Origin of the sequence: Mycobacterium decipiens, assembly GCF_963853665.1 — a bacterium.
Lineage (GTDB): Bacteria > Actinomycetota > Actinomycetes > Mycobacteriales > Mycobacteriaceae > Mycobacterium > Mycobacterium decipiens.
Map to the genome: position 1 here is coordinate 2416831 of NZ_OY970459.1, position 57671 is coordinate 2474501.

Here is a 57671-nt window from a genome sequence, read left to right on the forward strand (position 1 = left end):
GGTGTCGTTGTTGGCCCAACCGCGGGCCTGGCCGGTTCAGGGACGGCCGCGGCGGGCCGGGGTGTCGTCGTTTGGGATAAGCGGCACCAACGCGCATGTGATTGTCGAGCAGGCTCCCGCATTGGAAGATGTTGCCGCACCCGGTGATAACCAGCCGGGCACCGGGCCGTGGGTGTTATCTGCCCGGTCGGCGTCGGCGTTGGCGAACCAGGCGCAGCGCTTGCTGGCCTGGGTGCGTGCTGACGAACGCTTGCGCGCGCTCGATGTGGGGTGGTCGTTGGTCAATACCCGGTCGGTGTTTGAGCATCGGGTCGTGATTGTGGGCGCCGACCGCGCGCAGTTGATGGACAGGCTGGCGGGCCTGGTGGCCGGCGAGCCGGGTGCGGGAGTGGTGATGGGTCGCGCCCGGTCGGTAGGCAAGACGATATTCGTGTTTCCTGGCCAAGGGTCGCAGTGGCTGGGCATGGGTGCCCAATTGCTTGACACGTCACCGGTATTCACCGATCAGATGCACCGATGCGACAAGGCGCTCGGTGAGCATGTCCAGTGGTCGTTGATCGACGTCGTCCGGGGGTCCGCGGGTGCGCCTGGCCTCGATCGGGTGGACGTAGTGCAGCCGGTGCTGTGGGCGGTCATGGTGTCACTGGCCCAGTTGTGGCGGTCAGTGGGTGTGGTGCCCGACGCGGTCATTGGGCATTCTCAGGGGGAGATCGCGGCGGCGTACGTGGCGGGTGCGCTGTCGTTGGAAGACGCGGCTCGGGTGGTGGCGCTGCGGAGCCGGTTGTTGGTGCGGTTGGCCGGTGCCGGTGGCATGGTTTCGCTGGCCTGCCGGCGGTCGCGGGCCGAGAAGTTGATGTCGCAATGCGGAGATCGACTCAATGTCGCTGCGGTCAACGGTGTTTCGTCAGTCGTGCTAGCAGGCGAGGCTGATGCTTTGGAGGAGCTGATCGGCCGCTGCGAGGCCGAGGACATTCGTGCCCGCAGGATCGACGTTGACTATGCGTCGCATTCCGCCCAGGTCGACGCCATCCGGGAGGACCTCGCCGGGGCACTGGAAGGTATCGAGCCGCATGCTTCGTCGGTGGCGTTCTTCTCGACGGTTACCGGCGAACTCACCGACACCGCCGGTCTGGACGCCGAGTACTGGTTCCGAAGTATCCGCCAGACGGTGCAGTTCGAACGGGCCGTCCGCAACGCTTTTCACGATGGGTACCACGTGTTCGTCGAATCCAGCCCGCATCCGGTATTGCTCACCAGCATAGAGGAAACGCTGGCTGACTGTGGTCGCGGCGCTGCGGGTGAACCGATCATCATTCCGACGCTGGGCCGCGACGATGGCGGGGTTGAGCGGTTTTGGCTGTCGATGGGGCAGGCGCACGTTGCGGGTGTGGGCGTCGACTGGGCCGGTGCGTTCCAGGGCCTGGGTGGACAACGGGTGGAGTTGCCAACGTACGGGTTTGTGCGCCAGCGGTTCTGGCTGGACGGCCGGAGAGCTGCTGGCGGAGACCTGAGTGGCGTGGGCTTGCTGGGCACCGAGCATGGGTTGTTGGGTGCGGTGGTGGAGCGGCCCGATTCGGGTGGGGTGGTGTTGACGGGCCGGGTATCGATGGTGGCTCAACCGTGGTTGGCCGATCATGCGGTGGGTTCGGCGGTGCTGTTCCCGGGTGCGGGGTTCGTGGAGTTGGTATTGCGGGCCGGTGACGAGGTGGGGTGTGCTGCGCTCGAGGAGTTGACGCTGCTGGCTCCGTTGGTGCTGCCGGCGGGTTGGATTCGGCTGCAGGTGGTGGTGGGCGGCGTAGGGGCGTCGGGTTCTCGAAAGGTATCCGTGTATTCGGCAGCTGGCCATCCCGATTCGACTTCGGAATGGACGCTGCACGCGCAGGGCCTGTTGGGGGTCGAGTCGGTGCGGCCGAGCACGGATCTGTCGGTGTGGCCGCCGGTGGGGGCGCAGGCGATGGACGTCGCTGATGGGTACGAGGTGTTGGCGGCGCGGGGGTATGAGTATGGTCCTGCGTTTCGGGGTTTGCGGGCGTTGTGGCGGCGCGGTGCCGAGGTCTTCGCCGACGCCGTTGTTCCGGAGGGCCTGGCGGTTCGGGGGTTTGGGATTCATCCGGTGCTGTTGGATGCGGCGTTGCACGCCTGGGGAATCGTTGAGGATGGGGAGCAGACGATGCTGCCATTCTCGTGGCAGGGGGTCTGCTTGCACGCGGCAGGGGCTTCGCGGGTCCGGGTGAGACTGGCGCGGGTGGGCGAGGGCGTCGTGTCGGTGGAGTTGGCCGATTCGCAAGGGTTGCCGGTGTTGTCGGTGCGGCAGCTGAGGGTGCGTCGGGTGTCGGCGGCCGCGCTCTCGGCGGCGGCCGCCGGTGGCAGCGGGCTGCTGGAGGTGGCATGGACGCCGATGCCGCTGGGGAGCTACTGCATTGGTGAGGGCATGGTGGTGTGGGAGCTGGCGCCGCACGCCGACGCGGAGGCCACCGGAGGTCTAATCGCGGCGGTGTATCGGGGTGTGCACGAGGCGTTGGGGGTGTTGCAGTCGTGGCTGGCCAGTGACGCGGCTGGGCTGCGCGTGGTGGTGACGCGCGGGGCGGTGGGGCTGGCCGATGACGAAGTCACCGATTTGGTGGGTGCCGCGGTGTGGGGGTTGGTGCGTTCCGCTCAGGCTGAGCACCCGGGTCGGTTGGTGTTGGTCGACACCGACGGGTCGGTAGATGTTGGGGACGTGGTGGGTTCCGCCGTCCGGTCCGGTGAACCGCAGTTGCTGATTCGGCGGGGTGCGGTGTACGCGGCGCGGCTTGCCTCGGTAGCGGCGGGGTTGGCTTTGCCTTCGGGATCCGCTGGGGGGTGGCGGTTGGTCGCCGGTGGTGGCGGGACCTTGGCGGATGTGGTGGTGGCACCCATTGCCCGGGTGGAGCTGGCGGCGGGACAGGTCCGGGTGGCCGTGGGTGCGGTTGGGGTGAACTTCCGGGATGTCTTGGTGGCGTTGGGGATGTACCCCGGCGCGGCGGAGTTGGGGGTCGAAGGCGCCGGGTTGGTCGTTGAGGTCGGTCCTCAGGTGACCGGTTTGGCCGTTGGCGACCGGGTGCTGGGGTTGTTGGGGCTGGTGGGTTCGGAGGCGGTCGTGGATGCGCGGTTGGTGACCGTGGTGCCGGCGGGCTGGTCGTTGGTGGAGGCAGCGTCCGTACCGGTGGTGTATCTGACGGCGTTCTACGGGTTGTCGGTCCTGGCGGGGGTTGCCCCGGGGCAGAAGGTATTGGTGCACGCCGGCACGGGCGGGGTCGGTATGGCAGCGGTGGCGTTGGCGCGGCTATGGGGTGCGGAGGTTTTTGCCACTGCGAGCCGTACCAAGTGGGATACGCTGCGGGCAATGGGCTTTGACGATACCCACATCGCCGACTCGCGATCGTTGGAGTTCGAGGAGAAGTTCTTGCGGGCCACCGATGGTCGCGGCGTGGATGTGGTGCTGAACTCGCTCGCCGGTGAGTTCACCGATGCGTCGCTGCGGTTGCTGCCGCGGGGTGGTCGCTTTATCGAGATGGGCAAGACCGATCTTCGCGACGCGCAGACGGTGGCCGCGCGGCATCGGGGAGTCCGGTATCGGGCATTCGATCTGCTCGAAGCTGGCCCAGACCGGATCGCAGCGATGCTGTCTGAGGTAGTGGGGTTGTTGACGGCCGGGGCCTTGGCCCGGTTGCCGGTCAGGACTTTTGATGCGCGATGTGCCTCGGCGGCCTATCGGTTTGTCAGTCAGGCCCGCCATGTCGGCAAGGTCGTGTTGACCATCCCCGACGGTCCGGATGGGCAGTCCGGTTTGGCGGGCGGCACGGTGCTCGTCACCGGCGGGACCGGGATGGCCGGTTCGGCGGTGGCTGAGCATCTGGTCCAGCGATATGGGGTGGCCAATGTGGTGTTGGTCAGCCGCAGCGGTGGGCAGGCCGAGCGGACCGCGGAATTGGTCACCCGGTTGCGCGCGGGCGGGGCGCAGGTGGCGGTGGTGTCCTGCGACGTGGCTGATCGTGAGGCGCTGGCAGCGTTGTTGGCGGGTCTGGATCCGCGGTATCGGCTCAAGGGTGTGTTTCATGCCGCGGGGGTGTTGGGTGATGCGGTGATCACCGGCTTGACGCAGGATCGGGTGGATACGGTGTTGCGGGCCAAGGTCGATGGGGCCTGGAATTTGCACGAGCTCACCCAGGACATGGATTTGTCGGCGTTCGTGGTGTTTTCGTCGATGGCCGGGATCGTGGGCACGCCGGGACAGGGCAATTATGCTGCGGCGAACGCGTTTTTGGACGGGTTGGTGGGGTATCGGCGTTCGCGGGGGCTGGCGGGATTGTCGGTGGCGTGGGGACTGTGGGAGCAAGCATCAGCGATGACCCGACACCTCGGCGAGCGGGATCGGACCAGGATGACGCAGGTGGGGCTCGCCCCGCTAACCACCGAGCAGGCGCTAGGATTCCTGGACACCGCGTTGCTGACCGATCGCGCCGTGGTGGTGGCGGCCCGGCTGGATCGTGGCGCACTGGCCGGTGCTGGTGCCGCGCTGCCGGCATTGTTGGGCCAGTTGGTCGGTGGTCCGGCCCGGCGGAGGATCGACGCAACCGACACCGCGGCGTCGATGTCGGGCCTGCTGTCCCGCTTGCACGCGCTAGCCCCCGAGCAGCGGCACCGCGAACTCACCGAGTTGGTCATCGGCAACGCCGCGACCGTGCTGGGCCGTTCCAGCAGTGGCGACATCAACGCCCACAAAACATTCCAAGATGTCGGGTTCGATTCCTTGACCGCGGTGGAGTTGCGCAACCGGCTCAAAACGGCGACCGGGCTCGCCTTGTCGCCCACTCTGATCTTCGACTACCCCACACCGGCCGCCCTGGCCGAGCACCTCGACAGCCGGCTGGTGACCGACCGCGGCAGCGACGAAGAAGACCTGTTGGTCCGCGCCAACGACATCACCCGCGAGCTAGCGGCGTTGCTCAGCCAACCCAACTTGAGCCCCGACGACAGGGCACACCTGAGCACCCGCCTGCAAACCATTCTGACCAACCTGACCACCGAAGACGACGACATCACCGCCGCCACCGAAAGCCAACTGTTCGCCATCCTCGACGAAGAACTCGACGAAGAACTCGGCTCCTAACCCCTCGCAAGGAGTAGCAATGCCGGGCACCACCAAGCATGTTGACTACCTGAAGCGCCTTACGGCGGACCTACGGCGCACCCGCAGACGCCTGTCCGACTTGGAAGCCAAGTTATCGGATCCGGTGGCGGTGGTGGGGATGGGATGCCGGTATCCGGGTGGGGTGGATTCGCCGGATGCGTTGTGGGAGATGGTGGCGCAGGGCCGTGATGCGGTGTCGGATTTTCCGGCGGATCGCGGCTGGGATGTCGATGGGTTGTTTGATCGCGACCCCGACGCGGCCGGAAAGATGTATACCCGGCGCGGGGCCTTTCTGCAGAAAGCGGGTGATTTCGACGCCGGATTCTTCGGAATCGGGCCCAGCGAGGCGCTTGCGATGGATCCCCAGCAGCGGTTGATGTTGGAAGTGTCGTGGGAAGCGTTGGAGCGCGTGGGAATTGACCCGATCGTCTTGCAGGGATCGGCCACGGGCGTGTTCACCGGGGTCATCCACGCTGGCTATGGAGGACAGGTATCCGGTGAGCTGGAGGGCTACGGGTTGACGGGATCGACGTTGAGCGTGGCCTCCGGGCGGGTGGCGTATGTGTTGGGGTTAGAGGGCCCGGCGGTGTCGGTGGACACCGCATGCTCGTCGTCGTTGGTGGCGCTACATCTTGCGGTGCAGTCGTTGCGGTCGGGGGAATGCGATCTGGCGCTGGTCGGTGGGGTGACCGTGATGGCCACCCCTGCGGCATTTGTCGAGTTCAGTCGGCAGCGGGCACTGGCTCCCGATGGTCGGTGCAAGGTATACGCCGGCGCCGCTGACGGGACCGCATGGTCAGAAGGTGCCGGGGTGCTGGTGGTGGAGCGGTTGGTCGATGCGCAGCGGTTGGGGCATCCGGTGTTGGCGGTGGTGTGCGGGTCAGCGGTGAATCAGGACGGCGCCTCCAACGGGCTGACGGCACCGAATGGGCCATCTCAGCAGCGAGTTATCCGGGCGGCGTTGGCCAATGCGCGGCTGGCTGCGGGCGACGTGGATGTGGTGGAGGGGCATGGGACAGGGACGGTGCTCGGGGACCCCATCGAGGCGCAAGCGCTGTTAGCGACGTATGGGCAGGACCGGCCCGCGGATCGACCGTTGTGGTTGGGGTCGATCAAATCCAATATCGGCCATGCGTCGGCGGCCGCGGGGATGGCCGGGGTGATCAAGATGGTGCAGGCGATGCGGCATGGGGTGATGCCGAAGACGCTGCATGTGGATGTGCCTACGCCGCACGTGGATTGGTCGACGGGCGCGGTGTCGTTGTTGACCGAATCGCGGCCATGGCCGGTAGCAGATCGGCCACGGCGGGCCGGTGTGTCGTCCTTCGGGATCAGCGGCACCAACGCGCACGTGATTCTATCGGAAGCGCCCATCGTGGAAAGTGTTCTGCCAGAAGATGATTACCAGATGAGGTTGACCGCAGTTCCCTGGGTTTTGTCGGCCCGGTCGGCGCAGGCGTTGGCCGGACAGGCACAGCGGTTGTTGTCGTTCGTAGCAGCCAACGCGGATGTGGATCCGGTCGCTGTGGGGTGGTCGCTGGTAGCGACGCGGTCGATGTTTGAGCATCGGGCGGTGGTCACCGGTGCTGATCGTGGGGACCTGTTGGCGGGGTTGGCGGGGTTGGCCGCCGGTGAGCCGGGTAATGGTGTGGCGGTGGGTCGCGCGCGGTCGGTGGGAAAAACTGTGTTCGTGTTTCCCGGACAAGGGGCGCAATGGGTCGGTATGGGAGCGCAGTTGTACGCCGAACTGCCCCTGTTTACGCAGGCGTTTGACACGGTGGCCGAAGAGTTGGATCGGCACCTGCGGCTGCCGCTGGGTAAAGTGCTCTGGGCAGGCGACGAGGCGTTGCTGACTAGCACCGAGTTCGCCCAGCCGGCGTTGTTCGCCGTCGAGGTGGCACTGGCAACGTTGTTGCAGCGCTGGGGCATCAACCCGGATTCTGTGATTGGCCATTCGGTGGGTGAGATCGCGGCGGCACATGTCGCCGGCGTGTTGTCGCTGACAGATGCGGCCAATTTGGTGGCTGCCCGGGGCAGATTGATGGCGGCCTTGCCGCCCGGTGGAGCGATGGTGGCCATCGGGGCTAGCGATGAAGAAGTGCTGCCGTTGCTGGTCGATGGGGTGAATCTCGCGGCGATCAACGCACCGGGTTCGGTGGTGATTTCCGGCCCCGAGCCGGCGGTCAACGATGTGGCGGATCGATGCGTGCGGCAGGGTCACCGGGTGCATCGGCTGGCCGTGTCGCATGCGTTTCATTCGTCGCTGATGGAACCGATGCTTGCGGAGTTCGCCCGAATCTCCGCCGGTATAGTCGTGTCAGAAGCCCGGATTCCGTTGGTGTCAAATGTGACTGGGCAACTGGCCGGAACGGGCTATGGATCGGGACAGTACTGGGTGGAGCACGTTCGGCGCCCCGTGCGGTTCGCCGATGGCGTGCGGTCGCTGGACGCCCTCGGGGCCACCGGGTTTGTTGAGGTTGGTCCAGGCGGTGGCCTGACGGCTTTGGTTGAACAGTCGCTGTCTTCGGGCGAGGCGCTGTCGGTGATGGCGTTGCGCAGAGACCACCCCGAAGTGGCGTCGGTGCTTAGCGCCGTTGCGCAATTGTTTACCGCGGGCGCCCAACCGGATTGGCCGGCGGTGTTTGGGGATTGTGGTCGACGTGTCGAGTTGCCGACTTATGCGTTCCAGCGGCGGCGGTATTGGTTGCCGCCTGCGGCGGTGGGTCCGGGGGATATCAGCGGTGTTGGTCTGGTCGGGGCCCAGCACGGCTTGTTGGGTGCGGTCGTGGAGCAACCGGATTCGGGCGGGGTGGTGCTGACCGGTCGGCTATCGGTGGGAGAGCAGCGGTGGCTGGCCGATCATGTGATTGGTGGGGTGGTGTTGCTTGCCGGGGCGGCCTTCGTGGAGTTGGCGCTGCGGGCCGCTGACCAGGTGGGGTGTCGGGTGGTCGAGGAGCTGACGGTTGTGGCGCCGTTGGTTCTGCCGACGATGGGCGGGGCGCAGTTGCGGGTGGTGGTGGGTGCCGTTGTGGGGGTAACGCCCGCTTGCGGGGTTGAATCGGGGCAGCGGCCGGTATCGATATATTCGCGTGGCACACAGGTGGATTCAGGGTGGGTGTTGCATGCGCAGGGGGTGCTGGGGACGAAGGCGGTTGTTCCGGGCGCGGATCTTTCGATATGGCCGCCGGTAGGTGCTACGGCGCTGGATGTTGCTGGTGCCTATGAGCGTTTCGCCGGGCGAGGCTATGAGTATGGCCCGGCGTTTCGGGGCTTGACGGCGATGTGGCTACGGGAGTCGGAGATCTTCGCCGAGGTTGTGGTTCCCGACGATGCCGATGTGACGTTGAGTGGGTTTGGAATTCATCCGCTGGTGCTGGATGCGGCGTTGCATGCAATGGGATTGGCGGACGAGCAGGCGAGGGGGCTGGGTGCGACGGTACTGCCCTTTTCGTGGCAGGGGGTTTCGCTGCATGCCGCGGGTGCGTCGCGGGTTCGGGTTCTGATCGCCCCGGCCGGTGACGGTGCGGTGTCGGTGGAGCTGGCTGATCAGGCGGGATTGCCGGTGTTGTCGGTGCGGGCACTGGTCATGCGTGCGGTGTCAGCTCAGCAGTTGTCGGCGGCCGTGGCCGGTGCGGATGCCGCGGGTCGCGGGTTGTTGGAAGTGGTGTGGTCGCCGGTGGAATTGGTGCACCGCGATATTGGCGATGACTTGGTGGTCTGGAAGTTGGAGGCCGATGAGGACGGTGTGGGATCGGTGTATTCGGCCACGCATCGGGTGTTGGAGGCGTTGCAGTCCTGGTTGGCTCAGCAGCGGCCAGGGCAATTGGTCGTGCTGACCCGCGAGTCAGTTGGGATAGCCGGCGAGGATGTGAAGAATTTGGCTGGGGCTGCGGTATGGGGGTTGGTGCGATCGGCGCAAGCGGAGCATCCGGATCGGGTGGTACTGGTCGATTCGGATGGTTCGATGGATGTCGGGGATGTCCTTGGCTGTGGTGAAGCGCAAGTAGTGATTCGGGCCGGCACCGCATATGTCGCCCGCTTGGCCCGGCTGCGCCCGCAACCCATGTTGGCTTTGCCCGATGCCGACGCGGGATGGCGGTTGGTTGCCGGTAGTGGGGGAACGCTTGAGGAATTGGCGTTGGCGCCGTGCCCTGGTACCGAGTTGGCGCCTGGACAGGTTCGGGTGGCGGTGCGGGCATTGGGCGTCAATTTCAGGGATGTGTTGGTGGCCTTGGGAATGTATCCCGGTGCTGCGGAGCTGGGGGCCGAAGGGGCTGGGGTGGTCGCCGAACTCGGTCCGGGAGTGACCGGCTTGGCCATTGGCGATCCGGTGATGGGCCTGTTGGGGGTGGCCGGGTCCGAGGCGGTGGTCGATGCGCGTCTGGTGGTCAGGGTTCCTGACGGGTGGCCGCTTACCGATGCCGCGGGTGTTCCGGTGGTGTTTCTGACGGCCTACTATGCGCTGCGCGTGCTGGCGGGGGTGCGGCCAGGCGAGTCGGTGCTGATACACGCCGCCGCGGGAGGGGTGGGCATGGCGGCAGTGCAGCTGGCTCAGCTATGGGGATTGGAGGTTTTCGCCACCGCCAGTCGCGGCAAGTGGGACACGCTGCGCGCAATGGGATTTGACAATCTGCACATTGCCGATTCACGAACACTGGCGTTCGAGGAGAAGTTTTGGTTGGCCACCGAGGGCCGCGGCGTGGATGTGGTGCTCAACTCGCTAGCCGGTGAGTTCACCGATGCATCGTTGCGGTTGCTGCCGCGGGGTGGGCGCTTCATTGAGATGGGCAAGACCGATGTCCGGGACGCCCAGGCCGTCGCCCAAGATCAACCCGGAGTTGCCTATCGGGCTTTCGATCTGATGGAGGCCGGCTCGGAACGGATTGCGCAGATGTTCGCCGAGTTGGTCGACTTGTTCAAAGCTGATGCCCTGCAGCGGCTTCCGGTCAAATCATGGGATGTGCGGCACGCTCGGGAGGCGTACCGGTTCTTGAGCCAGGCACGCCACGTCGGCAAAGTCGTGCTGACCACGCCGGACGCCTGGGCGGCGGGCACGGTGTTGATCACCGGCGGCACCGGGATGGCCGGTTCCGCGGTGGCGCGTCACCTGGTGGGTCGATATGGGGTGCGGCAGGTGGTGTTGGCCAGTCGTGCTGGTGAGCACGCCGAGGGCGTAGCCGCATTGGTGGACGAGCTCGGTGCGGCCGCTGCCCGGGTTCGGGTGGTGGCTTGCGATGTGGCCGATCGTGATTCGGTGGCGGGTTTGGTGGCGGCGCTACCGGATCTGACCGCAGTGTTTCATGCGGCTGGGGTTCTTGACGATGCGGTGATTACCGGTTTGACGCCGGATCGGGTGGATACGGTGTTGCGGGCCAAAGTCGATGGAGCCTGGAATCTGCATGAGCTTACCCAGGACATGGATTTGTCGGCGTTTGTCGTGTTCTCGTCGCTGGCCGGGATCGTCGGTGCGCCGGGCCAGGGCAATTATGCTGCGGCGAACGCGTTTTTGGATGGGTTGGCGGCCCATCGACGGTCGCGCGGACAGGCCGGGTTGTCGGTGGCGTGGGGATTGTGGGCGCAAACTTCGGCGATGACCAAGCATCTGGGGGAGCGGGAGCGGGCCCGGATGAGTCGCGTCGGGCTGGCGCCGCTGTCTAGCGAACAGGCGATGGGATTCCTGGACACCGCGTTGCTGGCGGATCGGCCCGTGGTGGTGGCTACCCGGCTGGATCGTGCCGCGCTGTCCAGTGCCGGTGCGGCATTGCCGGCGCTCTTCAGCCAGTTGATGACCGCTCCGGCTCGGCGGATCATCGACGATGCCGATGCCGCGGTACTGAGGTCGGGATTGGTGTCGCGGCTGCATGGGCTGGCTCCCGAGCAGCGTCACCGTGAGCTCACCGAATTGGTATGTAGCAACGCCGCAACCGTGTTGGGGAATTCCGGCACCGAGATCGACGCGCACAAGGCATTCCAGGATCTCGGCTTTGATTCGTTGACCGCGGTGGAGCTGCGCAACCGGCTCAAGACTGCGACCGGGCTGACCCTGCCACCGACCGTGATCTTCGACTATCCCACGCCCGCGGGGCTGGCCGAACACCTCAACATCCAGCTGGAGAACGCACCTGCAACCGCCGCCGACCAACCGAACCTGGCGACTCGCTTCAACGAGATCACCAGGGAACTACAAGCATTGCTCAACCAACCCGCCTGGAACCTCGACGACAAAACGCGATTGGCCAAGCGCCTGCAAGCCATCTTGACCGATTGCACCACCCCACAAGCCAGTGCCGACTCATCCACTACCCACGACGACGAGGACATCACCACCGCTACCGAAAGCCAACTCTTTGCCATCCTCGACGAAGAACTCGGACCCTAGTGCCGTGCCACCGACAGACATCGCAATCATCGGGCTGGCATGCAGATTCCCCGCCGCCGCCAGCCCAGACGACTTCTGGGGCCTATTGCGCGACGGGCGGGAGGCCACTGGATCCATCGACAACGTCGCCGATTTCGACGCCGACTTTTTCAACCTGTCGCCCCGTGAGGCCAGCGCGATGGACCCCCGGCAACGACTGGCGCTCGAACTCACCTGGGAACTACTCGAAGACGCTTTCGTGGTGCCGGAAAAGCTACGCGGAGAACGGGTCGCGGTCTATCTCGGGGCGATGAACGATGACTACGCACTACTGACACTCGCGGCGGACCACCTTGACCATCACTCATTCTCCGGCACCAATAGGGCGATGATCGCCAACCGAGTCTCGTATGCCTTTGGGATGCACGGCCCTAGCATGACGATCGATTCCGGTCAGTCGTCTGCCTTGGTGGCGGTGCACCTCGCGTGCGAAAGCGTGCGAACAGCTGAGTCGCCGCTGGCGATCGCTGGTGGCATTCACCTGAACTTGGCACGCGAAACAGCCATGCTGGAGCAAGAGTTCGGGGCGGTTTCCAGGTCCGGCCACACCTACGCGTTCGACCGGCGTGCCGACGGCTACGTACCCGGCGACGGCGGTGGCCTCGTGCTGCTGAAACCGGTACGCGCGGCCCGAGAAGACGGAGATCGAATCCGCGCGATAATCCGCGGTAGCGCGGTGGGCAACGCCGGGCACAGCGCTCCCGGCCTGACCGTACCGTCGGTTGCCGGTGAGGTCGACGTGATTAGGCGTGCGATGTCGGGTGCGGGGCTGGATTGCCATCAGGTCGACTACGTCGAGGCGCACGGGACTGGCACCGAGATCGGTGATCCGATCGAGGCGCGGGCATTGGGTGAGATCTTCGCCGCGCGGCAAAATCGTCCGGTGCCGGTGGGGTCAGTCAAGACCAATGTTGGTCACGTCGGGGGAGCCGCTGGAATCGCCGGATTGCTTAAAGCGGTGCTGGCGATTGAAAATGCGGTGATTCCACCGAGTCTCCACCATGTCCGTGCCCCGATCGACCTGGAGAGCCTTGGGCTCCGGGTCAACACCACGCTGACGCCGTGGCCGGTGGCGGATAAGCCGCGACGGGCCGGGGTGTCGTCGTTCGGTATGGGCGGGACGAATGCGCATGTGATCCTGGAACAGGGCCCGGTGCCGACCCCAGCTGTGGTGGAATATCCTGCCGCTGAGGGCAATAGCGCACCGGGTGCGGTGCCGTGGGTGTTGTCTGCGCGGTCGGCGCAGGCGCTGACCAACCAGGCGGATCGGTTGCTGGCGCACGTGGGTGCGGATGACAGCTTGACCGCACTCGATGTGGGGTGGTCGTTGGTGAATACCCGGTCGGTGTTCGAGCATCGTGCCGTGGTGGTGGGGGCCGACCGTGCGCAGCTGGTGGCGGGGTTGGCGGATCTGGCTGAGGGCCGGCTGGGTGCGGGTGTGGTGGCGGGCCGGGCACGGTCGGCGGGCAAGACGGTGTTCGTGTTTCCCGGGCAGGGCTCGCAGTGGCTGGGAATGGGTCAGGAGTTGTACCGGCGGTTTTCGGAGTTTGCGCGGGCTCTCGACGCGGTCGTTGCTGCGTTGGACGGACAGTTGCGGTTGCCGGTGCGGCAGGTGATGTGGGGCACCGATACCGGATTGTTGGAAAGCACCGAGTTTGCTCAGCCGGCGCTGTTTGCCGTGCAGGTGGCATTGGCTGCGTTGGTGCAGCACTGGGGTGTGACACCCGACTTTGTGATGGGTCATTCGGTGGGTGAGATCGCTGCGGCACATGTGGCCGGGGTGTTGTCGCTGGCGGATGCGGCACGGGTGGTGGCGGCGCGGGGCCGGTTGATGCAGGCGTTGCCGGCCGGTGGGGTCATGGTTGCCGTAGCGGCTAGCGAAGACGAAGTCGCACCGTTGCTCGGCGAGGGTGTGTGCATTGCTGCGGTGAACGCGCCGGAATCGGTGGTGATTTCGGGCGAGCAGGACGCGGTGGGGGTGGTGATCGATCGATTGGCCGGGTCGGGTCGGCGGGTGCAGCGGTTGGCGGTGTCGCATGCGTTTCATTCGGTGCTGATGGAGCCCATGATCGATGAGTTCGCGAAGGTGGTGGCCGATGTGTCGGCGTCGGCGCCGCGGCGTGGTTTGGTGTCGAACGTCACCGGGCAGTTGGCGGGACCCGGGTATGGGTCCGGGGCCTACTGGGTTGAGCATGTGCGCAAGCCGGTGCGGTTTTCTGACGGTGTGAGGTTGGCTAAGTCCCTGGGGGCCAGGGTGTTTGCGGAAGTGGGTCCCGCTGCCGGATTGGCAGGATCGGTGGCGCTGCTGGCCAAAGATCGGCCGGAGGTGGAGTCGGCGCTGGCCGGCGTGGGCCAGCTGTTCACCGAGGGGGTAGGCCTAGATTGGTCTTCGGTGTGTGGGCTTTCGGGTGGCAGGCGGGTGAAGCTGCCAACGTATGGATTTGCGCGGCAGAGATTTTGGTTGAGTGACAATCATGAATTGTTGGCCGATCGGGCACGCAAAGACGCCGGCGCAGTCGCGCGGTTGGATGACCTGGCTCCCCGGGAACGGCATCGCCAGTTGGTGGAGTTGGTGTGCTTTCATGCGGCAATGGTCTTGGGTCACAAGAGCAGTCACGACATCGACCCCGAGCGTGCGTTCCAAGACGCAGGGTTCGAGTCAATGACTGGAGTTGAACTACGCAATCGCCTCAAGGCGTCCACCGGATTGGCTGGATCGTCTTTGCCGCGTACCTTGATCTTCGACTATCCCACCCCAATAGGACTGGCCGAATACCTCGGTCAGCAACTGTCACGCGGTCAAAGCGCAGCATCCGACGACGAGAGTATTTGGCATGTGCTGAAAAGCATTCCGATCCACGAACTTCGGCGGAGCGGATTGCTGGACAAGTTGCTGCTGCTGGCCGGCCAGCCCGTGGAGATGTTGGCTGGCCCAACCGTCAGCGACGATGTGATCGACTCGTTAAGCCCCGAAGCTCTCATTGCGCTGGCGCTCACTGAGGACGAGAACGACAACCGGTGACGAAATCCGACCTGGCAGGCCCTATTACGGCATCAGCACCGGGGGAAGTGCGACAGATGTTGAATAGCGCCACTTTTGCGGCAGCGCGCGATGGGGCTTAAACTTTGAACGTCGGGGGGTGGTGCTTTTTTATGGGGGTTGGCCGGCAAGTACTAAGAGGGCAGAGACATGAGCGTCATCGCAGGTGTGTTCGGTGCGTTGCCACCGCACCGCTATAGCCAAAGTGAGATCACCGATTCGTTTGTTAAGTTTCCCGGCCTCAAGGAACACGAGGAGATCGTTCGGCGCCTGCATGCCGCAGCCAAGGTCAACAATCGTCACCTGGTGCTGCCGCTGGAAAGGTACCCATCGCTGACCGACTTCGGCGACGCCAACGAAATCTTTGTCGAGAAGGCCGTTGATCTTGGCGTCGAGGCATTGCTGGGCGCGCTCGAAGAGGCAGGCCTGCAACCCCGAGACATTGACATGATTGCCACCACGACCGTCACCGGCGTCGCGGTGCCGTCGTTGGATGCCCGGATTGCCGGGCGGCTGGGTCTGCGCGCCGACGTGCGCCGGATGCCTCTGTTTGGCCTGGGCTGTGTGGCCGGGGCGGCAGGAGTGGCCCGGCTGCACGACTACCTGCGTGGCGCGCCCGACGACGTCGCGGTACTGGTGTCGGTCGAGCTTTGCTCGCTGACCTATCCCGCGGTCAAACCGACGGTGTCGGGCCTGGTCGGGACCGCGTTGTTTGGCGACGGCGCGGCCGCAGTGGTTGCTGTCGGCGACCGGCGTGCCGACCGGGTTCGCGCTGGCGGGCCCGACATCCTGGACTCGCGCAGCAGCCTATACCCCGAATCGCTGCACATCATGGGCTGGGATGTCGGCTCCCACGGCCTGCAGCTGCGGTTATCTCCGGAACTGACGGACCTGATCGAGCGGTACCTGCCGGCTGACGTCGACAGCTTCCTCGCCGCTTACCAACTGACCAAAGACGACGTCGGAGCCTGGGTGAGCCACCCCGGTGGACCCAAGGTCATCGACGCGATCACCAGAAGCCTCGAGTTGGCCCCGGAGGCGCTGGAGCTGACCTGGCGCTCGCTTGGCGAGATCGCCAACCTGTCGTCGGCGTCGGTGCTGCACATCTTGCGCGACACCATCGAAAAGCGGCCGCCGAGCGGCAGCCCCGGGCTGATGTTGGCGATGGGTCCTGGGTTCTGTGCCGAACTTGTACTACTGCGCTGGCACTAATTCGCTGATTTCGACGGTCAGTCCCGGCCGCGGGGATAACGCGGCAAAGTTGGCCGCCCGGATGCGTTGAACGGGCAATTGCAGCGTGGTCCTGGCGACCAGCCGGGCCAGCATCACGGTCATCTCGGTGGTGGCCAGGGCCGCTCCGACGCATCGATGCAGCCCGCCACTAAACGGGATGAATTCATGCGGTCGGGGTTTGCGGTAGTCGGGTGCGTCGGGGTCCCAGCGCTGCGGACGGAATTCGGTTGGCGCGGGCCAACTTTCGGGAAGTCGGTGGGTGACGTAGGCGCTGAAGACCAACAAGCGTCCGGCCCGGATACGGCGTCCGTCGAACCAGAGGTCACGCTTCACCCGGCGGGCCGAGATCACGCCGGGGGAGTAAAGACGCAGCGTCTCGTGGATAACGCCGTTGAGGTAGGTGAACGCTTCGAGATCAGCCGCGACGGGCGCGCTGCCGCCCAGTACCCGATCTACCTCACTGGCCGCGGTCTCCCAGGCACCCGGCAGGGTCAGTAACGTGTAGATCGCCCAGGCCAGCGCGCCGCTGGTGGTCTCGTAGCCGGCGGTGATGAGCGAGACGATCGAATCGCGGATCTCGTTGTCGCTCAACATGTCGCCTTCTTCGGAGCGACCAGTGATTAACGCGGCCAGCAGGCGGTCGCCGGGTTTGGGATGGGCGCGTGCATCGGCGATCTGGGTGTCGATGAGGTCGTCGATGCGTTGGCGAGCCGCCATCGCCCGTCGCCAGCCGGGCGAGTTGACCCGCTGCTGCAACCGCATCACCTGGGGCGGGCGGTGGGTCAGGTCGAGCAGGGGTTGGAGTTGTTCACCGAGGAAATCAGAGTGGACGGCGAGGCGATCGCCGAACAGACTCTCGGCGGTGCTGCGCCGGACCGCGGCGCGCAGCTCTTGGTAGATGTCCAGCTGCTGCCCGGGACGCCAGCCGTCGATGACGGCGTCGATAGTGGACACCATCGTCCGCACATAGTCCTGGACCTGGCGGTGCCGCAGCCCCGGTGCCACCACGCTGCGGCGGCGCCGGTGATCCTCGCCGTCGCTGACGATCAGTGCGGTCGGCCCGTCGACGGGAACCAGGCTTTCAAACGTCTCCCGCCAGCTGAACGCATCGGCATTGGCGAACACGAATTTGTTTGCCTCGGCCCCCAGCAGATAGGTGTAGCCATGCCCGGCTACGCCGACGTTGATCAGCGGTCCACGCCGTCGATACAGCGCCAGCAGCGCTTCACCGGGCGGGTAGGGCACCGTCCGATAGGTAGTCATTCGAGCACCTCGGAAAGCTCCAACCAGCGGTGCTCCATTCCGGCGACCTCGTCTTCAAGGGCGCGTAGTTCCTGCGTGAGCCGGGTGATGCCGATGTGGTCGGACTGGTCGTGCTCGGCGAGTTCGGTGTGTTTGGCCGCGACCCGGTCGGCCAGGCGCGAGAGTTGGCGGTCGATTGTGGCCAACTCCTTCTCGGTGGTACGTCGCTGCGCGCCCGATATCGCCCGGAATTCCGGGAATTCCGGGGGCTTGGCAGCCGCGGTGGTTGTCGGACGCGCGGCCAGCCGCAGGTATTCGTCGATACCGCCGGGAAGATGGCGCAGCCGGCCGTCGAGAATCGCGTACTGCTGATCGGTGACACGCTCGAGCAGGTAGCGGTCGTGGGAGACGACGATCAAGGTGCCCGCCCAGCAGTCAAGCAGGTCTTCGGTGGCCGTCAGCATCTCGGTGTCCACGTCGTTGGTGGGTTCGTCGAGGAGCAGCACGTTCGGTTCGGACAAGAGCGTCAGCATTAGCTGCAGGCGCCGGCGCTGACCGCCGGAGAGCTCACCGACTCGCGCGGACAGCTCACCCCGGGCGAACCCGAGACGTTCCAGCAGCTGGGCGGGGGTAACCTCGCGGCCCTCGACCTGATAGCCGCCGCGCAGCCTACCCAGCACGTCCGCGATCCGGTCGTCGGCAAACGGCGCCAGGTCATCCCCTTGCTGATCGAGCACCGCCAACCGGACGGTCTTGCCGTGCTTGACCCGCCCGGAGTCCGGCTGGATGGTACCGGCGATCAAGCCCAACAGGGTCGACTTGCCGGCGCCGTTGGCCCCAACGATGCCGGTGCGTTCGCCGGGCCCGATTCGCCATACGATGTCGCGGAGCACCGGGCGGCTCCCAGAAGACTTGTACGAGACCGATACGTCGAGTAGATCGACGACGTCCTTTCCCAGCCGGGCCGTCGCGAGCTTGGCCAACTCCACGGTGTTGCGCAGCGGCGGCACGTCGTCGATCAATTGGTTGGCGGCCTCGATCCGAAACTTGGGTTTGGAGGTCCGCGCCGGTGCGCCGCGCCGTAGCCAGGCCAGCTCTTTGCGCAGCAGGTTCTGCCGCTTGGCCTCGGCTGCGGCGGCCAGCCGGTCTCGCTCGACGCGTTGCAGCACATACGCTGCGTAGCCGCCTTCGAACGGCTCGACCATTCCGTCGTGCACCTCCCAGGTGGTGGTGGCGACCTCGTCGAGGAACCAGCGGTCGTGGGTGACCAGCAGCAGACCACCAGTGCTGCGAGCCCATCGCTGTTGCAGGTGGCCGGCCAGCCAGGTGATGCCTTCGATGTCGAGATGGTTGGTGGGCTCGTCGAGCGCGATCACGTCCCATTCGCCGACCAGCAGCTGGGCCAGCTGGACCCTTCGCCGCTGACCACCGCTGAGCGTGGCAACCGTTGTGTCCCAGGCGATGTCGGAGACCAGGCCGGCGACCACGTCGCGAACGCGCGGGTCTCCCGCCCACTGATGTTCGGGTTGATCGCCGACCAGTGTCCAGCCCACGGTGCGGCCGGGGTCGAGGGTGTCGGCCTGGTTCAGCGCGCGCACCCGCAGGCCGCTGCGCCGGGTGACCCGGCCGGAGTCGGGCCGCAGCTGGCCGGTGAGCAGGCCGAGCAGGCTGGACTTGCCGTCGCCGTTACGGCCCACGATGCCGATGCGCGCGCCGTCGTTCACCCCCAGCGTGACCGACTCGAATACCACCTGGGTCGGATAGGCCAGGTGTACGGCTTCGGCTCCGAGTAGGTGCGCCATCGGGCCAAAACTACCGGTCCAACGTGTCGGCGTTCGACGAGCTGTTCGAATGACACTATCCCGCCACCACACCCGAGTCGGCGGAGTTGGTGGATCAGATCTGCGTGTCGGCGCGGATACAGAACCGGGCCGCCGCCGCGCAACTGGCCGCGATCGGGGAATTGTTCGGCAACCGGATCGCCCGCTGCACCGACACCGAGGACTGGGCCATCGACACCGAGGAAGCCGGTGGCTGCCGAGGCGCCGTTGATATCGATGTGCGGCTGCTTCATTCCATCGTGTACGGCACCGCTCTGATCACCAACCCCGACGTGCTGGCCGCCGTGGACATGCGAAAGCCGATGCGAGCGTTGCACCGGCCGCCCAGCTGGGCGCCGACGGACTCATCACCGCCGAGCTGCTGGCCGAGTTGGCCGCATCGGCCACACTGGTGCCGCTGATCCACCCCGGCGATGCCGCACCCGAACCCGGCTACCTACCGTCTAAGGCGCTGGCCGATTTCGTGCGGTGTCGGGATCTGACCTACCGCTGGCCCGGCTGTGACCAACCCGCCACCAACTGCGACGTGGACCATACGATCCCCTACGCCGACGGCGGACCCACGCATGCGGCAAACCTCAAGTGCTACTGCCGAACCCACCACCTGATCAAAACCTTCTGGGGCTGGCAGGACAAGCAACTACTCGACACCACCCTGATCTTGACCTCCCCAGCTGGGCACACCTACGTCACCCCACACCAACGAACCACCGCCCTTCTGACGGGCGCTCCAAACGGCTACGGCGTTGTGCCCTAAAACACCAAACCGCCGAGCCGGAAGCCGAGGTTTCCAAGGCCAGAGAGCGGGTTGTTCTCGGCGTACGAAAGGCCGCCGAAGTTATTGAACCCCCAAAATGATTGATTTGTTTGGTCTATACGTGTCGGTACGCATCACTGCGACCGGCGCGACGTTCGGCGCCGATGCCGCGGGATGGTCGTGGCGCACCTATGTACGATTGCGACTAATCACGCGTTTGACCCGACGTCGCCTATACTCGTGCCGATGTCCGTTCGTGACGCCGTACTGGTCGCTCTCCTCGAGGGCGAGTCTTCCGGGTATGACCTGGCCAAGGAGTTCGACGCCTCGGTGTCGAACTTCTGGATGGCTACCCCGCAGCAACTTTATCGAGAACTCGACCGGCTAGCCGAAGACGGTCTCATCAAGGCACGCCTCGTTCAGCAGGAACGCCGGCCCAACAAGCGCATGTACTCGCTGACCGAGGCAGGCCTCGCGGCCATCGAGGAGTTCACTACCCGGGCGCCGAAGCCGTGCGTGATCCGCGACGACCTGCTGGTGCAAATCAAGGCCGTCGATGTCGGTAATACACGGGCCGTCCAGGAGTACATCGCTGAACGGCTGCAATGGGCCACCGCCAAACTGCAACGCTACGAACGGATAAGGACCCGCTTGCTCGGTGGCCGCACCGAAGACGAGTACCTCGCGCAAGTGGAACGAGTGGGTCCCTATCTGACGCTGTTGCGCGGAATATCGTTCGAACAACAAAACATCAAGTGGACCGAGCGCTGCTTGGCCGTCATCGAACGCCGCCTGGCCGCCCAGCCAAACCCGCCGGAGCCTTCCGGGCGGCGAGAAGTTCGGGTTCGCAAATAGCAACTTCAGCGATTGAAGTGACATCGCGCTAACCGACCCTTGGCGCACCAAGTGGCCCGTTGCCTAGGTGATGGCGGCGCCGTAGGCGGGGCTTGGGCAGAGTTGAAGAATTCATGTGAAAACGCTGGACGTCGCGCTCGACGCGCGCTGATGTTTGCGCATTATTAAAGTCGACGATTATTCGCTGAGGCAGTTGTGTCTATGCAGTTCGCAGGCCCGGGCGGGCGGTGGCAGGGCTAGTTGTACCCGCCCCAGCGCGAGCTGCTAATTTCGCTGCCACAAGTTTCGGAATCGGTGACGGTTGGCGGATGGTCGACCACTTGATGCAGGGGTGTCGAGATGGGGCTAGTCGAGATGGCGGATCAATTGTTTTTCAGTGCCGGACAATCATCTGCCGCTGTGATTTATCCAAAAGGGTAGATCTCGTTGCGGTACATAAGTTCCGGCGCGACGGTACGGAATCGACCGCGTACGATGATGCGATCGATGCGATCCGGCGCGTGGTGGCCGGGGAACGCGAACTCGCGAGCACGGCTTTTTGGTCCGGACGTGTGCCCGTGAGCGGCTCAAGACCTGGTTGGGAACTACCCGGCCCCGGTGCCCGAATGGCCGGCCCGTGGGATCGAATCTTCGTCGGCATTGGCAGAAAGGACAACCGCATGGCAACCGTTGGAGATCCGACGGAGCGGGCAACGGGTTTTGCGATAGTCGGCTACGCGCTGCGCTTTCCGGGCGCTGCCGATGCGGACGAATTCTGGGATGTTCTGCGGCAAGGGCGCGATGCTGTGTCGGAGGTGCCCGGGGACCGGTGGGATGCCGAGGAATTCTTCGACCCAGATCCCGGGGCGCCCGGAAAGATTGTGACTCGCCGGGCCGGCTTCATCGACGACGTCGTGGGGTTCGATGCACCGTTTTTCGGGCTGTCGGCGCGCGAGGTCATGTTGATGGACCCGCAGCATCGGCTGTTGCTGGAGACGGCGTGGCGGGCGCTGGAGCACTCCGGGACTGCGCCAATGGCTCTGGCGAACACCAAGACCGGTGTGTATGTGGGTTTGGGGACACATGACTACCTCGGAATGATGTCTGATGAGCTGGGTTACGCCGAGATCGAAGCCCATATGGCGATTGGGACGTCGGCCGCCGCAGCAGCCGGCCGGATCAGTTATCGGCTTGGGCTGCAGGGCCCGGCGGTCACGGTCGATACGGCGTGCAGTTCTTCGTTGGTGGCCATCCATCAGGCGTGCCAAGCGCTGCGCTTGGGCGAGTGTGACCTCGCGCTGGCCGGCGGCGCGAATGTCCTGATCAGCCCGGGGACCATGATCACCTTTTCGCAGGCGCGGATGCTGGCTCCGGATGGGCGGTGCAAGACATTCGACGAGGCCGCCGATGGCTACGTGCGCGGCGAGGGTTGCGGTGTCGTCGTAGTGAAGCGGCTTGACGACGCGATCCGCGACGGTGATCGGATTCGGGCCCTGATTCGGGGCAGCGCGGTCAACCAGGACGGTGCATCGGGTGGTTTGACGGTGCCGAACGGCGTCGCCCAGCAACGGGTTATCGCCGAGGCGCTGGAGCGTGCCGGTGTGGTGGCCGGCGACGTCGGATACCTGGAGGCGCACGGGACGGGGACATCGCTGGGCGATCCGATCGAAGTCCAGGCCGCGGCTGCGGTACTCGCCGACGGCCGCGATCCCGAACAGCCGCTGCTGATCGGATCGGTGAAGACAAATATCGGGCACCTGGAAGCGGCCGCGGGGATCGCGGGTCTCATCAAGGTCATTCTGTCGTTCGAGCACGAGCTATTGCCGAAGCACCTAAACTTTCGGAACCCGTCGCCGCACATTCCTTGGGACCGGCTTCCGGTGCGGGTCGTGGCGGAGGCCACCGCCTGGGAACGCAACGGTCGGCCTCGTATTGCGGGGGTCAGTTCGTTTGGGTTCTCCGGAACCAACGCGCACATCATCCTCGAGGAAGCACCTGATGAGGTAGCCCAGGTTGCTGCGCCACCAGATCTGTTGGACCAGCCCGAGAACCGACGGTTCAGCGTGTTGCCACTATCGGCGCGCAGTCCGGCCGCATTGGTGGAGATCGCTGATCTATACCGCGATTGGTTGAGCGCGCATCCGGAGGCCACGTTGTCGGATGTGTGTTTCACCGCCGGGGTCGGGCGATCTCACCTCGAACACCGGGCCGCGTTGGTGGTGAATTCGACGGAATCGGCCATCGAGGTACTCGGTGCGCTCGCCGACGATCGCCCGGCACCGGGTTTGGTGCGGGGAGTGTGCGCTGACACGCCGAAGACGGCATGGTTGTTCCCGGGGCAAGGCAGCCAGTTCGCCGGTATGGCCCGGGAGCTATTCGAGACGGAGCCGGTGTTCGCCGAGACAATGACTCGGTGCGCGGCGGCGGTCGCCGAGGTGCTCGAAAGACCAATGTTGGACGTCATTTTCGATGCGGATAGCCCGGATAGCCAAGAAACCTTGCGGCAGACCTGCTACGCACAGCCCGCCTTGTTCGCGGTGGAGATGGGTCTGGCCCGGCTTTGGCAGTCGTGGGGCTTCGAACCCGACGTGGTGTTGGGCCACAGCGTCGGGCAGTATTCGGCGGCCTGCGTCGCGGGTGTGTTCGGTCTCGAGGACGGGGCGTTGTTGCTCGCCGAGCGCGGCCGCCTGTTCGGCAGTTTGCCCGCGGGCGGTCGGATGGTCGCGATCTTCGCCGCAGCCGATCGGGTCGAGAGCTTCACCGACGAGTTCCCGCGGCTGTCGGTGGCCGCCTACAACGGTGCCAATACCGTGCTGTCGGGACCCGCGCAGGATCTGGACGAGGTTGTGGCCGCGTTGATGGCCGACGGAGTTCGGTGTGACTGGCTGGATACCAGCCATGCTTTCCATTCGGCGCTGCTGGATCCGGCCCTCGACGAATTCGAGTCGTACACGAACCGGTTCGATTTCGGTTCGCCGCAACGGATTCTGGTGTGCAACCGTACCGGCGCGGCTCTCGGCAGGAACGTGAAGTTGGATGGCCCCTATTGGCGCCGCCATGCGCGACAGCCGATCGAGTTCGCCAAAAGTGTGCGCACCTTAGCCGAGCTCGGCTGCGCGGTGCTGCTGGAGGTCGGTCCGCAACCTGTGCTCACCGCAGCAGCCCTGCGGGCGTGGCCGGACCCGGCAACCGCGCCGCGGGCGATCGCGTCGCTGCGTCGAAACGCCGCCGACCACCGCCAGATCACCGAAGCCCTTGCTGACGCTTACATCGTCGGCCACGTGCCCGACTTCGGCGCGCTCCGCCAGGGACCGACGCACAAGCTCGATCTGCCCACCTATCCGTTCCAGCATCGCCAGTACTGGTTCCGGGAGAAGCGGGTCCGGCCCACCCAGACCGCCAACCAGGCCGAAGCCATACGAACCGAAGCCGTCCGGCTCTTGGAGGACGGCCGGATCGAGGAACTTGCCGCGCTGCTCGACGGTGCGAGCGGCAACGAGCAGACCGTCGACGTGCTGACAAAGTTTGCCGCACAACACAACCAACAGCGTAAGGCCCAGTCCGTCGCGGACGCCCGCTACGAGATTCGCTGGGAGGAATCCGCTGCTGGGGCCGCAAGGGTCTTGGATGCGCAAGCCAGCGAGCGATTTGCCTGGCTCCTCATTGGCGATGACGCCGAGGTGGCCACGCCGTTGGTCGACGCGCTGACCGCACGCGGCCACCGGCACCAGATCCTCGCGCCGCCGGTTTCCGATGCAGACGAGGAACGACTCGAAGTTGCATTGCGTGCTGCGGTGGCAGACGAACCGACGCTGCGCATCTTGTATCTTGCGGCCCTCAAAGATGCTGCGCCATCGATGCGGTCGCTGTTGCGAATGCAACACCGAGTCCTGGGCGGGGCCAGGCACCTCTTCCGCGCCGCGGTTGCCGCTGAACTCCGAGCACCCATCTGGCTGATAACCCGCGGGGCGCAACGGGTCACCGGCGCGGACACCGTGTCGCCGGTGCAGTGCTGCCTGTGGGGGTTCGGTCGCGCTGCCTCGCTGGAACACCCACAACTGTGGGGCGGACTGGCAGATCTGTCCGCAGGCGGTGCCGACGATTGGTCGAGGTTGATCGACCAATTGACGGCAGCACCGCGCGGGGAAGATCAAGTCGCACTGCGGAATCAGACGGTCTATGTTCCACGGCTGACTCGGCGCGCGGGGCAACCGATCGCGACACCGCTGACGCTACGTGATGACGCAACATATCTGGTGACCGGCGGGCTGGGTGCCCTCGGGCTGGAAATCGCCGGATATCTAGCGGCGCACGGTGCCCGGCATCTGGTGCTGACCGGTCGACGCCCGCCGAGCGATGCGGCACGGCAACGCATCGATGCGGTGCGCGAACAGTACGGCTGCGAATTGCGGGTCGTCGCCGCCGATGTTGCCAATCCGCACGACGTCGCTCGCCTGATGGCCACCCTGCAGTCCGAGTTGCCGTCGCTGGCCGGCATCGTTCACGCCGCGGGCGAGATCGCTACCACCCCGCTGCGCAGCTTGGACGACGCCGAAGTAGATCGAGTGTTCGCCGGGAAGGTCTGGGGCGCTTGGCATTTGAGCGAAGCCACCGCGGACATGGAACTGGATTTCTTTCTTGGCACCTCCTCGATCGCCGCGGTATGGGGCAGCTTTGGCCAGACCGCTTATAGCGCGGCCAACGCCTTCCTCGACGGGTTGGCCTGGCGGCTGCGTGAGCAGGGCGTTCCCGGGATCAGCGTCAACTTCGGTCCGTGGTCGGCGGGCATGGCCGACCCCGACGCCCGCGCGCGACTGAACGAGCGGGGGGTCCGGACAATGTCACCCGCCGATGCACTGGCGGGGATGGCCGACCTTATGGTCGGGTCTTCGGGACACGGGGTGGTGGCCCGGATCGACTGGGCCCGCTTCCTGCCGCTCTACCAGCAGGCGGGGAAGCGGTCATTCCTGGCGGAGTTGGAGCGCGAGGTGCCCGAGTCCGCGCCGGCACCGACACCATCTGGGACCACCCAATTGGCCGAGCAACTCACCCTCGCTCCGGCGCAGCAGCGGAAGAAGATTGTCTTGGACTACCTGCGCGATGCGGTGGCGGAGGTGACACGGATCGACGGGGCGGAAATCCGCGAGGAGGCCGGATTCTTCGACCTCGGCATGGATTCGCTGATGGCTGTCGAACTGCGGCGCCGGGTCGAGCGCGCAGTAGGCAGGGAGCTGCCGGTGACCCTCGCGATGGACTATCCACGCCTGGTTGACGTGGCCGACTACCTGCTCGGCGATGTGCTCGGCCTCAGCAAGCAAGCACCGGCCGAGCCGGCCTTAATAACAACGGGACCAGCGGATGAGCCGATCGCGATCGTCGCGGTGGCCTGCCGCTTTCCGGGCTCGCCCGATCCCGACGCGTTTTGGGAGGTGCTGTCGGGCGGTGTCGATGCGATCCGGGAAGTCCCGGAAGACCGTTTCGACATCGACGAGTATTACGACCCGGATCAAGAGACACCCGGCAAGACCTACACCCGCTGCGGCGGATTCCTCGACGAGATCGACGGATTCGACCCGGAGTTCTTTGGTATTGCCCCACGCGAGGCCGTGTGGATGGATCCGCAGCAGCGGCTGATGCTGGAGATCGCGTGGGAGGGCCTGGAACGTGCCGGGTATTCGCCGGCGGCGTTGCGTGGCAGTCGAAGCGGCGTGTTTGTGGGGGTGGCCGCCAACGAGTACTCGCATCTGCTGTCCACCGACTCGGTCGAGACCATCGAGGCCCATTTCATCACCGGTAATGCGCTCAATGCCATCGCGGGTCGGGTTGCTTTCGCGCTCGGACTGGAGGGACCGGCGCTGGCGGTGGACACCGCGTGCAGTTCGTCGCTGGTGGCCGTGCATCAAGCCTGTCAGGCGCTGCACGCCGGCGACTGCGATCTGGCGCTTGCCGGCGGGGTGAACGTCTTGTTGAGCCCGGCATCCATCGTTGCCGCGTCACGCGCCAAGATGCTTTCTCCCGACGGCCGATGCAAGACCTTCGACGCCGCTGCGGACGGCTACGTGCGCAGTGAAGGATGCGGGATCTTGGTGCTCAAGAGGCTGAGCGATGCGGTCCGCGACAGCGACCGGATTTGCGCGGTCATCCGGGGCAGCGCGGTCAATCAGGACGGCGCTTCCAGTGGCTTGACGGTGCCCAACGGGGGTGCGCAGCAACGGCTTATCTCCGCGGCGTTGGCTCGCGCCGGTGTTGGCGGTCGCGACGTTGACTACCTCGAGGCGCACGGTACGGGCACCTCGCTGGGTGACCCGATCGAGGTGCAGGCGGCCGCGGCCGTCTACGGCGTCGGCCGCGACTCGAACCGGCCGCTGCTGATCGGATCGGTGAAGACCAACATCGGTCATCTCGAGTCGGCAGCGGGGGTCGCCGGTCTGATCAAGGTCGTGTTGTCTTTGCAGCACGAAGTTCTGCCGCAGAACCTGCATTTCGAGAAGCCGTCCCCCCATATTGCGTGGGACTCGTTGCCGGTGCGGGTCGTGGACAAGGCAATTCCATGGCAGGCCAACGGCAGGCTGCGACGCGCCGGAGTAAGTTCCTTCGGGTTCACCGGCACGAACGCACACGTGCTGATCGAGGAGGCGCCACCACAAGCCGCGACCGCCGACGAATACTCGGCACACGACGTCCTGGCTGACGTCACCGCGGTACCGGCGTCGGACGCCCCGGATGAACCGGTCAGCGTGCTGCCGCTGTCGGCGCGGTCACCGCAGGCGCTGGTGGCGTTAGCGCAAAGATATACGGCCTGGCTGGACGCACACCCAAAGGTCGATATCACCGATGTGTGCTTCACCGCCGGGGCCGGACGTTCGCATTTCGAACACCGGGCCGCGCTAGTCGTGGATTCGAGCGGGGGTGCTATTCAAGGGGCCCGCGAGCTATTGGCCGGGTTGGTCGAGAACCGACTGCGACCGGATGTGGTACGCGGCGAATGTGCCGACCCGCCGACTACGGCGTGGTTGTTCACCGGGCAGGGAAGCCAGTACCCGGGGATGGCGCGCGAGTTGTTCGAAGCCGAGCCGGTGTTCGCCGACACCGTGACGCGATGCGCGGAAGCGATGGAACCGATGCTGTCGCGTCCACTGTTGGCGGTGCTGTTCGGCACTGACGGGGACGTCAGCGGCGAGGCCGGAAAAGCACTGGGGCACACCTCTTTTGCGCAGCCCGCGCTGTTCGCCGTCGAGATGGGCCTGGCCCGGCTGTGGCAGTCGTGGGGCATCGAGCCCGACGTGGTGCTTGGGCACAGCGTGGGTCAGTATGCGGCGGCGTGTGTGGCCGACGTGTTCAGCCTTGAGGACGGGGCACGGTTGGTGGCCGAACGCGGCCGGTTGTTCGGCAGTCTGCCCGAGGGCGGGCGAATGGTCGCGGTCTTCGCCGATGCCAAGCAGGTGGAGGACGTCGCCGACAAATTCCCGCGGGTTTCGGTCGCTGCCTACAACGGCCGCAACACGGTGCTGTCGGGTCCGGGCGTGGATCTGGAACAGATCGTCGCCACGTGTACCGATGACGGGATCCGCTGTTCCTGGCTGGACACCAGCCACGCCTTCCATTCCGAGTTGTTGGAGCCAGTGCTCGACGAATTCGAGTCGTATGCGGCGCGACTGCAGTTCGGCGTGCCGACCCGACCGCTGGTCTGCAACCGCACCGGCGCGGTGCTCACGGCGGCGACCCCGCTGAACGCGCAATACTGGCGGCGGCATTCTCGCCAGCCGGTGCAGTTCGGCGAAAGCGTGCGCACCATGGCGGGGTTGGGGTGCTCGGTGTTGATGGAGATCGGTCCCCAGCCGATTCTGACCGCCGCTGCGGTGCAGGTCTGGCCGGAACACTCGGCCGCGCCGCGTGCGATCGTTTCGCTGCGCAAGGGTACTGATGCCCGACGTCAGATCGCGGAAGCGCTAGCTGCGGCCTATGTGGCCGGGCATCGGCTTGAGTTCGCTGCGCTGCACCATCAACCCCGCCGCAGACTCGAACTGCCGGCCTATCCGTTCCAGCGCCGTCGCTTCTGGCCTAAGACTTCCGGTATCGCCACCGAGGGGGCTGCAGTATCCGGAATCTTGGGTAGCGCGAAGGATCTCGCTTCCGGCGACGCCGTCTACACCAGCCGGCTGTCGGTCAAGTCGCAGCCGTGGCTGTCGGATCACGTCATCTATGGGACCGTTGTCGTTCCGGGTGCGACGTACGCGGCGATGGCCCTTGCCGCGGTCGGGACGCCGGCGCGGGTGCAAGACGTGTTCTTTTATGAACCGATCATCCTAAGCGACAAGAATTCTCGGGAGGTGCAGCTCACGTTGCATCCAGCCGACGACGGCAGCGGCGGCACGTTCCAGGTGCACAGCCGCCCATACGGTGTTCGTGATGCTGAGTGGTCGTTGAACGCCGATGGCAGGGTCATCACCGGCGGCACGGATGCTGGCGAAGAGCCGGCGCTGGCGGATTCCATCGATGTGACAATCGAGCGGTTGAGCCGTACGCGTCCGCAGCAGCTGTTCGACATCTTCGCCGACATGGAGCTGGCATGGGGGCCCACCTGGTCCACTTCGCTTAAATCGTTGTGGGTCGGTGATGGTGAGGCGGTCGGCGATATCGCCATCGGCGACGAACTGGCCGAACAGCTCGGAAGCGAGCCGGTCCATCCGGTACTCCTGGACCTGTGCACCGGAATCGCTTTCCCGGCCTTCCCGGCGGTGCTGGCGGCGATCGAACACGGGGCAGCCGACCTGTTCTTGCCGTTACGGTACGGACAGGTGGTCCTGCCCGAGCCGATGCCCCGACGGTTCTATTGCCGGGCGAGGTGGCAGACCGGCGGTCTCGACAACGAAACCCAGGTATTCGACCTCGATTTCGTGGATCGGGACGGTCGCCAGCTGGGCGGAATTCGCGAGTTCACGGTGAAACGCGCGCCTCGGGAGGCGTTGTTGCGCGGGCTCGGCGGCGACGCCACCCGGAACCTGTATACGCTCGGCTGGCAGGAGGTGCCGGCGCCGGCGTCAAGCAGTGACACCGGCGCGGCCGAGAACGCCAAGGGCACCTGGCTGATTGCCGGCTTTGACGAGCTGGCGGCCGACATGCCGGATTGCCTGCCGTTCAGCGGGGCCATGAATCAAGCGGATCCGGAGCACTGGCAGCAGCTGCTCGCGCAGGCGCAGGAGCGCGGTGCACCGATCGGCGGCATCGTCTGGCGCAGCACCGGACAACCGCGCACAGAAGAGTCGAGCACTGAACTCGCCGCACGGCTGGAGACCGAGATCGGCAACCTGCTCTGCGGCGTGCACACCCTATTGGCCAACGAGAAGGTGAAGCTTCCGGGCGGATTGTGGATCGTTACCGAACGGGCGGTGGCGACCGAACCGGGCGAGCCGGTCGACCCCGGGCAGGCCACCCTTTGGGGGCTCGGGCGCACCATCATCGCCGAGCAGCCGACTCTGCGCTGCAGGCTCGTCGACCACGACGGATCCGACGACGCCGTGCATTGGCTGGCGGGCCTCCTGCGCACACCCGGAACATTTGTCCAGGAGTCCGAACTCGCACGGCGACAAGGAAAGTTCCTGGTACCGCGGCTATTGCCATGGGCGCGCAGCGGTCATCTCGCGGTGCCGCGCGCAACCGACTACGTCCTGGCTCCGACCGAACGCGGGGCGATCGACAATCTTCGTCTGGCCGAGACGCAAGTGCCGCAGCCCGTGGCGGGCGAGGTACAGCTCCGGGTGGAGGTCGCCGGTCTCAACTTCCGGGATGTGCTCAACGTGCTGGGTCTGTACCCGGGCGATCCGGGGCCGATCGGCGGTGACCTCTGCGGCATCGTCACCGAGTTGGGTGCTGGCGTCACCGAATTCGAGGTTGGCCAACGCGTCTTCGGCTTCATGCCGGGGGCGTTCGCCAGCCGGGTCAATGTGCCGGCCGTTTTCCTGGCGCCGGTGCCGAAAGGGCTGAGCGCGCCAGCCGCAGCGACCATACCCGCTGCGGCACTCACGGCCCGACTCGCGTTCGATTGGGCAAAGCTGCGGCCCGGCGACCGGGTGCTGGTGCACGCGGCCAGTGGCGGCGTGGGACTGGCCGCGGTGCAGTTGGCACAGCAGTGCGGTGCAGTGGTCTTCGCCACGGCGAGCAGCTACAAACGTGCGACGCTGCGCAAGATGGGCGTGGAGCACGTCTATGATTCGCGCACTACGGACTTCGCGGATCAGATCCTCGCCGACACGGGGGGCGCCGGCGTCGACGTGGTGCTCAACAGCCTGACCAATGAGGGCTTCGTCGCGGCGACCGTGCGGGCGACCGCCCAGAATGGCCGGTTCGCCGAGATTGCCAAGCGGGACATCTGGACGCGCGAGCAGATGGCGGCGGTTCGTCCCGATATCGACTACGAGATCGTCGCGCTGGACGCGACCATCGTGCAAGAGCCCAAAAGGGTGGGGGGCTTGCTGGCCGAGGTGTCGGATGGGTTGGCCAGCGGGAAGATAACGCCGGTGCCTGCCGAGATCTACCCGCTGACGGAGGCCAAAACCGCGTTCCGCCGCATGCAGCAGGCACGACACATCGGCAAAATCGTGCTGCAGATGCCGAAACCGCTGCAGCCGCGCGGAGATCGGAGCTATCTGATCACCGGCGGCCTGGGTGCGCTCGGCCTGCACACGGCGGCCCACCTCGCCCAACTCGGGGCTGGCGACATCGTGCTGACGAGCCGGCGCATGCCCGATGCGGACGCACAGCGGGCAATTGCCGACATCACGGAGCGCTATCGGTGTCGGATCCACACCTTCGCGGCCGACGTCGGCGACGAGTCCCAGGTCGCCGAGCTGCTGGGCCGGATCCGGGCGGAGTTGGGGCCGCTCGGCGGAGTGGCGCATCTGGCGGGCGTGCTCGACGACGCGTTGGTACCACAGCAGAGTGTGGATCGTTTACGCACGACCCTGCTACCAAAAGCGTTGGGTGCCTGGAATCTACATCGGTTGGCCGCGGACGACGATCTTGAGTTCTTCATCCTGTACTCGTCGGCCTCCAGCGTGCTTGGTTCACCTGGCCAGGCCAACTACGCCGCCGCTAACGCGTTGCTGGACGGGCTCGTTGCCTACCGCAGGGCGCGAGGTCTGCCCGCGACCAGCGTCAACTGGGGCCCCTGGGCGAAGGGTGGTATGGCAACGTCGCACGCCGCGCGCGCTAATCTCGGTGCGCAAGGCCTGGTCCCGCTGGAACCCACGGCAGCGCTCAACGCGCTCGGCGAGATTGTCGCTCACGGAACTGGGCAGGCAATCGCCATCAAAGCCAATTGGCAGCGAGCCGCGAAGATGCTGGGCGGTTCTCGCCCACCGATTCTCGACCACTTGCTGCCCAGCGCCGTCGCGGCGACACCCGGAGACAGTGAGTTGCTCAGGCAACTGCACGACGTCCCCGAGGCGCAGCGCGCCAGCTTCCTGACCGAGTACCTACAGCACGAAGTACAAAGCTTCCTGAGGCTCGCCCAACCGCCCGCCGCAACCAGCCGTTTCCTGGACCTCGGCACGGATTCACTGATGGCCGTCGAACTCCGCAACCGGTTGCTCGGCCAGTTCGGTGGCGCGTTCGAGATCAGCGCCACCGCGGTATTCGACTATCCAACGATCAGGTCGCTCGCCGAATACCTGGCCGGTCAGCTGCCGGAGGTGGTCTCCGAGTCGGGCCCACCGCCGGGGTCGAAGGACAATTCGGGTGAGGTCAACATGGATGGAGTACCATAGCGACCGGTGCACGCCGAGTCGAAGAGTAATTCAGGAGATGCGCTGTCGGCGCACCTGGCTGACGACCTAATGTCTACGACCGCGGTCGAATGGCGCAGCTTTTATGATTTGCTAAGCCGTCGCCTAGAGACCGCCGGATGGGCTGAGGTATCGTATTTTCTAAATTATGGATATGTCCCAACGGATTCAAACAATGAATCGTCGCACGTTATTCGTGAAGGCACCTTCAATTCGAACTCGGTCCGGTTGGTGTTCGAGGTTATCGGATCCCTTGACCTGAATGACCGCACAATTGTTGACATAGGATGTGGCCGCGGAGGCACTGCCGCGCTTGTCGCGGAGAAGTTCAGCGCACAAGTGATTGGCATTGACATGTCTGCGGAAGCGATCGCCTTCTGCCGTAGAACTCACCCTTTGGTGGACTTCAGGGTCGGCGATGCGTTGAATCTTCCGCTCGGCGAGGCGGCCTGCGATGTCATCATTAATCTGGAGTCGTCACATTCATACAGCAATCTGGCAAAATTCCTGAGTGAAGTTCGCAGGATTAGCCGTCCCGGAGCCTGGTTTTTGCATGCGGATCTTCTAGGTGTTGAGGATTGGGACCAGGTAAGGATGCGTTTGAAGGGCCTGGGCTTCTCAACCGAAAGCGATCGTGATATCACTGCTAACGTATTGGCCGCCCGCGACCAAGTGACTGGTAGCTGGGAACAGGTTTTTGGCGACGGAGGTGCCCGGGTCGCTAACTTTCTTGCGTTGCCTGGGTCTTCGATATACGAGCAGCTAAGGGCGCGCACATGGGAGTACAGAATAATTAGATCTCAATTGCGTACCAGCGCGACGTTGGATCGTTGAGCCTTTGTCAGTGGTTGCCTTGCGGGAACGCGGCCATGGCACCTGCAAGGATCTGCGAGAAGGGATCGGCGCCGCCGCCGAAGGTGGCCTGAGTCGCCGGCGCCGTGACGGCGGCGGGGTCGAAGCCCCGCACCGGGTCCACGCCGATCGGAGCCGTAAGCGGATCGTCGTTTCGCGAGTATCCCGCGTCCACCATGGGCGTCAGTTCCGCGTCGAGCTGATTGAGCACGTCTTCCGGCACTCCGAGATAGCCGAAGGGCAATACCAGCGGAAGGTGTCGCTGAGGAATCAAGTACGTCGTTGTTGTCGCGCCCTTGGAGTTGACGGTCGTTCGGATGTTTTGCGGCGGCACCATTTCGGGATTGGTGAATGCAACCGCCGTGTGACCAGTCGCGAGGCCCATGAGCGTGTTGGCGAGAGCTAACAGGTTGTCCGGCCGGTCCGGGAAGTCGGCGAGCATGTCGTACGCAGCGACGAAAACCTTGGTGTCGTATTGGCTCTCCACCGGAGGAGGTATGCGGTAGTCGAGTGCAGGGACTACGGTGCCCACTGGAAACATGGAGGTCAAGAAGCTCTCACCAAAGCTGTGACGCGCGATCGGGTCGCCAAATGTGCTGAAGACCAATTGATCTGGCGGTGGTGCGGTCGGGTCACTCGCCAGCTGAGCCTGCACGGCGTCAAGCACCAGCGAACCCTCGGACAAGCCAATCGCGGTACCGCGACCACCGCTGCGGATCGCCGCTTCCAGGTTATCGGTTCCGATGACGACCGACTCCCCAACGCTAGGGCCGTCCATACCCAGGCCTGGAAAGACTTCATCCAGCCGGCTTATGCCTGGGAAGAGTTCTTCCAGCACATGACCCTGAACCTGCCCTGCGGGGTAGCCGATGATTTGTCGCTTGAGGTTTGGGAACCATTCGCTGCCTTCGCGGCGAATGTACTCGTCATAGGGAATGCCCGCAACGTGGGCGCCGCCCAGCGCGTACGCCGTGCCATCGGCTGGCGTCGGCTCGGCTGGCGTTTCATCGGCTCGCGCGATCCCGATGCCGAAACATCCTGTGGCGCTGACAATTCCCAGCGCGGTTACTCCCACCAGTAGTTTCTTCATTGCTACTCCTTGCCTGCTGGGCTCAGTCTCGTAGTTCCGCATCGCGCGGTCTCGCTACCTGGGTTCGTCTCGGTCGTGATGGCCACCAGCTCACCTGCCCGACCAGCGCAGCAATCGCCGGCACCGTTATGGTGCGTACTAGGAAGGTATCCAACAAGATTCCGACACCGATCACGAAACCTGCCTGGACCACCGTGCTTATGCTCGAAAACAGGAGACCACACATCGAGGCAGCGAAGATCAAACCTGCCGCAGTGATCACTCCGCCGGTCGAACTCAGGGTGCGAATTATGGAGTAACGTGTGCTGTTCGGCGACTCGTCACGCATGCGGGAGATGAGCAGCATGTTGTAATCGGCTCCCACCGCGACCAATACCACGAAGGCTAGCGGGGGTACGCTCCAATGTAGTTGCTGGCCGAGGATGAGTTGAAACATCACGACGCCAATGCCGACCGCCGACAAATACGAAATTACAACGGAACCAACAAGATACAGCGGTGCGACAACCGCACGCAGCAGCACCATCAAGGTCAGCAGTACGACGACGATGGTTACCGCGATGATGAATCGGATGTCGTGCTCATAGTAGTTGCGCGTGTCCCGCAGCGTGACGGGATATCCCGCCATCGATACCGACGCGTCCGCCAACGTGGTATTCGGTTGGGCTCCCCGAGCCGTATCGGTGATCGCATTGACCTGATCCATCGCCTCGACGCTGAACGGATTGAGTTTGGTTTGAACCAAGTACCGCGCCGTGTGGCCATCTGGCGAAATGAACATCTTGGCGGCCTTCTTGAACTCGTCCATGTGCAGAAGCTGGGGCGGAACATTGAACCCAGCCATTGACGGTTCTGCCGCGTCATGCTTCATCGACAGTAGAAACGCCGATGCCTCACCGAGGCCGGCGCCCATCTGTTTGATTTCGTCGACGAGTTGGTCCACTCCGTCAGCCACTTCCCGACTCCCACCCGCGAAGCGGTCGGCGCCGTGTTGGAGGTTGGTCAGTCCCGCCTGCAGGCCACCGGGTTGGTCCAGCCCCGTGGAATGCATCGCCCGGACGAAGTTTGCGAGTGCACCGCGCAGACGGTCCGCCGTTGCGTGGAGGGTCTGCTTGTCCTGGACCGCCTGCAGCTGTCGAGCCAGGTCATTGATCTCGTCGATGCTGCCGTCACCACGCGCGGCGACCAGCCGCTGAAACTGGACGCGGGTAGCGCTGCAGGAGGGATCGGCATTACAGACGGGGTTACCCTCCAGTGCCGTCAGCACCGGGGCCACCCAGGCAAACAAATCCTTGACGGCGGTGAAGTTGACGCCGAGGCTCTCGCCGAGCGAATTGATGCTGCGGACCAGCTTGGCCGCGGTGACGACCTCCTTGACCAACTTGTCGCCACCATACTGACTTTGCAGGAATGCGAAAGCGTCGATCAAACCTTGGATGCCGGAAACGATCTGGTTGACTTGGCCACGGACATCGCCAAGGTTGTCGGCCAACGCGTTCGCCCCATTGGCCAGACGGTTGAGGTCATCGGTGTGGTCGCTGATCGCGTTGGACGCGCCGCCCAACCGAGCCCCGATCGCGCCCGCCTGATAAGTGGCCCTGAGCTGTTGCGGCACAACTCCGGTGGGTCTGGTGATGCCGCTGACCAGAGCGATATTCGGCAGTTGGCTAACTCGGTCTGCCATTTGCTCCAAGTCTGCAAGGGCCCGCGGTGTGCGCAGATCATGCGGTGATTGGACGAGGATGTACTCGGGAATGGACTGGTTAACCGGGAAATGGCGATTCAGCGCGGCATACCCGACCGAGCTGGGGGCGGAAGATCGCAGCGCCTTGCGATCGTCATAGTTGTACCGCACCAAGCCCGCGGTTGCGGCCAGGATGATCAACACAAGCAGACTGGCAACCAGATGTACTTTGGGCCGGCGCACAATGCGTATCCCCGAACGCCGCCAAAACCGAGCGGTCAGTTCGCGCCGCGGTGTGATCCAGCCGCGTGGCCCGGCTACTACCAGAATGGCCGGTAGCAACGTAATCGCGGCCAGGAACGCGACACCGATCCCTATCGCCGACGCCACCCCTACCGTTGAAAACACCCCCATCCGGGCGAAGCTTATCCCGAGAAAGGTGATTCCCACCGTGGCGGCGGATGCGGCGATTACTTTTCCGATCGAGATCAATGCCCGCTTTACCGCCTGATCGAAATCCGCGCCATCTCGCAGGTAGTCGTGATAGCGGCTAATGAGAAAGACCGCATAATCCGTTCCCGCGCCGGCTATCATTGCGCTCAGGAATACGATGGATTGGTTCGAAACGCCCAGGCCGCTGAGTTGGGAGAAGCCAGCTACGACGGCCTGTGCGATCACCAAGGAGATCCCGATCGCTATCAACGGCAGCATCATCGTGACCGGGTTGCGGTAAACCACCAGCAGGACGGCGAGCACCAGCACGGCGATCGCCACCTCAATCGGAATCCGATCCCGTTCGCCCGCGACGGTGAGGTCGGCGACGGTGGCCGCGGGTCCGGTGACGTTTGCGGTCAGGCTGGATCCGGCTGGATTGTGCTGCAGGGTGTGTTTGACGAGATCGGCAACCCGGAGGTAGGCGGCGTAGGACCGGGGAGTGCCCAACTCGCCCGCAATGCCGATCGGCAGCACCCAGGTTTTGTCGTCCTTGCTGGTCAAGACCGATCGCAGGGACGGTGTGCTGACAAAGTCCTGCAGCATCACGACATCCCGGGTGTCCTGGCGCAGCGCGGCCACCAGCTGGCGGTAGGCGGCTTCGTCGGCGGGTCCGAGCCCCTTCTCGTCGGTCAGGACCACCAACAGGAGGTCTTCGGTGCCCGATTCGTGAAACGCCTGGGTCATGTTTCGGGTGGCGATGCTCGACGGCGCGTCGCTGGGCAAGATTGTGAGCGGATGCCGCTGGGCCATTTCGTTCAGCGATGGGAGCGCCAGCGGCAGTGCGACCGCAATCGCGACCCAGAGCCCTATCACCGCCCAGGGCCAGCGCACCACAAACTCGGCTAGCCGTCGCAACTTTCCCTCACCTTCGGCCCGCGCGGTCGTGTGCGACCGTCTGCGACGCTACGCAACGCGTCCCCAATGCCCACTGTCAGCGACCCGCCCACACACGGACTTCATCGCTGCCATATACCGGGCAACTGATTTCCGGGCAACCGGGTTGTCTGGAAACATAACCGCCATTGCCGTGCCCTCTTCGTACTTGAATACATAGATGGTTAGTTGATATGAATATCTACCGTCTGAGTAGATCCCGATATTCTTGGCATTACCCAACTCGGCGGTGAGCACGGCGTTCAGTGGGGCGGCGCCGCCATGCAAGAAGTTCGAGACCGGAAAGTTCGGTCGAGGCCTGCTCAACCACGGTGCCAATTCCAATACTCGGTAATACGGCACCTTCGCCAAATCCAGACCCGAGTCGAATGAGGCTTGTGCTGCCCAAGCGGCATCATTAAAAGATGCTGCAGCTATTGGGACGATGATCGGAACCAGGCCGGTAAACCAGCCCTGAGTCATGAAGTTTTCCGTACTGCGGCGCGTATCTCTGGGAGTTAGTCCGAAATATGTGACAGCGCCCGTAAACTCATGCTCCACCAGGGCGAAACAGGCGAACAAGCCGCCGACGAAGCGTGCGCCGGCCACCGTGCAGGCTGAGTCGAATCTCGCGGTCTGTTCCGCATCCATCAGGAGTTCGGTGGCCATGTCACTACAGGTGGGCACCAATGGATTACCCAGTGGAAGTGGGAACTCGGGCAGGCTTCCATTGTTATTATCGGCGAAGTCGATCCACGCGCGTACCTGCGGCGAATCCACGGTCAAAGCTGACGTGTACCGGCGTTCTTGGGTGCAGAAATCGTCATAGCTGCCGGCCTCGGGCAGCACAAGGGGGTCATTGCCTGCGGTCAACGCCGCATACATCGCATGGGACTCCAACATCGTAATACCGATTAGCGTCGCGTCCCCGTGGACATGATCAATACTCGCATAGAATGTGAAGTGGTCTTCGCTTTGGATAATGCCAAAGGTAAAGCAATCCCACTGAAACGGATTCGGTGTCGCCACTACATGGTCGTGCAATTCTTCAACGGTCATCTTGCCGCGATCGGTCGGCGCGAATTCGATGTCAGCAGGATCGCTGATGACACGTCTTATGATGTCACCAGTACCGGTGTACTCGAACCAACTACGGAACGTATCATGTCGACGCAGGTATGCATTGAGGGCATAATTCATGACACGAATATCGCACTGACCGGGAACCTCGCAAGTCGCGATGAGTAGTCGTGAATAGTCGAGCCCGGAGGCTGTTCGTTCGTAATAGCCACGAAGATGTTGGGCCTGCATGTAGCTGACTGGTACGGGACTGACCGGAGCTTGCCGGGCCTTTTCCCTGGCCGCAGTGGTCGGGTGCCACGAGGTGACCAGGCCCGGGCTCAGTGTCCATTCATCAATTGAGCCGATCGCAATTTTCCCGATGCGCAATGTTGAATCCTCACATCCCGTGGGCCGAGCGCTGCTGTAATCGAAGGCCGCCTGGTGGTCCAAGCAGCCTCGCCGAAGACTACCGGGCGGCCAGCAGTTTCGCTCGGGTGCAATGGGCACTTTAGGGAATAGCTCGCTGTAGTACTGGTCAATGATTGGGCATCAAGTGACTACATCCTTGGCGAGTTCGATCGGCCCCGCTGCGGCGGTGATGGCGGGAGCGGGCGGCCGTGCGCGGGGTACCGCTGGACATCAGACTGGGTGCACGCGATGGGTTGCGATTATTAAATTCTATGATTAGTCGATGAAGCGGCTGAGCAGGGGAGCCAACGGTGCGACCGCCGCATCTGCGTGTGGGCAAACGGCGTGACGAAACCGTGTGGAGCGGTCGATGTGCCATGATGACCACGCCGTCAAGGCCGGAGTCAGGGAGCCTTCAGGAGCAGTGGTGGATCTCAATTTTTCGATGGTGACGCGACCGATCGAGCGTCTGGTGGCCACGGCGCAGAACGGTTTGGAAGTCCTGCGACTCGGGGGTCTGGAGACCGGCAGTGTCCCGTCGCCGTCCCAGATCGTCGAGAGCGTACCGATGTACAAGCTGCGGCGTTATTTTCCGCCGGACAACCGGCCGGGACAGCCGTCGGTGGGTCCGCCGGTGCTGATGGTGCACCCGATGATGATGTCGGCGGATATGTGGGACGTCACCCGCGAGGACGGCGCGGTGGGGATTCTGCACGCCAGCGGGCTGGATCCCTGGGTAATCGACTTCGGTTCACCCGACGAGGTCGAGGGCGGCATGCGCCGCAATCTGGCCGACCACATCGTCGCGCTGGGTGAGGCGATCGACACGGTGAAGGACGCCACCGGCCACGATGTGCACATCGTCGGGTATTCCCAGGGCGGGATGTTCTGTTACCAGGCCGCGGCATACCGGCGTTCCAAGGACATCGCCAGCGTGGTGGCCTTCGGCTCGCCGGTGGACACTCTGGCCGCGCTGCCCATGGGCATCCCGGCGAACATGGGTGTCGCGGTCGCCGATTTCATGGCCGATCACGTCTTCAACCGGTTGGACATCCCAAGCTGGATGGCGCGCATGGGTTTTCAGATGATGGATCCGCTCAAAACCGCCAAGGCCCGGGTCGACTTCATGCGTCAGCTGCACGACCGCGAGGCGCTGCTGCCACGCGAACAACAGCGCAGATTCCTTGAGCGCGAGGGATGGATCGCCTGGTCGGGCCCGGCGATCTCGGAACTGCTCAAGCAGTTCATCGCCCACAATCGAATGATGACGGGCGGTTTTGCGATCAGCGGCCAAATGGTGACGCTCACCGATATCACCTGCCCGATCCTGGCGTTCGTCGGTGAGGTCGACGACATCGGCCAGCCGGCGTCGGTGCGCGGTATCCGACGGGCCGCGCCCAACTCCCAGGTCTACGAATGTCTCATCCGGACAGGCCATTTTGGTCTCGTCGTGGGATCCCGAGCGGCACAGCAGAGCTGGCCGACCGTCGCCGATTGGGTGCACTGGATCTCCAGCGGTGCCCCCCAGCCGGAAAACATCGACCTGATGGCCGATCAGCCGGCCGAACATACCGACAGCGGTGTCGCTTTCAGTTCCCGGGTCGCGCACGGGCTCGGGGAGGTCTCTGAGGCGGCGTTGGCGCTGGCTCGTGGCGCGGCCGATGCGGTCGTCACGGCCAACAGATCGGTTCGCACCCTGGCCGTGGAGACGGTCCGGACACTGCCGCGGCTGGCGCGGTTGGGACAGCTCAACGACCGCACTCGGATCTCGCTGGGCAGCGTCATCGATGAACAGGCACGCGATGCCCCGAGGGGCGAATTTCTGTTGTTCGACGGGCGCGTGCATACCTACGAGGCCGTGAACCGGCGGATCAACAACGTCGTTCGTGGCCTGATCGCGGTCGGGGTTCGCCAGGGTGACCGCGTCGGTGTGCTTATGGAGACTCGGCCCAGCGCGCTGGTCGCCATCGCCGCGCTGTCCCGGCTGGGTGCGGTCGCGGTGGTGATGCGCCCGGATGCCGACCTGTCCGCGTCGGTCCGGCTCGGCAGAGTGACCGAGATCCTGACCGATCCCACCAACCTGGATGCCGCGCGCCAGTTGCCCGGACAGGTGCTGGTGCTCGGTGGCGGTGAGTCGCGCGATCTGGACCTGCCGGCCGACGCCGACGTCATCGACATGGAGAAGATCGACCCGGACGCCGTCGATTTGCCCGCGTGGTATCGGCCCAATCCCGGACTGGCGCGGGATCTGGCGTTCATCGCCTTCAGTTCGGCCGGCGGCGATCTGGTTGCCAAGCAGATCACCAACTACCGCTGGGCAGTGTCGGCCTTCGGGACCGCCTCGACGGCGGCCCTCGATCGCAGGGACACGGTGTACTGCTTGACGCCGCTGCACCACGAGTCTGCACTGTTGGTCAGCCTGGGTGGCGCGGTCGTGGGTGGAACCCGCATCGCTTTGTCCCGCGGCCTGCGCCCGGACCGGTTCGTGGCCGAGGTGCGGCAGTACGGCGTCACCGTCGTCTCGTATACCTGGGCGATGCTGCGCGACGTGGTCGACGATCCGGCGTTTGTGCTGCATGGCAACCATCCGGTCCGGCTGTTTATCGGCTCGGGCATGCCGACCGGACTGTGGGAGCGGGTTGTCGAGGCGTTCGCACCGGCGCACGTCGTCGAGTTCTTCGCCACCACCGACGGACAGGCGGTGCTCGCCAACGTGGTCGGCGCCAAGATCGGCAGCAAGGGTCGTCCGCTACCTGGTGCCGGGCGCGTCGAGCTCGGTGCCTACGACGCCGAACAGGACCTAATTCTGGAGAACGACCGTGGCTTCGTGCAGGTCGCCGACGCCAACCAGATCGGGGTGCTGCTCGCGCAGTCCAGGGGGCCGATCGATCCGACCGCGTCGGTCAAACGCGGGGTTTTCGCTCCCGCCGATACCTGGATATCCACCGACTACCTGTTCTGGCGTGACGACGATGGGGACTACTGGCTGGCGGGTGGGCGCGGCTCGGTGGTGCGTACCGCGCGCGGGATGGTCTACGCCGAGCCGGTTACCGACGCGCTGGGCCTCATTACCGGCGTCGACCTCGCGGTGACCTACGGCGTCTTGGTGCGCGGCAAGGACGTCGCGGTGTCGGCGATGACGTTGCTGCCGGGAGCGACCGTCACAGCCGCCGACTTGACCGAAGCCGTGGCGAGCATGCCGGTAGGGCGCGGACCCGACATCGTGCACGTGGTTCCGCAGCTGACGCTCAGCGGTACCTACCGGCCAACGGTCAGCGCGCTGCGGGCCGCCGGGATTCCCAAAGCGGGGCGTCAGACATGGTATTTCGACTCCGGCGGCGCCGAGTATCGGCGATTGACTCCGACGGTCCGCTCCGGGTTAGCTGGCCAGCATCGGCGCACCAATGCTTGACGATGTGCTGCTGAGCATCCTGGTGTGCCCGGCTGACCGGGGTCCGATGGTGCTGGTCGAGGACGGCGGCACCAAAGTGCTCTATAACCCGCGGCTGCGGCGCCTCTATCGCATCGAGGACGGCATCCCGGTTCTACTGGTCGATGAGGCCCGTGACGTCAGCGATGAGGAACACGACCGATTGATGGCGAGAGTTCCGGCAGATCCCCAGTGAGGTAGCGCTGCAGATTCGGTGCGATTGCCTGCGCGATCTGTTCTGCCGGCAGGGACGCGAACGGTTCGACCTTGACGATGTAGCGAACCATGACCACGCCCATCAATTGCGATGCGACGAATTGGGCCCGGATTTGGCCCGTTCCTCGCGGAACATCGACTCGGGCACCGACCTCCGCGGTTATCACCTCCTGCAGGAAGGAGCGGGCCAGATCTACCTCGGTGCCCGCGATCAGCGACCGTACTCTTGCGATGAGCCCGGCGCCCAGTTCGGAATCCCAGATTGTCAGCAAGACCGAGGCGAGTTTGAGTCCGAGTTCGTCGACGGGGGTTTCCCGAATGGGTATCAACACTGTCATGGGGTCGATCGGCATGTGGATCGCCGCGGCAAAAAGCTGTTGTTTGGTACCGAAATAATGATGTACCAGGGCGGCATCCACTTCGGCCGCCGCGGCCACGGACCGTATCGAGGTCCGGTCAATACCGTTGTGCGCAAACAGTTCTCGGGCGCAGGTCAGGATGCGCTGCCGGGTATCGGAATTGCCGGCGGGGCGCCCGGGCCGCCTGCGCCCATTCTTGGTGGTCGTCACGTTAGGGTGTCCGTCGCCGTAGTGTTGCCGCAGCCAGGCCCAGTGCGGCGATCGCGAACACCAACACGACGACCATGTCGCGCACTGCTATGTCGGTCAGTTCCGGGTGCGCGCCCACCTGCTGGAGGGCTTCCAATGCGTAGCTGGCCGGCATCACGTTGCTGATCCACTCCAGCCAGTTCGGCATCGCGGACCGCGGGACGATCACCCCGGCCAGCAGCAGCTGCGGCACGATCACCACCGGCATGAACTGGACGGCTTGAAACTCGGTACGCGCGAAGGCGCTGCACAGCAATCCCAGGCCGACGCCTAGAACCGCGTTGATGATCGCGATGACGAAGACCCACAGCGGGTTTCCCGCGGTGTCGAGCCCGAGTAGCCAGAACGACACGATGCAGGCCAGGGTCGCTTGCGCCGCCGCGGCGATCGAAAACGCGGTTCCGTATGCCGCCAGCAGGTCGAACCGGCGCAGCGGCGTGGTCAGAATGCGCTCCAATGTTCCCGAGGCCCGCTCGCGCTGCATGGTGATCGAGGTGATCAGAAACATCAGCAGCAGCGGGAACAGGCCCAGCAGAATCAGGCAGGCGGTGTTGAATGGCGCGGGGGTGCCGGGCCGATGCGGGACCTTCTCGAACATGAAGTACATCAACGTGATAATCGCGCTCGGCACCACCAGGATCATCGCGACGCTGCGGTGATCGGCGGCCAGCTGACGCAGGATTCGCGCCGTGGTCGCGATGTACGCCTGCAGGCCTACACGGCCTGACGTGCGCTGCCGCGTTTGATGATGGTCAGAAACGCTTCGTCCAGCGATGTGCATCCGGTGTCCTCTCGGAGTTGGGTTCCGGTGGTGTGGGCGACCAGGCGGCCTTCACGCATCAGCAACAGGTCACCGCAGTGATCGGCCTCGTCCATGACGTGGCTGGAGACCAGCAGCGTGGTCCCGTCGCGGGCGAGATCGTTGAACTGCTCCCAGAGATCCGCCCGCAGCACCGGGTCCAGGCCCACCGTCGGCTCGTCAAGCACAAGCAGTTCAGGCTGGCAGACCAACGCGCACGCCAGCGACACCCGGGTGCGTTGACCACCAGAGAGGTTGCCGCAGTAGGCGGTGCGGTGATCCGTTAGCCCTACCCGCTCGATGGCGTTCTCGGCGGCGCTTCTGTCGAAGCCATACAGCGACGCGAGGTAGCCGACGTTGTCGATGATCCGCAGGTCGTTGTAGATGGTCGGGTCTTGGGGCAGGTATCCGACCCGCCGGCGCAGCGCTGCACACCCCGCAGGTTGACCGAGCACGGTGACGGTACCCGACGCCACGATCTGGGTGCCGACGATGCAGCGGATCAGGGTGGTCTTGCCGCAGCCGGACGGGCCGAGCAGACCGGTGGTGGTGCCCCGAGCAATCGTTACCGAGAAGTCTTGCAGCGCTTCGCGTTTGCCACGAACCACCCGCAGACCGGCGATGCTGACGGCTGCATCGACGCCATCCGGCGTTAATTCAACGCGCGATGAACTCATCATCTGATGAATATTGCAACCTGGTTGCGGGGTTGTCAAGTGCCAGGCTCGATAAGTCGCCTCGTTCCCGGGGTGCACAATCTGTCCGGTGAGCGCTGAGCAACTCGCCGGCGACCCGGTCGCGGTGGCGCATCGACTGATCGGCGCCACTATCACCGGACGGGGGGTGTGCGGCATCGTCGTCGAGGTCGAAGCGTATGGCGGGGGCCCCGACGGTCCCTGGCCGGACGCCGCCGCGCACTCCTACCGCGGCCGCAATGGCCGCAACGCCGTGATGTTCGGGCCCCCCGGGCGGCTGTACACCTACCGAAGCCATGGCATCCATGTCTGCGCCAATGTCGCCTGCGCACCTGACGGCACGGCTGCCGCGGTGTTGCTGCGCGCCTGCGCCGTAGCCGACGGCGCGGATGTCGCCCGGACCCGGCGGGGCGAGGCGGTAAGCACCGTTGCGCTGGCGCGCGGTCCGGGGAATCTGTGTTCGGCCCTAGGAATCACCATGGCCGACAACGGGATCGACCTATTCGATCCGGACAGTCCGGTGCGGTTGCGGCTCAATGAGGGCGTTACCGCGCTGTCGGGTCCGCGCGTCGGAGTCAGCAAAGCCGCCGACCGGCCGTGGCGATTGTGGCTTGGCGGCCGACCGGAAGTCTCGGCATACCGCCGAAGCTCGCGGGCGCCGGCCCCGGGAGCCAGCGACTAGAGTCTTGCGGGATGTCTGCCAAGTTTTCTGGGTCTGCTGGGATCCTCGACGAGCTGGGCTGGCGCGGGCTGATCGCGCAGTCCACCGACCTCGACGCGCTCGCCGCCGAAGCGCGGCGTGGGCCGATGACGGTGTACGCCGGCTTCGATCCCACCGCGCCCAGCCTGCATGCCGGGAATCTGGTGCCGCTGCTGGCGCTGCGGCGCTTTCAGCGCGCCGGCCACCGCCCCGTCGTGCTTGCCGGCGGGGCCACCGGCATGATCGGGGACCCGCGTGAGGTCGGCGAGCGCAGTCTCAACGAGGCCGATACCGTCGCCGAATGGACGGCGCGGATCCGCGGGCAGCTGGAACGCTTCGTCGACTTCGACGACTCGGCCCAGTCCGCACTGGGCGCGGTCATCGTGAACAACTTCGAATGGACCCGCGCCACGTCGGTGATCGAGTTCCTACGTGACATCGGCAAGCATTTCTCGATCAACGTAATGCTCGATCGCGACACAATCAGGCGGCGTCTGGCGGGGGAGGGGATCTCCTACACGGAATTCAGCTACATGCTGCTGCAGGCCAACGACTACGTCGAACTGCATCGCCGGTACGGCTGCACGCTGCAGATCGGCGGTTCAGATCAGTGGGGCAACATCATCGCCGGGGTTCGGCTGGTGCGCCAGAAGCTCGGTGCGACGGTGCACGCGCTCACGGTTCCACTGGTGACCGCTGCCGATGGCACCAAGTTCGGCAAGTCCACCGGCGGCGGCAGCTTGTGGCTGGACCCCCAGATGACCAGTCCCTATGCCTGGTACCAGTACTTCGTGAACACCGCGGACGCGGATGTGGTCCGGTACCTGCGGTGGTTCACCTTCCTGTCGGCCGATGAGCTGGCTGAACTGGAACAGGCCACAGCGCAGCGCCCGCAACAGCGGGCCGCCCAACGCCGGCTCGCTCGAGAGCTCACCGTTGGGGTGCATGGCGAGGCGGCCACCGAAGCGGTCGAGCATGCCAGCAGGGCGTTATTCGGCCAGGGCGAGTTGGCCCGCCTTGACGAGGCGACGTTGGCGGCCGCGTTGCGTGAAACCTCGGTCGCCGAACTCAAACCGGGCGGTCCCGGCGGGATCGTCGACCTGCTGGTGGCCAGCGGCCTGTCGGCCAGCAAGGGTGCCGCGCGGCGCACGATCAACGAGGGTGGGGTATCGGTCAATAACGTTCGTATCGACAGCGAGGAATGGGCGCCGCAGCTATCGGATTTCCTGCATGGCCGCTGGTTGGTGCTGCGTCGTGGAAAGCGGAACATCGCCGGGATAGAACGGGTCTAGAACGGGTTGGTCGACCGAGTAGGGGGTGCTGGCCCCCAATCGGTGGACAGCAGATCTTGGCCGAATCCGCCACTTCTTTGGTGTGTCGCATTGGGACAGTTGTTGCCCGCGTTCGCTACCCGGAAGGGGCCCTTTGGATTTGGAAATGCGCGCCCGTGCTGGACGCGGCGCAGCCTGTGGCGCCGCTCGCATTTCAGATGCATGAACGCCACCAGGTGGGGCGCATCCGAGCACGCGCAGTGCGCTTATGCGGGTGCCCTGGACAGCTTCTGATCCTTTTCCGATATTCGTCGTGCCGCGACACGCGCGCTCTGCGGCCGCACGTACCTTGTCCAGGTCAGCGCCGCCGCGCAGAGATAGCACACCAGGAAGGCCCAGAAGGCCGGCGTCTCGGTACCACTGGTTGCATACGACTGCCGGAGGGCCAAATTGATCCCTACACCGCCCAGTGCGCCGAACGCGCCGGCGAACCCGATCAACGCTCCCGACATGACGTGTGCCCAGTGGCGGCGCTCCGTTTCGCTGACGTTCAGCGCGTGACTGCGGTCGGCGAAGATCGACGGGATCAGCTTGAAAACAGTCCCCTTACCCATCCCGCAGAAGATGAATAGTGCGATGAAGCCGATGACGTAGCCGATCATCGTGGCCGCCGTCGTGCGGCCGTCGGGGCCATGGTTGAGGTCGTCGTGGATGCTCACGCCGACCAGCACCGCGGCACCCAGGATCATGCCGACAAAGACGCCCAGGGTGATGCGGCCGCCGCCGAACCGGTCGCCCAACTTGCCGCCGGCGATCCGTGCCATCGATCCCAGCAGTGGCCCGATGAAGGCGATCTCGGCGGCGTGCAGCGACGCCTGCGCGGTGCTCTGCCCCGCTGCCAAGTAGTTGAGCTGGATTACCTGGCCGAATGCGAACGCAAAGCCAATAAACGAGCCGGAGGCGCACATGTAGAGGAACGAGACCCCCCACGCATCGGGCACTGAAAGAACGGAGCGCAAGTGGCCCAGCTCGATGACGTGGGTCAAGTTGTCCATGAATAGTGCAGCGCCGATACCGGCGACGGCAAGCAGCACCAGGTAGACGGCGCACACCCAGTACGGTGCTTCGTGGCCGGCGGTCGCCAGCACGAAGAGCCCGACGGCCTGGATGGCGGCTACCCCCAGGTTGCCGATCCCTCCGGTCAGACCCAGCGCCACGCCCTTGAGCCGCTGCGGGTAGAAGGCTTCGACGTTTGCCAGCGACGCGGCGTAGTTACCACCGCCCAATCCGCTCAGCGCGGCGCAGACCAGATACGGCCACAACGGCAAACCGGGGTTGGCCAGTAGCACGATGGCTCCGACGGTGGGGAGCAGCAGCACCAGCGACGAGCACGTCGCCCAGTTACGCCCACCGAATCTGGCGGTAGCCATCACATAGGGGATTCGCACGCATGCGCCAACCAGAGTAGCGGTGGCACCCAGCAGCAGCTTGTCACCTGCCGAAAAGCCATAAACAGACTGCGGCATGAATAGCACCAGCACCGACCAAAGAGCCCAGATCGAGAAACCAACATGCATGGTCACGATCGAAAAAACCAAATTGCGCCGGGCGACGACCTTGTTTCCGGCGTCCCAAGCCACCACGTCCTCAGGGTCCCAATGCGATATGTGACGTGAGCGCCCCATGGAATCCCTTTCGCGCCAATAGTTCGCGGACACCGGCCGTAGCCTTCGAAATTGCCCTTTTGCGACAGTGGGAACAGGCACTTAATCGTAGCCGAGCCGCTGCGCCTGCTCATCACCTGGCGCCCGGCAGCGTACATCCCCAGGATGCCAGGGCATTTCGGGCAATCGCCGTATCCCCCGCTAGGAATCTGCTGAATAAGAGCTGTGAAGCGATTTCGCGTGACACAGGAGTTTGGCGGTCGAATTTGGGCGCAGTGGGAAATCACACCCAACCGATGTCAGCCGCGACCCAGCGTGCCGACTTCGATGGATGGCAATTGGTCATCGGCGGCCGCGACGGCGAACAGGGCGCCCGCGGTGTAGAAGGCGTCGTCGGTCATCAGGCCGCGCCGGGCCAGCTCGATGCGATCGACCGCTGTGCCCCAGCGATTGCCGAAGAGCCGCTTGAGTTGTGTTGGGTCGGGTCGACGTAGGTTCAAATGCGGTTTCTGGCGGGCCAATTCGTCGCGCTTTGCCAACGCGTGGGCTGCTATTGCGCGCCATTCGGGCAGTCGCGGATCGTCGCGTAGCAGGTCGAGGAAGTGCTGGATGGCTGGTAGTGAGCGGGCGAAAAATAGAGTGCGAGTGGCCAGCCGCGCCGAGATTGCAATTGGGTCGCCACTTAGTGTTTTGCTCTCCTCGGCGGTGAGCCAGCGCGACCTGACCTGCTCGGGAAATCCGGACTCATCGATAATCCCAGTGGCCAACGCATAACCGTGCGCCACGGTTTCCAGTGCACGTTCGTAGCTATCGGCGCTGACCTCGGCGGTGGCTCGAGACGCGCGATACGCAACGCCGCCGTCTTCACCCGGGTGCGCCAAGGTCCAGTACCAAGCAGCGACTTGCTCGAGGGCGGGGAGATACGCCCACCGATCGGTCGCGCACAGGCTCAACAACGAGAGTACGTCGACGTCGGCGACGTCGACCACCGACTCGGCACCGTCCCCGGTTGTCACCGCGACGGGCGTCGGCGGTGCCCACCGCTGCCGCCAACGCTCCGACCACACGGTCGGAAGTGGCCCTGGCCGGACCGCGTCGCCGCCACCGCCGCGGACGATCTCATGCAATGCCAGCACCGCGTCGTCGTGTTTGACGTCGACGCGCAACGACCGCAACTGACTTGCGAGAGTGCGGCTTTCGGGTATACCGGCAGTGTTCAGCAGTCGATCCCAGGTGCGCATGGTCAACGGTGTGTTGCGGGCGGTTTGGATGAGCTGGTCAGCCAGCGGCGCTGACAACACCGCGGATTCGACCGCCCGCGTCACTGTTTGACGGATATTGACCAGTGCATCGACGAACACCGGATAGCCGTCTTCGGGATCGCCGTGCACCATGCCCACCTCGTCGTCGGCCTCCAGCAGCCCGTCCCGATACCCCTCGAAGACCCAGCCATAGCCCTCCATACCGAAGGGATGCAACTCCGCCGCCCGCAGCGCTCCCATGCTGGATGAGCCGACGACCCGTACCCCGTCGCCGATCAGGGTCAGCAATTCTTTGTGTCGCACCGACGCGCGCTGAAAGAAAAGTCCATCGACGATCAGCAGCGTATCGCCCGCCCGCAACCCGTACCGAAGGGCTTCACCGAACGAAATCGGCGGTACCACTTCGGCATTGGGTAGAACAGCGTGGATTTCGTCCCCGCTGATCGTCGGTCCCGCCGTGACGACTACCCGGCCGTCGGCTGTCATGACTGCTCCTGCAGCGGGGTACGCATCGGCGAAACGGTGGATGCCATCAGGCGTGGGGCGATGACCTTCACGACGGGAACACAGCCGTCGGCGAAGTTGCACACCACCGCGAGCGGTTCGACCCCGGTCCGGGAGGCCACCGCGGTTGCCGCCCATGCCGTCAGGTCGGTCAGCGAGTCGGTGTATTCGACGTGCCACGGCGTGGGGGCCGCGTCAGGCATCGACTGCATGGATCGGCGGGCCGGGGCGAGGGTGTGCACCCGGGCGAACCGATGGTAGATCGCTGTGGGCAGATCCTCGGGGGCTCCGCTGATGGCCGTCAGCCGGGATTGCGCGGCCTCGGTAATCGCCCGTGACAGCGCAACGTTCGGATCGTGGTGCAGTCCGCTGCCGCTGAACGCCACTTCCGCCATCGGCGAGGTCAGCTCAGCAGCGAAGCAGTAGAAGCCATCCCAGGTGTCGATGCGGGCAATATGGAGTTCGCTTCCGGCCCGGTGAACCATCTCCACCAGCTCGGCGCAGTCCGAGCCGGCGACATCCTCGAGTGGCACCTCGTACAGTGTCGAACCCGGGGTGGCCATGGCGTTGCGTTCCATGACCTCGTACAGGGCATGCAGGGTGGCTTCGTGATAGCTGTTACCCGAGGCCAATCCCGAGGTGTCCATGCTGAACATCGGCGGTGCCCAGCAATCGCTGACCACCACGTTCACCACGACGGCTAACCACGGCACCCAGGTTCGTCGGCCGGTCAGCAACGTCGTCGCGACCATCCAGTCGAGCTTGGCGGCGCTGTGGTACAAGCTCCCGGCCGGGCGGTTGAGATCGGCGGGGTCGTATGTCAGAGATGAGGCGAGATCCGTTGTGGCCGTGAATGACAGGTCCGGAGTCAAGTTCTCGGCATGCCAGTTCTCCAAGGACTCCATGACGGCTGAGACTTGGGCGGCTCGATAGGTAGTGGCCTTTCCCTGACTGACCGACAGCGTCAACGATGCGGGGCGCACCGCTTGTACGGTGGGAATTCCGAAATCGTCCAGCCAGGTCAGGTCGGCGACGCGGGTGATGCCCGCAGGTTCCAGCAGAGGTTGGACGGCCAGCCAAGTCTGGTCCGGGGAGATAATGCGGTGGGTGCCGGCATGGTGCGCGATCGTCGTGGGATCGGCGTGGCCCAAGACGCGAGTCGGCCAGTGCGACCAATCCGGGCCAACCGGCGCCGTCGTTGGTTGCTTGGCGTCAAGCCCAGGCAGTTCCGACAGGGGTTTACGTTGCTTAGTTGGGCCTGACGTGGGCCTAAGGGGAGGTCCAGCGGGGATCTTATCTCGGGGTGGGGTGGGGGGATGCATCGATAAGACCCCCGCTGGCGGTCCGGTCGTGGCAGACAGTATTTGGGGCGCAGCGGGGATCTCAGATGGGGGGGCGCTGAGATCCCCGCTGAAGCCTGGATCGTGGTTGTTGGGGTTCGACGGGGATCTCAAACTTGGGGGGGATGGGAGGTGATGAGACCCCCGTCGAAGTCTACAAGGAGCGTTGACCTAACTCGCCGGCGTCGCCGCCGGGCCGAACTCGCGTGACAGACAGCCACCTCCTTCTGTGCGCCAGGCGAGCTACGTTGCGTTGTGGTCGATTTCCGCTTCGTGACCCATTTTTGGCGGGTTCGGGTTCCGCTGGTATCCCACGACCAGTCGGTGGTGGGAGGAAATGCGGAATCCCCCATCCGGGGGACAGCAGTGTCCGTCAATCGGGGGACCTTCTGCCCTACTGGCGGCGAAACGCACTGCTAGGACCCGCGGCGGCGCATTACCCGCCTGTCGCGCGCGCAGCCCCCACGAATCGCGTTATGGGCAAACCTTTATCCCACTGTGCTGTGAATGTGACTCTTGTTGGCCACTGTTGTCACGGTGCTTGATTGACGCAGGTGCAACAGCGGACAAATGAGAAGCGGGAGATGACGGGACAGTCGGGCGCGACACGGACATGGCGAACGGGCCGGCAGGCGACGGCTCTTTTCGCGTTGACGGCCGGGGTGTTTGGCGCCGCGGCGAGCTGTGCGGCGCCGATCCAAGCGGACATGATGGGTAACGCATTCCTGGCGGCATTGAACAACGCGGGCATTTCCTATGGCCAGCCGGCAACCACAATGGCGCTAGGCCGGTCGGTTTGTCCGATGGTGGTTGCGCCAGGTGGAACGTTCGAATCGATCACGTCCAGAATGGCTGAGAATAACGGCATGTCGCGCGATATGGCGAGTGCGTTCACCATCGTCGCGATCTCGACCTATTGCCCGGCGCTGATAGCCCCGCTGATGCCCAACCGGTTGCAGGCCTAGCAGCGTCCCAACAATCGCTAGCCGACGGGCCCGGGTTGCGAGGCCTTTGTGAGGCTGTCGAAGGTACCCGTAACCTCTACCGAGTGGTCGACGACAGGCAGGGGCGCAGCGACGAGCGACGACCCCGCTCGGCATCCGGCGGCCCTCGCCGGGGCCGGCGGCACGACGGCTCTTGGTCGGGCCCGGGCCGCGCGCGGCCCGCTGCGCCCCGGCCCGCTCCCGCCCACAGCGATCGTGCGACCCACCAGGACGAGCCCGCGATCCCGCCCGGCATCGAAGCCAGGCAATTGGCGCCCGAGGTCCGGCGTGAACTGAGCACCTTAGACCGTGCCACCGCCGACGCGGTGGCGCGTCACCTGGTGGCTGCGGGTGAAGTGATTGACGACGATCCGGCGGCCGCCCTGCGCCACGCGCGTGCGGCAAGGGCCCGGGCGAGCCGGATTGCCGCGGTGCGCGAAGCGGTCGGAATCGCCGCCTACCACTGCGGCGATTGGGCTCAAGCGCTGGCCGAATTGCGGGCAGCCCGAAGAATGGGTAGCAAGTCGCCGTTGCTTGCGCTGATCGCGGATTGCGAACGCGGTCTGGGCCGACCGCAGCGGGCCATCGAACTGACCCGCGGCCCGGAGGCGGCCGAGCTCAGCGGTGACGCCGCCGACGAGTTGCGCATCGTAGCCGCCGGCGCGCGCGCGGATCTCGGGCAGCTGGAGCAGGCTTTGACGGTGTTGTCCACGCCGCAGCTCGACCCGGACCGTACCGGCTCGACCGCGGCGCGACTGTTCTACGCCTACGCTGAGATGTTGCTGGCCCTGGGCCGCGGCGAGGCGGCATTGCAATGGTTTCTGCGATCCGCGGCGGCGGACATCGATGGCGTCACCGACGCCGAAGATCGGGTCAACGAGCTGGGTTCACAGGAAGAAAAGTGAAAAGCATTGCGCAGGAATATGACTGCCTACTGATCGACCTGGACGGGACGGTGTTTCGTGGTTCCGAGCCCACCGGCGGCGCGGTGCACTCGCTGCGTGAGGTGCGCAGCCGCAAGCTGTTCGTCACCAACAACGCCTCCCGCAGCGCCGACGAGGTGGCGGCGCACCTGAACGAGCTGGGCTTCACCGCAACCGGCGAGGACGTCGTCACCAGCGCCCAGAGTGCTGCCCACCTGCTGGCCGGCCAGCTGGCGCCGGGTTCTCGAGTGCTAATCGTCGGGACCGAAGCGTTGGCCAACGAAGTCAGCGCGGTCGGACTGCGTCCGGTGCGCCGCTTTGCAGACCAACCCGACGCCGTCGTGCAGGGCCTTTCGTTGACCATCGCCTGGTCCGACCTTGCCGAAGCCGCGCTGGCCATCCGGGCTGGCGCCCTGTGGGTGGCCGCCAACGTCGACCCCACCTTGCCCACCGAACGGGGCCTGCTGCCCGGTAACGGGTCCATGGTGGCCGCGCTGCGCACGGCCACCGGCATGGATCCCCAGGTGGCCGGCAAGCCCGCGCCAGCACTGATGACCGAGGCGGTGGCCCGGGGCGACTTCCGCGCTCCACTGGTGGTCGGTGACCGCCTGGACACCGACATCGAGGGTGCCAACGCCGCGGGGTTGCCCAGCCTGATGGTGCTCACCGGGGTAAACAGCGCACGGGACGCCGTGTACGCCGAACCGCTGCGCCGGCCCACCTATATTGGCCACGACCTACGTTCGCTGCACCAGATCAGCAGGCTGCTCGCGGTGGCGCCGCAGCCGGGCTGGCAGACCGACATCGGCGGTGGTGCGGTAACCGTCCGTGCGAACGGCGACATCGACGACCTCGAAAGCGAGGATGACGGGCTGTCCATCGTTCGCGCTGTTGCCAGCGCGCTATGGGACGCGCAGTGCCCCGATTTTCGAGGGCGATCACTGTGCATCAAGGCCGGCGACGAGCGGGCCCGCGATGCCCTGCAACGCTGGTCCCTGATGCATAGCGACTAGCCGGTGACTAGCGTAGGAACGCAATGACCATCGATCCTGACCAGATTCGCGTCGAAATCGAATCCTTGCTGGCTCAGCTGCCCGACGCCGCAGACGCCGAAAACGGGCCGTGTCTGGGCGAGCTGGAAGACATTGCGCGCCGTCTTTCCGAGGCACACGACGTGCTATTGGCGGCCCTGGAGTCGGCGGAGAAGGGCTGAGTGCAGCGTGGCACGGCGTGCCCGCGTTGATGCCGAACTAGTCCGGCGGGGCCTAGCGCGATCTCGTCAGCAGGCAGCGGAGTTGATCGGCGCCGGCAAGGTGCGGATCGACGGCCTGCCGGCGGTCAAGCCGGCCACCGCCGTGTCGGCCACGGCGGCCCTGACCGTGCTGGCCGACGGCGATCGCACCTGGGTATCGCGCGGAGCGCACAAACTTATCGGTGCGCTGGACGCGTTCGGGATGCCGGTGGCGGGGCGGCGCTGCCTGGACCTGGGTGCATCGACCGGTGGGTTCACCGAAGTGCTCCTGGACCGGGGTGCCGCCGTGGTGGTCGCCGCGGATGTCGGATACGGCCAGCTGGCGTGGTCGCTGCGCACTGACCCTCGGGTGGTGGTCGTCGAGCGGACCAACGCACGCGACCTCTCACCCGAGGCGATCGGCGGCTGCGTCGACCTGGTAGTTGCCGACCTGTCGTTCATCTCGTTGGCTACCGTGTTGCCCGCGCTGGTTGGATGCGCTTCGCGCGCCGGCGATATCGTTCCAATGGTGAAGCCGCAGTTTGAGGTGGGGAAAGGTCAGGTCGGCCCCGGCGGGGTGGTCCATGACCCGCAGTTGCGCGCGGGATCGGTGCTTGCCGTTGCGCGGCGGGCCGGGGAGCTGGGTTGGCACACTGTCGACGTCACGCCCAGCCCGCTACCGGGCCCGTCGGGCAATGTCGAATACTTCTTGTGGTTGCGCGCCCAGACCGACAACGCCCTGTCCACTGATGCGCTCGTTGGCGCGGTGGCGCGCGCCGTCCGGGAGGGGCCGCAGTGACTTCTCAGCAGACCACTCAACGTACCGTCCTGCTCGTCGTCCACACCGGACGCGAAGAAGCTACCGAGACCGCGCGGCGCGTAGAAAAAGTCTTGGGCGACAACGGAATTGCGCTTCGCGCACTCTCTGCCGAAGCGGTGGATCGCGGGTCGCTACATCTGGCCCCCGACGACATGCGGGCCATGGGGGTCGAGATCGAGGTGGTCGACGCGGACCAGCACGCTGCCGACGCCTGCGAACTGGTGCTGGTTCTGGGCGGCGATGGCACCTTTTTGCGGGCAGCCGAGCTGGCCCGCAACGCCGCCATCCCGGTGCTGGGCGTGAACCTGGGCCGGATCGGCTTTCTCGCTGAGGCCGAGGCCGAGGCTATCGATGCGGTGCTAGAGCATGTTGTCGCACAGGATTACCGGGTGGAAGACCGGTTGACCCTGGATGTCGTGGTACGCCAGGGGGGCCGCATCATCAGCCAGGGATGGGCGCTCAACGAAGTCAGTCTGGAGAAGGGCCCGCGGCTGGGCGTGCTCGGGGTGGTCGTGGAAGTCGACGGCAGACCGGTGTCGGCGTTTGGTTGCGATGGGGTGTTGGTGTCGACGCCGACCGGATCGACCGCCTATGCATTCTCCGCGGGTGGCCCGGTGCTGTGGCCCGACCTGGAGGCGATCTTGGTGGTCCCCAACAACGCTCACGCGCTGTTCGGCCGGCCGATGGTCACCAGCCCCGAAGCCACCATCGCCATCGAAGTAGAGGCAGACGGGCACGACGCCTTGGTGTTCTGCGACGGTCGCCGCGAAATGCTGATACCGGCCGGCAGCCGACTCGAGGTCACCCGCTGTGCCACGCCGGTGAAATGGGCGCGGCTGGACAGCGCGCCATTCACCGACCGGCTGGTGCGCAAGTTCCGGCTGCCGGTCACCGGTTGGCGCGGAAAGTAGTGGCGCGCCGAACGTGTTGACTGAAATTCGGATCGAGTCGCTGGGCGCCATCAGCGTTGCCACTGCCGAGTTCGATCGCGGCTTTACCGTGCTGACCGGGGAGACCGGGACCGGCAAGACCATGGTGGTGACGGGGCTGCACCTGCTTGGCGGTGCCCGGGCCGACGCGACCCGCGTCCGGTCCGGTGCCGACCGTGCTGTTGTCGAAGGGCGATTTTCCACAACCGATCTCGATGACGTCACGGTTGGGCAGCTCGACGCGGTTCTCGACGAGTCGGGGGCCGAGCGCGATGAGGACGGCAGCGTGATCGCATTGCGCTCGGTCAGTCGCGTCGGACCGTCGCGGGCGTACCTCGGCGGCCGGGGTGTACCCGCGAAGTCGTTGAGCGGTTTCACCAACGAGCTGCTTACTCTGCACGGGCAGAACGACCAGCTGCGGCTGATGCGTCCCGACGAACAACGCGGCGCCCTGGACCGCTTTGCGGCCGCCGGCCCCGCCGCCGAGCGCTATCGCAAGCTGCGCGACGCCTGGCTAGCGGCCCGGCGTGACCTCGTTGACCGCCGCAATCGTGCCCGGGAGCTGGCGCAGGAGGCCGATCGGCTGAAATTCGCGCTCGACGAGATCGACACCGTCAACCCGCAACCGGGGGAGGACGATGCGCTGGTCGCCGCCATCGTCCGGCTCTCCGAACTGGACACGCTGCGCGAGGCGGCGAGTATTGCGCGTGCCAACCTGTCCGGGCCAGACGACTTGGACGCATTCGGGACCAGCGCCGTCGATAGCCTCGGGCGGGCCAGGTCCGCGCTGGAATCGACCGACGATGCCGCGTTGCGCGGGTTGGCCGGACAGGTCGCGGAGGCGCTGACGGTCGTCGTCGATGCGGTCGGCGAGCTCGGCGATTACCTGGATGAGCTGCCGGCAGATGCCAGCGCGCTGGACGCCAAGCTGGCGCGCCAAGCCCAGCTGAAAACGTTGACCCGCAAGTACGCCGCCGACATCGACGGGGTGCTGCGGTGGGCGGATGAGTCGCGGGCAAGGCTGGCCCAACTCGACGTCTCCGAGGAAGGGTTGGCGGCGCTGGAACGGCGTGTCGATGAGCTCGGCCGCGAATTGGGCCAATCCGCAGTGGATCTCAGCGCAATCCGCCGTAAGGCGGCCAAGCGGCTGGCCAAGGAGGTCACTGCGGAGCTGTCCGCCCTGGCGATGGCCGATGCCGAATTCACCATTGACGTGACCACGGAGCCGGCCGACCCGGATGATCACCACGCACTGCAGGTCCGGGTGGGGCCCGCGAGCGAGTTGGCCCGGGCCGGCGCCGATGGCGTCGATCAGGTCGAGTTCGGTTTCGCCGCACACCGGGGCATGACGGTGCTACCGCTGGCCAAGAGCGCATCCGGCGGCGAGCTGTCCCGGGTGATGCTGGCCCTGGAAGTAGTGTTGGCGACTTCGCGAAAGCGGACGGCCGGCACCACGATGGTGTTCGACGAGATCGACGCTGGAGTGGGCGGCTGGGCGGCGGTCCAGATCGGGCGGCGGCTGGCGCGGCTGG

General features: G+C 65.1%; 30 protein-coding genes and 1 pseudogene (2 of these 31 only partly in view). 20 read left to right on the forward strand and 11 right to left on the reverse strand.

Annotated elements, in window-relative coordinates; genetic code table 11:
- From AADZ55_RS10875 to AADZ55_RS10890, 4 genes are all read left to right on the forward strand, one after another.
- Positions 1 to 5131 carry the 3' portion of a type I polyketide synthase gene (locus AADZ55_RS10875; RefSeq protein WP_085324810.1) on the forward strand. 1259 nt of this gene lie to the left of the window's left edge, so 5131 of the gene's 6390 nt are visible here — the last part of the coding sequence; the start codon falls outside the window, past its left edge; it ends in the stop codon at positions 5129 to 5131.
- A gap of 19 nt (positions 5132 to 5150) precedes the next feature.
- Complete coding sequence (locus tag AADZ55_RS10880; protein ID WP_085324811.1) at positions 5151 to 11531, forward strand: type I polyketide synthase; 6381 nt, start codon at positions 5151 to 5153, stop codon at positions 11529 to 11531.
- A gap of 4 nt (positions 11532 to 11535) precedes the next feature.
- Positions 11536 to 14592 carry a type I polyketide synthase gene (locus tag AADZ55_RS10885; protein ID WP_085324812.1) on the forward strand — a complete coding sequence of 1019 codons (3057 nt, stop codon included), beginning with the start codon at positions 11536 to 11538 and terminating at the stop codon, positions 14590 to 14592.
- Positions 14593 to 14760: 168 nt separating this feature from the next.
- Positions 14761 to 15822, forward strand: a complete 1062-nt coding sequence (locus tag AADZ55_RS10890; protein ID WP_085324813.1) for a type III polyketide synthase — start codon at positions 14761 to 14763, stop codon at positions 15820 to 15822.
- Here the strand turns inward: AADZ55_RS10890 and AADZ55_RS10895 are convergent.
- Together AADZ55_RS10895 and AADZ55_RS10900 are read right to left on the reverse strand one after the other, a co-directional pair.
- Entirely contained in the window at positions 15805 to 17088 is a 1284-nt protein-coding gene (locus AADZ55_RS10895; protein WP_085324846.1) for a cytochrome P450, read from the reverse strand. The genes AADZ55_RS10890 and AADZ55_RS10895 overlap by 18 nt on opposite strands.
- A 14-nt stretch (positions 17089 to 17102) precedes the next feature.
- Positions 17103 to 18887, reverse strand: coding sequence for an ABC-F family ATP-binding cassette domain-containing protein (locus AADZ55_RS10900; protein WP_085324814.1), 1785 nt, complete (start codon positions 18885 to 18887; stop codon positions 17103 to 17105).
- Between the two features lie 89 nt (positions 18888 to 18976).
- Between AADZ55_RS10900 and AADZ55_RS23570 the strand changes: the two genes are divergently transcribed.
- The 5 genes and pseudogenes from AADZ55_RS23570 (at position 18977) to AADZ55_RS10920 (ending at position 33134) form a co-directional block, all read left to right on the forward strand.
- Entirely contained in the window at positions 18977 to 19327 is a 351-nt protein-coding gene (locus AADZ55_RS23570) for a hypothetical protein (protein WP_423202377.1), read from the forward strand.
- Positions 19240 to 19620: pseudogene (locus AADZ55_RS23575) on the forward strand (DUF222 domain-containing protein); the annotation flags it as partial. The gene AADZ55_RS23570 and the pseudogene AADZ55_RS23575, both read left to right, overlap by 88 nt.
- 309 nt (positions 19621 to 19929) lie before the next feature.
- On the forward strand, positions 19930 to 20538 hold the full coding sequence (locus AADZ55_RS10910) for a PadR family transcriptional regulator (RefSeq protein ID WP_085324815.1): 609 nt from the start codon (positions 19930 to 19932) through the stop codon (positions 20536 to 20538).
- 659 nt (positions 20539 to 21197) lie between these two features.
- The gene (locus tag AADZ55_RS10915; RefSeq protein ID WP_085324847.1) at positions 21198 to 32282 is read left to right on the forward strand and encodes a type I polyketide synthase; all 11085 of its coding nucleotides are present in this window, start codon (positions 21198 to 21200) and stop codon (positions 32280 to 32282) included.
- Positions 32283 to 32288: 6 nt separating this feature from the next.
- Positions 32289 to 33134, forward strand: coding sequence for a class I SAM-dependent methyltransferase (locus AADZ55_RS10920; RefSeq protein WP_085324816.1), 846 nt, complete (start codon positions 32289 to 32291; stop codon positions 33132 to 33134).
- Between the two features lie 7 nt (positions 33135 to 33141).
- Here the strand turns inward: AADZ55_RS10920 and pe are convergent, their stop codons facing one another.
- Genes pe through AADZ55_RS10935 form a run of 3 tightly spaced genes read right to left on the reverse strand, consistent with a single transcriptional unit; the run spans position 33142 to position 38743 of the window.
- The gene (pe, locus tag AADZ55_RS10925; RefSeq protein WP_085324817.1) at positions 33142 to 34242 is read right to left on the reverse strand and encodes an acyltransferase PE; all 1101 of its coding nucleotides are present in this window, start codon (positions 34240 to 34242) and stop codon (positions 33142 to 33144) included.
- 22 nt (positions 34243 to 34264) lie between these two features.
- Positions 34265 to 37276, reverse strand: coding sequence for an RND family transporter (locus AADZ55_RS10930; protein WP_085324818.1), 3012 nt, complete (start codon positions 37274 to 37276; stop codon positions 34265 to 34267).
- 48 nt (positions 37277 to 37324) lie between these two features.
- The gene (locus tag AADZ55_RS10935; RefSeq protein WP_085324848.1) at positions 37325 to 38743 is read right to left on the reverse strand and encodes a condensation domain-containing protein; all 1419 of its coding nucleotides are present in this window, start codon (positions 38741 to 38743) and stop codon (positions 37325 to 37327) included.
- A gap of 445 nt (positions 38744 to 39188) precedes the next feature.
- On the opposite strand from AADZ55_RS10935, the gene AADZ55_RS10940 reads away from it, so the two are divergent.
- Positions 39189 to 42176, forward strand: a complete 2988-nt coding sequence (locus AADZ55_RS10940) for an acyl-CoA synthetase (protein ID WP_085324819.1) — start codon at positions 39189 to 39191, stop codon at positions 42174 to 42176.
- The gene (locus AADZ55_RS10945) at positions 42169 to 42390 is read left to right on the forward strand and encodes a Trm112 family protein (RefSeq protein ID WP_085324820.1); all 222 of its coding nucleotides are present in this window, start codon (positions 42169 to 42171) and stop codon (positions 42388 to 42390) included. The genes AADZ55_RS10940 and AADZ55_RS10945 overlap by 8 nt, the downstream gene beginning before the upstream one ends.
- Here the strand turns inward: AADZ55_RS10945 and AADZ55_RS10950 are convergent.
- Genes AADZ55_RS10950 through AADZ55_RS10960 form a run of 3 tightly spaced genes read right to left on the reverse strand, consistent with a single transcriptional unit; the run spans position 42335 to position 44497 of the window.
- The gene (locus tag AADZ55_RS10950; protein WP_085324821.1) at positions 42335 to 42979 is read right to left on the reverse strand and encodes a TetR family transcriptional regulator; all 645 of its coding nucleotides are present in this window, start codon (positions 42977 to 42979) and stop codon (positions 42335 to 42337) included. The genes AADZ55_RS10945 and AADZ55_RS10950 overlap by 56 nt on opposite strands.
- A gap of 1 nt (position 42980) precedes the next feature.
- A complete protein-coding gene (locus AADZ55_RS10955; protein WP_242670089.1) occupies positions 42981 to 43730 on the reverse strand; it encodes an ABC transporter permease in 750 nt (249 codons plus the stop codon).
- 2 nt (positions 43731 to 43732) lie between these two features.
- A complete protein-coding gene (locus tag AADZ55_RS10960; protein ID WP_085324823.1) occupies positions 43733 to 44497 on the reverse strand; it encodes an ABC transporter ATP-binding protein in 765 nt (254 codons plus the stop codon).
- Between the two features lie 85 nt (positions 44498 to 44582).
- On the opposite strand from AADZ55_RS10960, the gene AADZ55_RS10965 reads away from it, so the two are divergent.
- Both AADZ55_RS10965 and tyrS read left to right on the forward strand, forming a co-directional pair.
- Positions 44583 to 45194 carry a DNA-3-methyladenine glycosylase gene (locus AADZ55_RS10965; RefSeq protein WP_085324824.1) on the forward strand — a complete coding sequence of 204 codons (612 nt, stop codon included), beginning with the start codon at positions 44583 to 44585 and terminating at the stop codon, positions 45192 to 45194.
- A gap of 11 nt (positions 45195 to 45205) precedes the next feature.
- Positions 45206 to 46504 (forward strand): tyrosine--tRNA ligase, encoded by a 1299-nt coding sequence (tyrS, locus tag AADZ55_RS10970; protein ID WP_085324825.1) that lies wholly within the window; start codon positions 45206 to 45208, stop codon positions 46502 to 46504.
- Between the two features lie 245 nt (positions 46505 to 46749).
- Here tyrS and AADZ55_RS10975 read toward each other — a convergent pair whose 3' ends face one another.
- From AADZ55_RS10975 to AADZ55_RS10985, 3 genes are all read right to left on the reverse strand, one after another.
- Positions 46750 to 48168 carry a nitrate/nitrite transporter gene (locus AADZ55_RS10975; RefSeq protein ID WP_085324826.1) on the reverse strand — a complete coding sequence of 473 codons (1419 nt, stop codon included), beginning with the start codon at positions 48166 to 48168 and terminating at the stop codon, positions 46750 to 46752.
- A gap of 278 nt (positions 48169 to 48446) precedes the next feature.
- Positions 48447 to 49895 (reverse strand): TfuA-like protein, encoded by a 1449-nt coding sequence (locus AADZ55_RS10980; RefSeq protein ID WP_085324827.1) that lies wholly within the window; start codon positions 49893 to 49895, stop codon positions 48447 to 48449.
- Positions 49892 to 51148, reverse strand: coding sequence for a YcaO-like family protein (locus AADZ55_RS10985; protein ID WP_341286308.1), 1257 nt, complete (start codon positions 51146 to 51148; stop codon positions 49892 to 49894). The genes AADZ55_RS10980 and AADZ55_RS10985 overlap by 4 nt, the downstream gene beginning before the upstream one ends.
- A 689-nt stretch (positions 51149 to 51837) precedes the next feature.
- Here AADZ55_RS10985 and AADZ55_RS10990 point away from each other — a divergent pair.
- The 7 genes from AADZ55_RS10990 to recN form a co-directional block, all read left to right on the forward strand.
- Positions 51838 to 52218: a DUF732 domain-containing protein gene (locus AADZ55_RS10990; protein WP_085327478.1), complete on the forward strand. Its 381-nt coding sequence runs from the start codon at positions 51838 to 51840 to the stop codon at positions 52216 to 52218.
- Positions 52219 to 52301: 83 nt separating this feature from the next.
- On the forward strand, positions 52302 to 53141 hold the full coding sequence (locus AADZ55_RS10995; RefSeq protein ID WP_085327479.1) for a hypothetical protein: 840 nt from the start codon (positions 52302 to 52304) through the stop codon (positions 53139 to 53141).
- Complete coding sequence (locus AADZ55_RS11000; protein ID WP_085327480.1) at positions 53138 to 54172, forward strand: HAD-IIA family hydrolase; 1035 nt, start codon at positions 53138 to 53140, stop codon at positions 54170 to 54172. The genes AADZ55_RS10995 and AADZ55_RS11000 overlap by 4 nt, the downstream gene beginning before the upstream one ends.
- Before the next feature lie 23 nt (positions 54173 to 54195).
- Entirely contained in the window at positions 54196 to 54372 is a 177-nt protein-coding gene (locus tag AADZ55_RS11005) for a hypothetical protein (RefSeq protein ID WP_085327481.1), read from the forward strand.
- 7 nt (positions 54373 to 54379) lie between these two features.
- The gene (locus tag AADZ55_RS11010; RefSeq protein WP_085327482.1) at positions 54380 to 55189 is read left to right on the forward strand and encodes a TlyA family RNA methyltransferase; all 810 of its coding nucleotides are present in this window, start codon (positions 54380 to 54382) and stop codon (positions 55187 to 55189) included.
- Complete coding sequence (locus AADZ55_RS11015) at positions 55186 to 56121, forward strand: NAD kinase (protein ID WP_085327483.1); 936 nt, start codon at positions 55186 to 55188, stop codon at positions 56119 to 56121. The genes AADZ55_RS11010 and AADZ55_RS11015 overlap by 4 nt, the downstream gene beginning before the upstream one ends.
- Before the next feature lie 13 nt (positions 56122 to 56134).
- Positions 56135 to 57671, forward strand: partial view of a DNA repair protein RecN gene (gene recN / locus AADZ55_RS11020; RefSeq protein WP_085327484.1) — the 5' portion only. Its footprint extends 236 nt past the window's final position; only the first 1537 of its 1773 coding nucleotides appear in the window; its start codon is at positions 56135 to 56137; its stop codon lies beyond the right edge, outside the window.

What these genes read in the sequence shown, in the direction of transcription:
- AADZ55_RS10980 (WP_085324827.1), bottom strand. Translation starts at nt 49,895, where the DNA reads ATGACAGCCGACGGCCGGGTAGTCGTCACGGCGGGACCGACGATCAGC.
- AADZ55_RS10990 (WP_085327478.1), top strand. Translation starts at nt 51,838, where the DNA reads ATGACGGGACAGTCGGGCGCGACACGGACATGGCGAACGGGCCGGCAG.
- pe (WP_085324817.1), bottom strand. Translation starts at nt 34,242, where the DNA reads ATGAAGAAACTACTGGTGGGAGTAACCGCGCTGGGAATTGTCAGCGCC.
- AADZ55_RS10945 (WP_085324820.1), top strand. Translation starts at nt 42,169, where the DNA reads ATGCTTGACGATGTGCTGCTGAGCATCCTGGTGTGCCCGGCTGACCGG.
- tyrS (WP_085324825.1), top strand. Translation starts at nt 45,206, where the DNA reads ATGTCTGCCAAGTTTTCTGGGTCTGCTGGGATCCTCGACGAGCTGGGC.
- AADZ55_RS10900 (WP_085324814.1), bottom strand. Translation starts at nt 18,887, where the DNA reads ATGGCGCACCTACTCGGAGCCGAAGCCGTACACCTGGCCTATCCGACC.
- AADZ55_RS10915 (WP_085324847.1), top strand. Translation starts at nt 21,198, where the DNA reads ATGGCAACCGTTGGAGATCCGACGGAGCGGGCAACGGGTTTTGCGATA.
- AADZ55_RS11005 (WP_085327481.1), top strand. Translation starts at nt 54,196, where the DNA reads ATGACCATCGATCCTGACCAGATTCGCGTCGAAATCGAATCCTTGCTG.
- AADZ55_RS10960 (WP_085324823.1), bottom strand. Translation starts at nt 44,497, where the DNA reads ATGATGAGTTCATCGCGCGTTGAATTAACGCCGGATGGCGTCGATGCA.
- AADZ55_RS10880 (WP_085324811.1), top strand. Translation starts at nt 5,151, where the DNA reads ATGCCGGGCACCACCAAGCATGTTGACTACCTGAAGCGCCTTACGGCG.
- AADZ55_RS10975 (WP_085324826.1), bottom strand. Translation starts at nt 48,168, where the DNA reads ATGGGGCGCTCACGTCACATATCGCATTGGGACCCTGAGGACGTGGTG.
- AADZ55_RS10890 (WP_085324813.1), top strand. Translation starts at nt 14,761, where the DNA reads ATGAGCGTCATCGCAGGTGTGTTCGGTGCGTTGCCACCGCACCGCTAT.
- AADZ55_RS10910 (WP_085324815.1), top strand. Translation starts at nt 19,930, where the DNA reads ATGTCCGTTCGTGACGCCGTACTGGTCGCTCTCCTCGAGGGCGAGTCT.